The 56,374-nt window shown below is 64.3% G+C and carries 54 protein-coding genes and 1 pseudogene (2 of these 55 running past the window's edge); 21 read left to right on the top strand and 34 right to left on the bottom strand.

Annotation, left to right across the window (positions count from 1 at the left end):
* On the top strand, positions 1 to 167 hold the 3' end of the coding sequence (locus tag KMZ68_RS07525; RefSeq protein WP_215615178.1) for a TonB-dependent receptor. The gene continues 2,218 nt to the left of window position 1, outside the view; 167 of the gene's 2,385 nt are visible here — the last part of the coding sequence; its start codon lies beyond the left edge, outside the window; the stop codon is at positions 165 to 167.
* A gap of 210 nt (positions 168 to 377) precedes the next feature.
* On the opposite strand, the gene KMZ68_RS07520 is transcribed toward KMZ68_RS07525, so the two are convergent.
* Positions 378 to 2,084: a bifunctional protein-serine/threonine kinase/phosphatase gene (locus KMZ68_RS07520; protein WP_249779557.1), complete on the bottom strand. Its 1,707-nt coding sequence runs from the start codon at positions 2,082 to 2,084 to the stop codon at positions 378 to 380.
* Between the two features lie 33 nt (positions 2,085 to 2,117).
* Positions 2,118 to 3,377 carry an MFS transporter gene (locus tag KMZ68_RS07515; RefSeq protein ID WP_215615177.1) on the bottom strand — a complete coding sequence of 420 codons (1,260 nt, stop codon included), beginning with the start codon at positions 3,375 to 3,377 and terminating at the stop codon, positions 2,118 to 2,120.
* A gap of 73 nt (positions 3,378 to 3,450) precedes the next feature.
* On the opposite strand from KMZ68_RS07515, the gene KMZ68_RS07510 reads away from it, so the two are divergent.
* From KMZ68_RS07510 to KMZ68_RS07495, 4 genes are all read left to right on the top strand, one after another.
* The gene (locus KMZ68_RS07510; RefSeq protein ID WP_215615176.1) at positions 3,451 to 3,840 is read left to right on the top strand and encodes a hypothetical protein; all 390 of its coding nucleotides are present in this window, start codon (positions 3,451 to 3,453) and stop codon (positions 3,838 to 3,840) included.
* Between the two features lie 167 nt (positions 3,841 to 4,007).
* Positions 4,008 to 6,467, top strand: coding sequence for a nitrite reductase large subunit NirB (gene nirB / locus KMZ68_RS07505; protein WP_215615175.1), 2,460 nt, complete (start codon positions 4,008 to 4,010; stop codon positions 6,465 to 6,467).
* Positions 6,464 to 6,793 (top strand): nitrite reductase small subunit NirD, encoded by a 330-nt coding sequence (gene nirD / locus KMZ68_RS07500; RefSeq protein WP_215615174.1) that lies wholly within the window; start codon positions 6,464 to 6,466, stop codon positions 6,791 to 6,793. Before nirB ends, nirD begins: the two co-directional genes overlap by 4 nt.
* Positions 6,794 to 6,803: 10 nt before the next feature.
* Complete coding sequence (locus tag KMZ68_RS07495) at positions 6,804 to 9,467, top strand: nitrate reductase (RefSeq protein ID WP_215615173.1); 2,664 nt, start codon at positions 6,804 to 6,806, stop codon at positions 9,465 to 9,467.
* Positions 9,468 to 9,674: 207 nt separating this feature from the next.
* On the opposite strand, the gene KMZ68_RS07490 is transcribed toward KMZ68_RS07495, so the two are convergent.
* From KMZ68_RS07490 to KMZ68_RS07480, 3 genes are all read right to left on the bottom strand, one after another.
* Complete coding sequence (locus KMZ68_RS07490; RefSeq protein WP_215615172.1) at positions 9,675 to 10,190, bottom strand: GNAT family N-acetyltransferase; 516 nt, start codon at positions 10,188 to 10,190, stop codon at positions 9,675 to 9,677.
* Positions 10,191 to 10,260: 70 nt separating this feature from the next.
* On the bottom strand, positions 10,261 to 11,196 hold the full coding sequence (locus KMZ68_RS07485; protein ID WP_215615171.1) for a glycosyltransferase family 2 protein: 936 nt from the start codon (positions 11,194 to 11,196) through the stop codon (positions 10,261 to 10,263).
* A 62-nt stretch (positions 11,197 to 11,258) separates the two neighbouring features.
* Entirely contained in the window at positions 11,259 to 11,744 is a 486-nt protein-coding gene (locus tag KMZ68_RS07480) for an NUDIX domain-containing protein (protein ID WP_215615170.1), read from the bottom strand.
* Positions 11,745 to 11,894: 150 nt separating this feature from the next.
* On the opposite strand from KMZ68_RS07480, the gene KMZ68_RS07475 reads away from it, so the two are divergent.
* On the top strand, positions 11,895 to 12,785 hold the full coding sequence (locus KMZ68_RS07475; RefSeq protein WP_215615169.1) for a metallophosphoesterase family protein: 891 nt from the start codon (positions 11,895 to 11,897) through the stop codon (positions 12,783 to 12,785).
* A gap of 88 nt (positions 12,786 to 12,873) precedes the next feature.
* On the opposite strand, the gene KMZ68_RS07470 is transcribed toward KMZ68_RS07475, so the two are convergent.
* The 3 genes from KMZ68_RS07470 to KMZ68_RS07460 form a co-directional block, all read right to left on the bottom strand.
* Positions 12,874 to 13,431, bottom strand: coding sequence for a hypothetical protein (locus KMZ68_RS07470; protein WP_215615168.1), 558 nt, complete (start codon positions 13,429 to 13,431; stop codon positions 12,874 to 12,876).
* Positions 13,432 to 13,651: 220 nt separating this feature from the next.
* The gene (locus KMZ68_RS07465) at positions 13,652 to 13,861 is read right to left on the bottom strand and encodes a DUF4170 domain-containing protein (protein ID WP_215615167.1); all 210 of its coding nucleotides are present in this window, start codon (positions 13,859 to 13,861) and stop codon (positions 13,652 to 13,654) included.
* A gap of 21 nt (positions 13,862 to 13,882) precedes the next feature.
* Positions 13,883 to 15,520, bottom strand: a complete 1,638-nt coding sequence (locus tag KMZ68_RS07460) for an isocitrate lyase (protein WP_215615166.1) — start codon at positions 15,518 to 15,520, stop codon at positions 13,883 to 13,885.
* A gap of 209 nt (positions 15,521 to 15,729) precedes the next feature.
* On the opposite strand from KMZ68_RS07460, the gene KMZ68_RS07455 reads away from it, so the two are divergent.
* The 4 genes from KMZ68_RS07455 to KMZ68_RS07440 all read left to right on the top strand — a co-directional run bounded on the left by KMZ68_RS07455 (position 15,730) and on the right by KMZ68_RS07440 (position 19,514).
* Positions 15,730 to 17,175, top strand: a complete 1,446-nt coding sequence (locus tag KMZ68_RS07455) for a helix-turn-helix domain-containing protein (protein ID WP_215615165.1) — start codon at positions 15,730 to 15,732, stop codon at positions 17,173 to 17,175.
* A 134-nt stretch (positions 17,176 to 17,309) separates the two neighbouring features.
* On the top strand, positions 17,310 to 17,912 hold the full coding sequence (locus tag KMZ68_RS07450) for a hypothetical protein (RefSeq protein WP_215615164.1): 603 nt from the start codon (positions 17,310 to 17,312) through the stop codon (positions 17,910 to 17,912).
* 193 nt (positions 17,913 to 18,105) lie between these two features.
* Positions 18,106 to 18,381 (top strand): hypothetical protein, encoded by a 276-nt coding sequence (locus KMZ68_RS07445; protein ID WP_215615163.1) that lies wholly within the window; start codon positions 18,106 to 18,108, stop codon positions 18,379 to 18,381.
* 125 nt (positions 18,382 to 18,506) lie between these two features.
* The gene (locus tag KMZ68_RS07440; protein ID WP_215615162.1) at positions 18,507 to 19,514 is read left to right on the top strand and encodes a dienelactone hydrolase family protein; all 1,008 of its coding nucleotides are present in this window, start codon (positions 18,507 to 18,509) and stop codon (positions 19,512 to 19,514) included.
* 25 nt (positions 19,515 to 19,539) lie between these two features.
* Here the strand turns inward: KMZ68_RS07440 and KMZ68_RS07435 are convergent, their stop codons facing one another.
* Positions 19,540 to 20,031: a hypothetical protein gene (locus tag KMZ68_RS07435; protein ID WP_371741424.1), complete on the bottom strand. Its 492-nt coding sequence runs from the start codon at positions 20,029 to 20,031 to the stop codon at positions 19,540 to 19,542.
* A 240-nt stretch (positions 20,032 to 20,271) separates the two neighbouring features.
* On the opposite strand from KMZ68_RS07435, the gene KMZ68_RS07430 reads away from it, so the two are divergent.
* Positions 20,272 to 20,739, top strand: coding sequence for a hypothetical protein (locus tag KMZ68_RS07430; protein ID WP_215615161.1), 468 nt, complete (start codon positions 20,272 to 20,274; stop codon positions 20,737 to 20,739).
* A gap of 134 nt (positions 20,740 to 20,873) precedes the next feature.
* On the opposite strand, the gene KMZ68_RS07425 is transcribed toward KMZ68_RS07430, so the two are convergent.
* On the bottom strand, positions 20,874 to 21,116 hold the full coding sequence (locus tag KMZ68_RS07425) for a hypothetical protein (protein ID WP_215615160.1): 243 nt from the start codon (positions 21,114 to 21,116) through the stop codon (positions 20,874 to 20,876).
* Between the two features lie 86 nt (positions 21,117 to 21,202).
* On the opposite strand from KMZ68_RS07425, the gene KMZ68_RS07420 reads away from it, so the two are divergent.
* Complete coding sequence (locus KMZ68_RS07420; protein WP_249779556.1) at positions 21,203 to 21,625, top strand: copper-binding protein; 423 nt, start codon at positions 21,203 to 21,205, stop codon at positions 21,623 to 21,625.
* Between the two features lie 7 nt (positions 21,626 to 21,632).
* On the opposite strand, the gene KMZ68_RS07415 is transcribed toward KMZ68_RS07420, so the two are convergent.
* Positions 21,633 to 21,908 carry a hypothetical protein gene (locus tag KMZ68_RS07415; RefSeq protein ID WP_215615159.1) on the bottom strand — a complete coding sequence of 92 codons (276 nt, stop codon included), beginning with the start codon at positions 21,906 to 21,908 and terminating at the stop codon, positions 21,633 to 21,635.
* A 202-nt stretch (positions 21,909 to 22,110) separates the two neighbouring features.
* On the opposite strand from KMZ68_RS07415, the gene KMZ68_RS07410 reads away from it, so the two are divergent.
* Positions 22,111 to 22,287, top strand: coding sequence for a hypothetical protein (locus KMZ68_RS07410; RefSeq protein ID WP_215603213.1), 177 nt, complete (start codon positions 22,111 to 22,113; stop codon positions 22,285 to 22,287).
* A gap of 70 nt (positions 22,288 to 22,357) precedes the next feature.
* On the opposite strand, the gene KMZ68_RS07405 is transcribed toward KMZ68_RS07410, so the two are convergent.
* From KMZ68_RS07405 to acsA, 8 genes are all read right to left on the bottom strand, one after another.
* Complete coding sequence (locus tag KMZ68_RS07405) at positions 22,358 to 24,601, bottom strand: xanthine dehydrogenase family protein molybdopterin-binding subunit (protein WP_215615158.1); 2,244 nt, start codon at positions 24,599 to 24,601, stop codon at positions 22,358 to 22,360.
* A complete protein-coding gene (locus tag KMZ68_RS07400; protein ID WP_215615157.1) occupies positions 24,598 to 25,095 on the bottom strand; it encodes a (2Fe-2S)-binding protein in 498 nt (165 codons plus the stop codon). Before KMZ68_RS07400 ends, KMZ68_RS07405 begins: the two co-directional genes overlap by 4 nt.
* Before the next feature lie 4 nt (positions 25,096 to 25,099).
* Positions 25,100 to 25,960: an FAD binding domain-containing protein gene (locus KMZ68_RS07395; protein ID WP_215616240.1), complete on the bottom strand. Its 861-nt coding sequence runs from the start codon at positions 25,958 to 25,960 to the stop codon at positions 25,100 to 25,102.
* Positions 25,961 to 26,206: 246 nt separating this feature from the next.
* Positions 26,207 to 26,464, bottom strand: a complete 258-nt coding sequence (locus KMZ68_RS07390) for an acyl carrier protein (protein WP_215615156.1) — start codon at positions 26,462 to 26,464, stop codon at positions 26,207 to 26,209.
* The gene (locus KMZ68_RS07385; protein WP_215615155.1) at positions 26,461 to 27,684 is read right to left on the bottom strand and encodes a dihydrolipoamide acetyltransferase family protein; all 1,224 of its coding nucleotides are present in this window, start codon (positions 27,682 to 27,684) and stop codon (positions 26,461 to 26,463) included. Before KMZ68_RS07385 ends, KMZ68_RS07390 begins: the two co-directional genes overlap by 4 nt.
* A 3-nt stretch (positions 27,685 to 27,687) precedes the next feature.
* Positions 27,688 to 28,695 carry an alpha-ketoacid dehydrogenase subunit beta gene (locus tag KMZ68_RS07380; RefSeq protein WP_249779555.1) on the bottom strand — a complete coding sequence of 336 codons (1,008 nt, stop codon included), beginning with the start codon at positions 28,693 to 28,695 and terminating at the stop codon, positions 27,688 to 27,690.
* 6 nt (positions 28,696 to 28,701) lie between these two features.
* Positions 28,702 to 29,694, bottom strand: coding sequence for a pyruvate dehydrogenase (acetyl-transferring) E1 component subunit alpha (gene pdhA, locus KMZ68_RS07375; protein WP_215615154.1), 993 nt, complete (start codon positions 29,692 to 29,694; stop codon positions 28,702 to 28,704).
* Positions 29,691 to 31,448, bottom strand: a complete 1,758-nt coding sequence (gene acsA / locus KMZ68_RS07370; protein ID WP_215615153.1) for an acetate--CoA ligase — start codon at positions 31,446 to 31,448, stop codon at positions 29,691 to 29,693. The genes pdhA and acsA overlap by 4 nt, the downstream gene beginning before the upstream one ends.
* Positions 31,449 to 31,601: 153 nt before the next feature.
* Between acsA and KMZ68_RS07365 the strand changes: the two genes are divergently transcribed.
* The 4 genes from KMZ68_RS07365 to KMZ68_RS07350 all read left to right on the top strand — a co-directional run bounded on the left by KMZ68_RS07365 (position 31,602) and on the right by KMZ68_RS07350 (position 35,395).
* Positions 31,602 to 31,895 (top strand): hypothetical protein, encoded by a 294-nt coding sequence (locus tag KMZ68_RS07365; protein ID WP_215615152.1) that lies wholly within the window; start codon positions 31,602 to 31,604, stop codon positions 31,893 to 31,895.
* Between the two features lie 77 nt (positions 31,896 to 31,972).
* The gene (locus KMZ68_RS07360) at positions 31,973 to 33,364 is read left to right on the top strand and encodes a lytic murein transglycosylase (RefSeq protein WP_215615151.1); all 1,392 of its coding nucleotides are present in this window, start codon (positions 31,973 to 31,975) and stop codon (positions 33,362 to 33,364) included.
* 102 nt (positions 33,365 to 33,466) lie between these two features.
* A complete protein-coding gene (locus KMZ68_RS07355) occupies positions 33,467 to 33,970 on the top strand; it encodes a DUF1993 domain-containing protein (RefSeq protein ID WP_215615150.1) in 504 nt (167 codons plus the stop codon).
* A 321-nt stretch (positions 33,971 to 34,291) separates the two neighbouring features.
* Positions 34,292 to 35,395 (top strand): alkene reductase, encoded by a 1,104-nt coding sequence (locus tag KMZ68_RS07350; RefSeq protein ID WP_215615149.1) that lies wholly within the window; start codon positions 34,292 to 34,294, stop codon positions 35,393 to 35,395.
* Positions 35,396 to 35,584: 189 nt separating this feature from the next.
* Here the strand turns inward: KMZ68_RS07350 and KMZ68_RS07345 are convergent, their stop codons facing one another.
* The 8 genes from KMZ68_RS07345 to KMZ68_RS07310 all read right to left on the bottom strand — a co-directional run bounded on the left by KMZ68_RS07345 (position 35,585) and on the right by KMZ68_RS07310 (position 44,312).
* Positions 35,585 to 37,327: an ABC transporter substrate-binding protein gene (locus KMZ68_RS07345; protein WP_215616238.1), complete on the bottom strand. Its 1,743-nt coding sequence runs from the start codon at positions 37,325 to 37,327 to the stop codon at positions 35,585 to 35,587.
* 129 nt (positions 37,328 to 37,456) lie between these two features.
* Complete coding sequence (locus KMZ68_RS07340; RefSeq protein WP_215615148.1) at positions 37,457 to 37,783, bottom strand: DUF2160 domain-containing protein; 327 nt, start codon at positions 37,781 to 37,783, stop codon at positions 37,457 to 37,459.
* 11 nt (positions 37,784 to 37,794) lie between these two features.
* Positions 37,795 to 38,601, bottom strand: coding sequence for a carbohydrate ABC transporter permease (locus KMZ68_RS07335; protein ID WP_215615147.1), 807 nt, complete (start codon positions 38,599 to 38,601; stop codon positions 37,795 to 37,797).
* A complete protein-coding gene (locus KMZ68_RS07330) occupies positions 38,601 to 39,503 on the bottom strand; it encodes a carbohydrate ABC transporter permease (protein ID WP_215615146.1) in 903 nt (300 codons plus the stop codon). The genes KMZ68_RS07335 and KMZ68_RS07330 overlap by 1 nt, the downstream gene beginning before the upstream one ends.
* The gene (locus KMZ68_RS07325) at positions 39,503 to 40,585 is read right to left on the bottom strand and encodes an ABC transporter ATP-binding protein (protein ID WP_215615145.1); all 1,083 of its coding nucleotides are present in this window, start codon (positions 40,583 to 40,585) and stop codon (positions 39,503 to 39,505) included. Before KMZ68_RS07325 ends, KMZ68_RS07330 begins: the two co-directional genes overlap by 1 nt.
* 12 nt (positions 40,586 to 40,597) lie before the next feature.
* Positions 40,598 to 41,677 (bottom strand): ABC transporter ATP-binding protein, encoded by a 1,080-nt coding sequence (locus KMZ68_RS07320; RefSeq protein ID WP_215615144.1) that lies wholly within the window; start codon positions 41,675 to 41,677, stop codon positions 40,598 to 40,600.
* Complete coding sequence (gene glpD, locus KMZ68_RS07315) at positions 41,674 to 43,236, bottom strand: glycerol-3-phosphate dehydrogenase (RefSeq protein ID WP_215615143.1); 1,563 nt, start codon at positions 43,234 to 43,236, stop codon at positions 41,674 to 41,676. Before glpD ends, KMZ68_RS07320 begins: the two co-directional genes overlap by 4 nt.
* Before the next feature lie 245 nt (positions 43,237 to 43,481).
* Positions 43,482 to 44,312, bottom strand: a complete 831-nt coding sequence (locus tag KMZ68_RS07310) for a DeoR/GlpR family DNA-binding transcription regulator (RefSeq protein ID WP_215603233.1) — start codon at positions 44,310 to 44,312, stop codon at positions 43,482 to 43,484.
* Positions 44,313 to 44,535: 223 nt separating this feature from the next.
* On the opposite strand from KMZ68_RS07310, the pseudogene KMZ68_RS07305 reads away from it, so the two are divergent.
* Both KMZ68_RS07305 and KMZ68_RS26215 read left to right on the top strand, forming a co-directional pair.
* A pseudogene (locus tag KMZ68_RS07305) lies at positions 44,536 to 44,838 on the top strand (glycine zipper domain-containing protein); the annotation flags it as partial.
* Positions 44,815 to 44,967: a BA14K family protein gene (locus KMZ68_RS26215; RefSeq protein ID WP_371741463.1), complete on the top strand. Its 153-nt coding sequence runs from the start codon at positions 44,815 to 44,817 to the stop codon at positions 44,965 to 44,967. The pseudogene KMZ68_RS07305 and the gene KMZ68_RS26215, both read left to right, overlap by 24 nt.
* Before the next feature lie 66 nt (positions 44,968 to 45,033).
* Here the strand turns inward: KMZ68_RS26215 and KMZ68_RS07295 are convergent, their stop codons facing one another.
* Entirely contained in the window at positions 45,034 to 46,239 is a 1,206-nt protein-coding gene (locus tag KMZ68_RS07295; protein WP_249779554.1) for a serine hydrolase domain-containing protein, read from the bottom strand.
* Positions 46,240 to 46,428: 189 nt separating this feature from the next.
* Here KMZ68_RS07295 and KMZ68_RS07290 point away from each other — a divergent pair, with 189 nt between their 5' ends.
* Both KMZ68_RS07290 and KMZ68_RS07285 read left to right on the top strand, forming a co-directional pair.
* Positions 46,429 to 48,036, top strand: a complete 1,608-nt coding sequence (locus KMZ68_RS07290; protein WP_215615142.1) for an AMP-binding protein — start codon at positions 46,429 to 46,431, stop codon at positions 48,034 to 48,036.
* A gap of 107 nt (positions 48,037 to 48,143) precedes the next feature.
* Positions 48,144 to 48,782, top strand: a complete 639-nt coding sequence (locus KMZ68_RS07285) for a class I SAM-dependent methyltransferase (protein WP_215603236.1) — start codon at positions 48,144 to 48,146, stop codon at positions 48,780 to 48,782.
* Positions 48,783 to 48,815: 33 nt separating this feature from the next.
* Here KMZ68_RS07285 and KMZ68_RS07280 read toward each other — a convergent pair whose 3' ends face one another.
* From KMZ68_RS07280 to KMZ68_RS07255, 6 genes are all read right to left on the bottom strand, one after another.
* Positions 48,816 to 49,250: an acyl-CoA thioesterase gene (locus KMZ68_RS07280; RefSeq protein WP_215603237.1), complete on the bottom strand. Its 435-nt coding sequence runs from the start codon at positions 49,248 to 49,250 to the stop codon at positions 48,816 to 48,818.
* Entirely contained in the window at positions 49,247 to 51,343 is a 2,097-nt protein-coding gene (locus KMZ68_RS07275; protein WP_215615141.1) for a 3-hydroxyacyl-CoA dehydrogenase NAD-binding domain-containing protein, read from the bottom strand. Before KMZ68_RS07275 ends, KMZ68_RS07280 begins: the two co-directional genes overlap by 4 nt.
* 2 nt (positions 51,344 to 51,345) lie before the next feature.
* On the bottom strand, positions 51,346 to 52,629 hold the full coding sequence (locus tag KMZ68_RS07270; protein WP_215615140.1) for an acetyl-CoA C-acetyltransferase: 1,284 nt from the start codon (positions 52,627 to 52,629) through the stop codon (positions 51,346 to 51,348).
* A gap of 113 nt (positions 52,630 to 52,742) precedes the next feature.
* Complete coding sequence (locus KMZ68_RS07265) at positions 52,743 to 53,366, bottom strand: flavin reductase family protein (RefSeq protein ID WP_215615139.1); 624 nt, start codon at positions 53,364 to 53,366, stop codon at positions 52,743 to 52,745.
* 87 nt (positions 53,367 to 53,453) lie between these two features.
* On the bottom strand, positions 53,454 to 54,062 hold the full coding sequence (locus KMZ68_RS07260) for a TetR/AcrR family transcriptional regulator (protein WP_215615138.1): 609 nt from the start codon (positions 54,060 to 54,062) through the stop codon (positions 53,454 to 53,456).
* A gap of 28 nt (positions 54,063 to 54,090) precedes the next feature.
* Positions 54,091 to 56,374, bottom strand: the 3' portion of a protein-coding gene (locus tag KMZ68_RS07255; RefSeq protein ID WP_215615137.1) for an efflux RND transporter permease subunit. The gene runs 854 nt beyond the window's last position; the window shows 2,284 of its 3,138 coding nt (coding positions 855–3,138); the start codon falls outside the window, past its right edge — the gene reads right to left on this strand; its stop codon occupies positions 54,091 to 54,093.

Below are 56,374 nucleotides of genomic sequence, written 5' to 3'. Positions count from 1 at the left end.
ACAAGACCAAGCTCGATGCGAGCCGGTTCGGCGCCCGCGAGATGACGGTCGGTCTGGTCGGCAACAATCTGTTGAACGAGAATATCCGCAACTCGGTCTCCTACACCAAGGACGAGGTGCTGCTGCCGGGCATCGGGGTGCGGGCGTTCGCGAACTTGAAGTTCTAGTACTCACTATTAATGGTCAGTGAGTCGCTTGTTGCCCATGCTTCGAGACGCTCGCGATGCTCGCTCCTCAGCATGAGGTCGTTGTGTATCAACAAGTTAGACCTCATCCTGAGGAGGCCGCGAAGCGGCCGTCTCGAAGGATGGAGCATCTGAAGGTGGAAATAACTCTAGAAAATCCGGGCCGGCTCCGGCGCCATCGGAACCGGCCGGCTAATGCCGCGCCAGCAGTATCGCGACGAGAATGACGAGGCCGGCAGACAGTATCTTCCAGAACAGCAGCGGATTGCGATCGTAGAGCGCCTGCCGCGTTGCCGCCGCGGGCTTCGCCCACATCGCTCCATTTTCCAGTTCGTGCGCGAATTCGATGACGTCGCCGAAGCGTTGCGCCGGATCGACGTGGAGCGCCTTGCCGACCACCGCATCGAGCCAGGCCGGCAGATCCGGACGATGGCGCGACAACGAAACCGGTTTGCCGAAGCGCGGCCGCGAAAACGGTTCGATCTCGCCATAGGGATAGGCGGCGGTAAACATCCGATAGACGGTGACGCCGAGGGCGTAGAGATCAGAGAATTCATCGCCCTGCCGTCCGCCGAAAAGTTCCGGCGCCATGTAGCTTGCGGTGCCCGGAATGTCCTCGGCGGGAAAATCCTCCAGCAGCGGCACCCGCGCCACGCCGAGGTCGACCAGCCGCAGCCCGCCGCCGTTCAGCAGGATTACATTGTCCGGCTTGATGTCGCGATGGATGATGCCCGCCCGGTGCAGGGTCGCGACCGCGCGCGCCAGCCTGGTGGCGATGCCGACGCCTTCGGCCAGCGATAGTTGCGGCGGGCGCTTCAGACGTTGCTCGAGCGTCTCGCCTTCATAGAGCGGCATCACCGAGTAAAGCCGCGTCTGGCGTTCGTCCGGAACCTCGATGATCTCGCCGATCCACAGGCTTCGCACCCGCGCCGCCACCCATGCCTCGCGGACGAAGGCGAGGCGGTAGGAACCTTCGCTGGCAACGCGCGGATGTGGAAACTTCAGCACCACCTCGCGGCCCTGCCGCCGATCGGTGGCCTTGAACAGCCGGCTGTAGCGGCCGTCCGACAGCACGTCGCCGAGCGCAAAATCGTCGATCACCTCGCCGGTCGACGGCAGGTCCAGGATCGGAAGCGTCGCGATCGAATGGGTGAGTTCGTCGCGGTCGGCGGGCGGCAGATCGACGACGTCCAGCACCAGTGCCGTCACGTTGTCGGTGCTGCCGGCGGCGAGCGCGGCATCGACCAGCGCACGCGCCGACTCTTCCGGCGAGGCGCGCTCGCCGAGCAGAACCTGCAGACGATGGTCGGCGAGTGCGCCGTGAACCCCGTCGCTGCAGATCATGAGCCGGTCGTGCTGGCGCAGACCGATAGTCGCATAATCGAACCGGGCAAAGTCCTCGAAGCCGATGGCGCGGTTGAGCAGATGGGCGAGATCGCCGCGTCCGGCGATGTGATCGGCGGTCAGCCGCTCCAGGCGGCCCTCGCTGAGGCGGTAGGCGCGCGTGTCGCCGATGTGAATGACATGGCAGAGCCGCCGCGAAAGGATGATCGACGAGAACGCGCAGCTCATGCCGCCGAGTTGGGGATCGACGCGGCCCTGCGCATAGATCCAGCTATTGGCGGCTTCAAGCGCGCGAGCGGCCCTGCGCCGGACGCCCATGGTTTCCGGCAGGGAATAATAGGCGTCGACGAAGCAGCGTACCGCAACCTCGGCGGCTTCGCGGCCGCCGCGGTGCCCGCCGACGCCATCGGCGACGGCGGCGACGACGTCGCGGTTCCTGGCCGCCCCGGTTTGACCGAGGCAGGTCCCGACATAATCCTCATTGGCGGATCGCTTGCCGGTTTCGCTGACGAAGCCGACCCGGACCTGAAGATTTCGCTGAGAACCGATCGTCACCTGCAGGACCCGCTCAGCAATGGCAAGCGCGCGTCAGACCCGCGCTCCCGAGACGGCTCCCCACGTGGTGCGCCACCGGACCTTGACCATTGCAAGTCCGACGAAGCCAAGCAATGCCAGGAAACCGAAAAACAGGAAGCCTGCGCCAAACCCGCCGGTCATTCCCTTGGCGACGCCGAGCGCCTGGGCGAGGAAGAAGCCACCCACGCCGCCGGCGCAGCCGACCAGCCCGGTCATCAAGCCGATCTCGTGGCGGAAGCGCAGCGGAATGAGCTGAAACACCGCGCCATTGCCCATGCCGAGCGCGAGCACGCCGATCGAGAACAGGAGCACCGAGATCCACGCAATTCGCGGCATCGCGGTGAGCGACCAGCCGGCCTGTGCCGGCGCTGCAGGGCCTTCCGGCATGAAGGCGATGATGGCGTAGGCCGCAACCACGACGGCGAACAGGATCGAGAGCGAGCGGATGCCGCCGATGCGGTCGGCGATGAAGCCGCCGACCGGCCGGAAGCCCGATCCGAAGGCGACGATCAGCGCAACGAGCAGGCCCGCGGCGACGCCGGAGACGTGATATTGCACGGTGAAATACAGCGGCAGCGCATTGGCGAGGCCGACGAAGCCGCCGAAGGTGATGAAGTAGAAGAACATGAACCAGCGGCTGTCGGAATCGCGCAGCAGCGCGCCATAGGCCCGAAGCGAAACCGGCTTGCGCTCGCCGGGCGCGTCCTTGGCGGCGAAGGTGTAGAAGGCAAGGATAATGGCCATCGGAACCAGAAGTGCGCCGAACACCGCCTGCCAGCCGAAGTTCTCGGCGATGACGGGCGCCAGCAGCGTATCGATGACGACCCCCATGTTGCCGGCGCCGGCGATCCCCATCACGATGCCCTGATATTGCGGCGGATACCAGCGGCTCGCCTGCGGCAGGGCCACCGCGAACGATGCGCCGGCGATGCCGAGCACCACGCCGAAGACTTCAATCGCAAGCTTGTTGGAAAGCCCGAAGTGCCAGACCCACGCGGTTGCGACAATCACGACGAACTGCGCGAGGATTCCGGTCCGTTTGGCGCCGATCAGATCGGCGAGGATGCCCATCGGAACCCGCAGCACCGCGCCCGCCAGCACCGGTATCGCGACCAGGGTGAACTTCTCGTTGACGGCGAGGTTCATGTCGCGCGCGATGTAGATCATCAGCGGGCCGAGCGCGACCCACGCCATGAAACTGATGTCGAAGTAGAGGAACGCGGCCAGCAGCGTCGGCCAGTGCCCCGCCTTCTTGAACTCGGCAAACTTCATTGCAATAGCCTCGCGATTCAGCCGCCACCACGCGAGGGCGCGGTCGGTCTCGGCACAAACGGACAGATTTTCGGTGAGAGCGAGCGACGGCCTCGTCATTGAGACGCACTCGGTCACCGAAAACGGCAGCAATATCCGTGCCACCGGATTAAGCACGGCGCTTCCCGAATATTCACAAGGCCTTGGGTGCACGGTCCGGGCGATCAAGACTCTTCCCGCTGCCGGCCCGCCATCAAGCAACGCCCGCAAAATACGCATGGTGGTGCTTTTTTGTGCGACGCAAGAAAATTCCCTGCGCGTCGTATTGATGACTCACTGCAAAAGCGGCGATTGCTGGCGCGATTGTCAGCGACGGCATGCACAAGAGATGGTCGCTCCGGCCGATAATTTGGGCGAGAAAGCCGCTGCGCGTTGCGTGAATGCCCTTCGCGCAAGATTTAAGTTTTTGATATTAATGACATAAATGACCAAGCCCAATTGGCATGGCTCTTGAATGATGGCTGGCATGGACTGCCATTGTTGACGGTCTTCTGCCCGCGGACGGGCTCCCCCACATCCCGGACTTACCGAACCGATCAACGACGCACATCACGTCGTTGCGAGGAGCCGTCGGAACTTGAAAGGCAGACCATGCTGGAGAAACTGATCAAGCAAAAACTCGTCGTGATCGGCAACGGCATGGCCGGCATCCGCACCGTGGAGACGCTGCTGGAGCGTGCGCCCGATCTCTATGACATCACGGTGTTCGGCTCCGAACCCTACGGCAACTACAATCGCATCCTGCTGTCGCCGGTTCTCGCCGGGGAGAAGACCGTCGACGACATCATGCTCAACACCGAGCAATGGTACGACGACAACGGCATCGCGCTGCGCAAGGGCGAGACGATCACGATGATCGACCGCCGTACCTGCGAAGTGGTCACCTCGGAAGGCCTGCGCGTCCCCTATGACCGACTGCTGATCGCGACCGGCTCCAACCCGATCATGCTGCCATTGCCCGGCAAGGATCTTCGAGGCGTCATCGGCTTCCGCGACATCCAGGACGTCGAACGCATGGTCGAGGCTTCGACCAGTCATCGCCATGCGGTGGTGATCGGCGGCGGCCTGCTCGGTCTTGAAGCCGCCAACGGCCTGATGAAGCGCGGCATGAACGTCACCGTCGTACACCTGCTCGACACGCTGATGGAGCGGCAGCTCGATCCGGTCGCGGGCGGAATGCTGCGCAAGTCGCTGGAAGAGCGCGGCATGGTGTTCAAGATGCCGGCGCAGACCCAGGCGATCCTGGGCGAGGACCGCGTCACCGGCGTGCGGTTTGCCGATGGTACGGAGCTTCCGGCCGACATCGTCGTGATGGCGGTCGGCATCCGTCCCAATTTCGAACTGGCCAGGAAGGCCGGCCTGCATTGCGAGCGCGGCATCGTCGTTTCCGACACCATGCAGACCTATGACGGGCGCATCTATGCCGTCGGGGAATGCGTGCAGCATCGCCGCCAGACCTACGGCCTGGTAGCTCCGCTGTTCGATCAAGCCAAGGTCTGCGCCAACCATCTCGCCCAGAAGGGTTTTGCCAGCTACGACGGCTCGGTGGTTTCCACCAAGCTGAAAGTGACCGGCATCGACCTGTTCTCCGCCGGCGATTTTGCGCCCGGCCCGGACAAGGAGGAGATCGTGCTGCAGGACGCCAATCGCGGCGTCTACAAGCGGATCATCCTGCGCGACAAAAAAATCGTCGGCGCGGTGCTGTACGGCGACACCGTCGACGGCCCCTGGTATTTCCAGCATCTGCGCGACGGAACCGACGTCTCGCAGATGCGCGAGCGGCTGGTGTTCGGCGCCGCCAATCTCGGCGACGGCGGCCACAGCGGCCAGAATTCGGTCGCCGCCATGAGCGACGAGACGGAAATCTGCGGCTGCAACGGCGTCTGCAAGGGCACGATCGTCAAGGCGATCAGCGACAAGAAGCTGTTCACGCTCGACGACGTGCGCGCCCATACCAAAGCGTCATCATCCTGCGGTTCGTGCACCGGCCTGGTCGAGCAGGTACTCGCCTTCACGCTGGGCGGCGACTATTCGGCCGCGCCGAAGGTCAAGCCGATGTGCAAATGCACCGATCACAGCCATGACGACGCCCGCCGCGTCATCGTCGAGCAGGGATTGAAGGCCATTCCCGACGTCATGAAGTTCATGGAGTGGAAGACACCCAATGGCTGTCACTCCTGCCGGCCGGCCTTGAACTATTATCTGCTCGCGACCTGGCCCGGCGAATATCGCGACGACCAGCAGTCGCGCTACATCAACGAGCGCGTGCACGCCAATATCCAGAAGGACGGCACCTATTCGGTGGTGCCGCGGATGTGGGGCGGCGTCACCACGCCCGACGAGTTGCGCGCCATCGCCGACGTGGCCGACAAGTTCAATATCCCGACCGTCAAGGTCACCGGCGGCCAGCGCATCGACCTCTTGGGGGTGAAGAAGGAAGACCTGCCCGCGGTGTGGGCCGACCTCAACGGCGCCGGCATGGTCTCCGGCCACGCCTATGCCAAGGGATTGCGCACGGTGAAGACCTGCGTCGGTTCGGAGTGGTGCCGCTTCGGGACCCAGGATTCGACCGGCCTCGGCATCAAGATCGAGAAGTTCATGTGGGGCTCGTGGACCCCGGCCAAAGTGAAGCTCGCGGTATCGGGTTGTCCGCGCAACTGCGCCGAAGCCACCTGCAAGGACGTCGGCGTGGTTTGCGTCGATTCCGGCTACGAAATCCACTTCGCCGGAGCCGCCGGACTGCATATCAAGGGCACCGAATTCCTCACCAAGGTCGAGACCGAGAAGGAGGCGCTGGAGGTGATCGTCGCGCTGACGCAATTGTACCGCGAGCAGGGCTGGTATCTCGAGCGCATGTACAAGTGGTGCGATCGCGTCGGCCTCGACGCCATCCGCAAGCTGGTGGTCGGCGACGTCGCCAACCGCAAGGCGCTGTTCAGCCGCTTTGCCCATTCCCAGCAGTTCTCGCAGAGCGATCCGTGGGCGGCGCGGGCCAAGCGCGGCGTCGATCGCAATGAGTTCGTACCGATGGCCGAATTGGAGCTCGCATGACCCGGTGGATCGAAATCGGGACGCTGGACGACATCCCGCGTCTCGGCTCGCGCGTGGTGCGGACGGCATCCGGCGACATCGCGGTGTTCCGCACCCAGGATGACGAGGTATTCGCGCTCGACGACCGCTGCCCGCACAAGGGCGGACCGCTGTCGCAAGGCATCGTCCATAACCGGCGCGTGACCTGCCCGCTGCACAATTTCGTCATCGAGCTTGCAAGCGGCCAGGCCGTGGCGCCCGACGAGGGATGCACGCGGTCGCATCCGGCGAAAGTGGAGAACGGAATGGTCTGGCTGTCGCTCCGTCAGGCCGCGGCGGCCGGTTGAGCGGCCGCAGATGTCCGTCAAGACCACTTGTCCCTATTGCGGTGTCGGATGCGGCATTCTCGTCGAGAAGGATTCCTCGGGCGCGGTCCGCGTCAAGGGCGATCCGTCGCATCCGGCCAATTTCGGCCGGCTGTGCGGCAAGGGCTCGGCGCTGGCCGAAACCATCGGTCTCGAAGGACGCCTGCTCGAACCGCTCGTTGACGGGCAACCCGCGCAATGGGACGACGCGCTCGATCACGTGGCCGAGCGCTTCAACCGCGTGATCCGCGAACACGGCCCGGACGCGGTAGCATTCTACGTCTCCGGTCAACTGCTGACCGAGGACTATTACGTCGTCAACAAGCTCGCGAAGGGTTTCGTCGGCACCGCCAACATCGACACCAATTCGCGGCTGTGCATGGCCTCGAGCGTGGTCGGCCACAAGCGGGCTTTCGGCAGCGACACAGTTCCCGGCTGCTACGAGGATATCGAACTGGCGGATCTCCTGGTGCTGGTCGGTTCCAACGCGGCCTGGTGCCATCCGATCCTGCACCAGCGCATGCTTGCGGCGAAGGCGAACAATCCCAACTGCCGCATCGTCGTTCTCGATCCACGCAGAACCGCGACGTGCGAGGGAGCCGACCTGCATCTGCCGCTGCGCTCGGGCAGCGACTCCGTCCTGTTCAACGGGCTGCTGGCGTTCCTGGCACAACGCGAGGCGATCGATGGCGCGTTCGTGGGCAATTCCACCACGGGCGTGGAAGCGGCGCTGCAACAGGCCGGCGGTCAGACCGTCGGCGAGACGGCGGCCACCTGCGGCCTCACCGAGGGCGCAGTCGAGCTGTTCTTCGACTGGTTCACGCGGACCGAACGGGTGGTCACCCTGTACTCCCAGGGAGTCAACCAGTCGACGAGCGGCGTCGACAAGGTCAATGCGATCATCAATTGCCACCTGCTGACCGGCCGGATCGGACGGCCCGGCATGGGGCCGTTCTCGCTCACCGGCCAGCCCAATGCCATGGGCGGACGCGAGGTCGGCGGGCTCGCCAACCAGCTCGCCGCCCACATGGAGATCGAGAACCCGAAGCACCGCGATATCGTGCAGCGATTCTGGCAATCGCCGGTCGTTGCAGATACCGCGGGACTCAAGGCTGTCGACATGTTCGACGCGATTGCCGAGGGGCGAATCAAGGCGGTCTGGATCATGTCCACCAATCCGGCCGTCAGCCTGCCCGACGCCAACCGCGTGCGCGCGGCGCTCGAGGCCTGCGACTTCGTGGTAGTGTCGGACTGCATGCAGCATACCGACACCACGCGCCATGCTCATGTGCTGTTGCCCGCGCTCGCCTGGGGCGAGAAGGACGGCACCGTCACCAACTCCGAACGCCGCATCTCCAGGCAGCGGCCGTTCCTGCCGGCGCCGGGCTCGGCGCGCGCCGACTGGTGGATCATCTGCAACGTCGCCAGTCGCATGGGATTTGCGGGATTCGACCATGCGGGCGCCGCCGAAATCTTCCGAGAACATGCGGCGCTGTCGGGATTCGAGAATGACGGCTCGCGCGATTTCGACATATCCGCGCTCGGTACGCTCGACGATCGCGCCTACGACCGGCTGCCGCCGGTACAATGGCCGGTGACGCGGGAATATCCGACCGGCACGCCGCGCATGTTCGAGACCCGAAGGTTCTTCACGCCGGATCGCAAGGCCCGTTTCGTGCCGGTCAAGCCGCGGCCGCCGCGGAATTCGACCAGCCGGGAATTTCCGCTGGTGCTCAATACGGGGCGCATTCGCGACCAGTGGCACACCATGACGAGGACGGGGAAATCGGCCCGGCTGCTCGCCCATATGTTCGAGCCTCGCGCCGAATTCCATCCCGATGATGCGCGCCTTGCCGGGCTGGAAGATGATGCCCTCGCACGGCTCAGCAGTCCCTGGGGCGAGATGGTGACGCGTGTATCGGTGACGGCGGAACAGCGCCGCGGCTGCGTGTTCGTGCCGATGCACTGGAACAACGAGTATGCCGCCGACGGCCGGGTCAATGCGCTGGTCAATCCCGCCACCGACCCGCTGTCCGGGCAGCCCGAATCCAAGCACACTCCGGTCAAGGCCGATCCCTATGCGCCGAAATGGCACGCCTTCATCCTCAGCCGCCGCGAGATCGAGCGTCCTGCCGCGGGATACTGGGTTCACGGAAAGGCCGGAACGAGCTGGCGAATGGAACTGACGATCGACGAGCGGCCGGCGAGCTGGCGTGACTGGGCCCGCGCACGGCTCGGTCTCGAAGATGCGGATGTCGAATGGATTGCCTATCGCGATCCGACCGCTGGCCGGTTTCGCTACGCCGCCGTCCAGGACGGCCGGTTGCAGGGATGCGTATTCATCGCACCCGACCACAAGCTCGTATCGCGTTCGTGGCTGATCGGCCTGTTCGCGGAAGACGAAATATCGCCAACCGCGCGGATGTCGCTGCTGACCGGACGGCCACCCCAGGGATCGGGTCAGGATATCGGACCCATCGTCTGCTCATGCTTCGGCGTCGGCCAGCATCAGATTTCGTCCGAAATCCAGAAGGGAGCGACCAGTGTCGACGCCATCGGCCGGCAACTGAAGGCCGGCACCAATTGCGGCGCCTGCAAGCCGGAGATCAGCAAACTGCTCAGCCGGGCTCCCGCCGCGGAGGCCCAGCCGGCGTGACAGAAGTTGCTGCTGCGGGCATGGCGGGGTTCTAGTACTCACTATTAATGGTTAGTGAGTCGCTTGTTGCCCATGCTTCGAGACGCTCGCGATGCTCGCTCCTCAGCATGAGGTTGTTGTGTATCAACAAGTTAGACCTCATCCTGAGGAGGTCGCGAAGCGGCCGTCTCGAAGGATGGCTGCATTACCGATTTGCGATTCCAGGTACTACTCTTTCGCCATGCTCCAGTCCGGACGGACCATTCCCGACACGTCGGTGAACGCGCCGTCGACCAGTTCGGCGACCAGCAGGCGATTGTAATCCACCGGGCCCGGCATGGTCGCCCGTCCCTTCGGAACCGGCTTGAAGCCGACGCGGCTGTAATAGGCTTCATCGCCGACCAGGAGCACGAGGCGATGGCCCTTGGCCTTGGCGTCCTTCAGCGCGCGATCCATTAGCGCGCGGCCGACGCCGCGGCTGCGAAACGGCGGTTCGACCGTCAACGGCCCCAGCAGCAAGGCCGGCGTATCGCCGATGCAGATCGGCAATTGCCGCACCGAGCCGACCAGCAGCGTGCCGATCCGGGCCGTGAACGACAGGTCGAGCAGATGATCGACGTGCTCGCGCAGCCGATAGGCGCTCAGCACGAAGCGGCCGGGCCCGAAGGTGCGCTGGTGCAGGCGTTCGATCGGCAGCGCGTCGCTGGGGGTCTCGGCCAATATTGTCAGTGAGAGGTCGCTCATGCTGGGGCGCGGGATAGCATCTGGCGGACGCCCGGTCCATCGTCCCGCCCGCGTTAAATTGTTGGCCGTTTCAGTTCTTTTTCAGGGGAGATTGAGACAAATAGGCCAGCAGCTTCATCTCGCGGCGGCCCCGCGTCACGGTATCGAGCACCAGGCCCGACGACAGCGACAGCATCGCCACGATCATCAGCCCCATCGACAGCACCGCGGTCGGCAGGCGCGGAACGATGCCTTCCTCGAGATAGGTGACGATGACGGGGATCGCGATGCCGATCGAAACCAGCGTCAGGAAAACGCCGATCGCGGAAAAGAACCGCAGCGGCTTTTCCGAGCGGTACAGCTTCAGGATCGTGCCGAGTATCCGGAACCCGTCGCGCCAGGTGTTGAGCTTGCTGAACGAGCCCTCCGGACGGGCGTAATAGGGCGTCTCAACCTCGGCGACCGGCAGCGCCAGTTCGAGCGCGTGCACGCTGAGCTCGGTCTCGATCTCGAAGCCGTCCGACAGCACCGGAAAGGATTTGACGAAGCGCCGCGAGAACACGCGATAGCCGGAGAGAATATCCTTGAAGGCCTGGCCGAATACCGACGACAGGAAGCTGGTCAGCATCCAGTTGCCGGTGCGATGGCCCGGCCGATAGGCGGCCACCGCCTGATCGACGCGAAAGCCGACCACCATGTCGAGATGGTCCGACAGCAGCAGTTCGATCATGCGCGGGGCGCTGGGGGCGTCATAGGTCGCGTCGCCGTCGACCAGCACGTAGATATCGGCGTCGACGTCGGCGAACATCCGGCGCACCACGTGGCCCTTGCCCTGGCGGCGTTCGCTGCGCACCTCGGCGCCCGCCTCGCGCGCCACCGCAGCGGTTCGGTCCGATGAATTGTTGTCGTAGACGAAGATCTCGGCGGCAGGCAGCGCTTTGCGGAAATCCGATACCACGGTGGCGACCGCGGCTTCCTCGTTGAAGCACGGCACCAGAACCGCAATCCGTATCGTGGATGGTATCATCGCCGGACGATCAGCCGAATCAGGTGGGTCATGACATTCAAGCTTTTACCGGTTGCCGCCCGCTAGCGCCACGTGGCGATCGGCTGCCTTCCCTCGAGCACTTCCGATATCCGCAGCCGGGTGCCCATGGTCGTCTCCGCCGGCAAGGCTCTCGCATCGAAGAAGCCGCAGGCGACGATCTCGTGGTTGGGCTCGGGCAGGCGGTCCTGCCTGAAATGCCGGACCACGTAGACGGCAACGTGATCCCGAGGGGAAACATGGCTGTTGAAGAACAGGCCGTGCAGCGCCGGATCGCCGGTTAGCTCGATCCGTCCCTCCTCCACCAGTTCGCGGCGCAGCGCGTCGCGGACGGTTTCGCCGGTTTCGACGCCTCCGCCCGGCAGATGCCAGCCCGAGACATAGCTGTGATGGACCAGAAACACCCTGTCGTCGCCGTCCAGCACCACGGCGCGGACGCCGAGCGTCATGCCGCGGGCGAACCGCCAATAGAGATGGAAAACCCGCCGCAGCGCCGGCTCGAACCTCCTTCGCAGCTTCTGCAGTGTCATCGCCGCCGAACTCTCGAATATCGGGATATCTCGTTTGATCCTTGCGCCACGGCGGCCGGCTTGCCAATACTTTCCGATGATTTCACGGGATACCACGGGATGATCGCACAGCGGACCGCTCGCACAGGCCACGGAAGCGGACGCTAGGCGATGGCGGCATTTACGCTCGCCCATCTGTCCGATCCGCATCTGCCGCCGATGCCGGTGCCGCGGCTGCGCGATCTCGCCGGCAAACGCGTGTTCGGCTATCTCAACTGGCGGCGCAACCGGCAAGACGTGCATCGGCGCGACGTGCTCGACGCGCTGGTCTCGGACCTGCAGGCGCAGTCGCCGGACCAGATCGCGGTGACCGGCGATCTCGTCAATATCGCGCTGGAAGCCGAGTTTGCGCCAGCCCGGGCCTGGCTGGAAAGCGTCGGCGCGCCGGATCGCGTCACGGTCATTCCCGGTAATCACGATACCTATGTTCGCGCCACCCAACATCGCTTTGCCGAAGTCTTTGGAAGTTATCTCCGCAGCGACGGGGCCCAAGATAGCAGCGTCACGTTTCCATTCCTGCGCCGGCGGGGTCCGCTGGCGCTGATCAGCACGTCCACGGCGGTGCCGACGCCACCCCTGATGGCGACCGGACGGCTCGGCCGCAGCCAGCTCGAAGCGCTGGAGCGCATGTTGGCGGGGCTCTCGGCCGAACAGGCGTTCCGGGTGCTGCTGATCCATCATCCCTTGCGTTCGGATTCCCATATCAAGCGCCTGACCGATTCCGCTGATCTGCTCGCGCTCTTGAAGCGGCACGGCGTGGAGTTGATTCTGCATGGGCATGACCACGTGCATTCGACGATCTGGATCGACGGGCCGCAGGGGAAAATTCCCGTGGTCGGCGTGCCGTCGGCGTCCGCGGTCGCGCACGGCCGCTATCCGGCCGCCGCCTATAATCTGTTTTCGATCGCGCGCGACGGTGCAGCGTGGCGATGCGAGCAGACCGTGCGCGGCATCGACGACAATCGGCGGGTCCGCGAGATCAGGCAGACGCGGCTGGTTTAACTCGTCATTGCGAGGAGCGACAGCGACGAAGCAATCCGGGCTTTTTCGAAGCAGATGGATTGCTTCGCTTTCGCTCGCAATGACGGTTTCACATATTGCGCAAGGCCGCAAACAACGCCAATCCAAACAGCGCGATCGCGCCGGCGAGGAAGCCGAGCACAAAGGTCCAGAAGCCGCGGCGCCGCGGCTTTTCGACGACCACCGGCGCAGGCGCCGGCGTCGCGACCAGCGCGTGCTCGCGCTCGATCATGCGGCGGGCGACGTAATCGGTAACGGCATCGACGATGGCGGCGACGTCGTGGGATTCGGCGATCACGATGCGGCCGAATCTCGTATCCTGCACGAAGCGGTAGATGCGCTTGTCGCGCCCCATCACGACATGGGCGACCACGTCGATCCACAGCCGCGGCGTATCGCCCTGGCTGATGCCGCGGTCAAACAGGTCGACCTGCGCCGGGACCTGCGCGAACAGCGGCTCCAGCGCGTCGTTGAGGATTTCGAGCCGCGCCACTTCGGCGTCGCGGAGATCGACCACGACCCCGGTACGGTCGGCGGCCTCGATCCGCGCCTGCCGCAAGGCGTCGCGCAGACGAAGTGGACGGTTATTGCTGACGGCATTACTCCCGGTACTTTGCGCGTCTGACATCCGCTTGATCGCCTTTGTCCTGAGGGTCCCAGGCGTTAACCTATCAGCAACCACGTCTTCCGCAAAGGTTCTTTGTTCCCAATGGCTTAGGTCTTTGGTTAGAGCCCCGCCCCTGCGAGCGGGGGAGGCAGAAGAAAAGGGCATCGCCCGAGAAACGAACGGCCCCACCCGGAAAACCGGATGGGGCCGTTTTGGTCCTTGGATGTTTCCTTAGACGTTTTTAGGCCGAGACGCGGGCGGGCTCTTCCACGATCGAGAAGCGCACGCCGGCCTTGTGGCGGTTCTCTTCCGAGACCTCCCGCCAGCAGTCCTCGGCTTCCTTGCGGGTCTTGAACGGACCTTTGACCTGGGCCGAGCCTTCGACGAGCTTGTGGAAGTTCATCGAGCCGAACTCGCCGCCAATCACCCAGAAATTGCTGCCTTTGGTCATGTCAGTCTCCTGGTGTTACCGTTAGCCGAACTGGTTCATCGTGTTGTGGGCGCCGCCCGCCTTCAGAGCGGCCTCGCCGGCGAAATATTCCTTGTGATCGTCGCCGATATCGGAGCCGGCCATGTTCTGATGCTTGGCGCAGGCGATGCCCTGACGGATCTCCTGGCGCTGAACATTCTTCACATAGCCCAGCATGCCCTGCTCGCCGAAATACTCCCTGGCGAGATTATCAGTCGACAGAGCTGCCGTGTGATAGGTCGGCAACGTGATCAGATGGTGGAAGATGCCGGCACGCTTTGCCGAATCGGCCTGGAAGGTGCGGATGCGCTCGTCGGCTTCAATGGCCAGTGGCGTATCGTCGTATTCCGGCTTCATCAGCTCGGCCCGATTGTACTTGCTGACATCCTTGCCGGCTTCCTTCATCGCGTCGTAGACCTGCCAACGGAAGTTGAGCGTCCAGTTGAACGAGGGCGAGTTGTTGTAGGCCAGCTTCGCGTTCGGAATGACCTCGCGAATGCGGTCGACCATCTTGGCGATCTGCTCGATATGCGGCTTCTCGGTTTCGATCCACAACAGGTCGGCGCCGTTCTGCAGCGAGGTGATGCAGTCGAGCACGCAGCGATCTTCGCCGGTGCCGGCGCGGAACTGATAGAGGTTGCTGGCAAGCCGCTTCGGACGCAGCATCTTGCCGTTGCGGTTGATGATGACATCGCCGTTCCTGGCGTTGGCGGCTGTCACTTCCTCGCAATCCAGGAAGCTGTTGTACTGATCGCCGAGGTCGCCGGGCTTGTGGCTGACGGCGATCTGCTGCGTGAGACCGGCACCCAGCGAATCGGTGCGGGTCACGATGATGCCGTCTTCGACGCCGAGTTCGAGGAAGGCATGGCGGCAGGCCCGGATCTTCGCCAGGAACACCTCGTGCGGCACGGTCACCTTGCCGTCCTGGTGGCCGCACTGCTTTTCGTCGGAGACCTGATTTTCGATCTGCAGAGCGCACGCACCTGCTTCGATCATCTTCTTCGCGAGCAGATAGGTCGCTTCCGCATTACCGAAACCGGCGTCGATGTCGGCGATGACCGGCACGACATGGGTCTGGAAGTTGTCGATCTTTTCGATCAATGCCTTTTCCTTCGCCTGATCGCCTGCCTTGCGGGCGGCGTCGAGCGCGCGGAAGGTATCGTTGAGCTCACGGGAGTCCGCCTGACGGAGGAAGGTGTAGAGCTCTTCGATCAGCGCCGGCACCGAGGTCTTCTCGTGCATCGACTGATCGGGAAGCGGTCCGAACTCGGAGCGAAGTGCTGCGATCATCCAGCCGGACAGATACAGATAGCGGCGATCGGTCTTGCCGAAATGCTTCTTGATCGAAATCAGCTTCTGCTGCGCGATGAAGCCATGCCAGCAACCGAGCGACTGGGTGTACTTTGTGGGATCGGCGTCATAGGCAGCCATATCGCTGCGCATCAGCGCCGCGGTGTACCGGGCGACGTCCAGGCCGGTCTTGAAGCGGTTCTGCAGACGCATCCGCGCCACGGCTTCGGCGCCGACGCCGTTCCAGGTCGGCTGGGTCTTGAGCAGCGCCTCGGCGGCTGCAACCTCGCTCAGATAGGAGGCCGCTCCCTGGATGGCCTGGTCGCTGATGCCGCGTGGCTGGTAGTTCATGTGCATGATCCTTTCGGTGACGACAAAACTGTCTTCGCCAGTCTTTCGACATTCGTGACAGTGCATTGCGAAACGTGGCGAGAGCTAAACGCCAAACTTCTTAATTAGGCTAGATGGCTTGAATTCTAATGGTGATGCGATGTAACATACGAACATGTCATAGATGTCATTTTGTCATATTTGTCACAAAATGAGTCAGGAAGGCTGCCATGGCCAGTGATTCCGGAAAGAAGCTGTTTGTCGGACCGCGGTTCCGGCGGATCCGCCAGCAACTCGGCCTGTCGCAGACCCAGATCGCCGAGGGCTTGGGGATTTCCCCGAGCTATATCAACCTGATAGAGCGCAACCAGCGCCCGGTGACGGCGCAGATCCTGCTCCGGCTGGCGGAGACCTATGACCTCGATTTGCGCGATCTCGCCACCGCCGACGAGGACCGCTTCTTCGCCGAGCTGAACGAGATCTTCTCCGATCCCTTGTTCCGGCAGATCGACCTGCCGAAGCAGGAATTGCGCGATCTCGCCGAATTGTGCCCGGGCGTCACACATTCATTACAGCGCCTCTACGCCGCCTATACCGAGGCCCGCCGCGGCGAGACCCTGGTCGCGGCGCAAATGGCCGACCGCGACGAGGGCACGCGCTTCGAGGCCAATCCGATCGAGCGCGTCCGCGACCTGATCGAGGCCAACCGCAATTATTTTCCCGAACTCGAAACCGCCGCGGAAAATCTGCGCGACGAGCTGAGCGCAGCGACCGAGGAATTGTTTTCCGCCCTCGCCACGCGCTTGCGTGAAAAGCATTCCGTCGTCACCCGCATCATGCCGGTCGACGTCATGCGTGAGACCTTGCGGCGGTTCGACCGGCATCGCAGGCAACTCCTGATCTCCGAACTGGTCGACGGCCCCGGCCGCGCCTTCCAACTCGCGTTCCAGATCGGCCTTTCCGAATGCGGCGGCATTTTCGATGCCATCGTCGGCCGCGCCGGCCCGCTCGACGACACGCCGCGCCGGCTCTACCGGATTACGCTGGCGAATTACTTCGCCGCCGCCGCGATGATGCCCTATCAGGCATTTCATGGCGCGGCGGAATCGTTGAGCTACGACGTCAACGTGCTGGCGCAGCGCTTCAACGCCGGTTTCGAGCAGGTCTGTCATCGCCTGACCACGCTGCAGCGGCCCAACGCGCGCGGCGTCCCGTTCTTCATGCTGCGCGTCGACAATGCCGGCAACGTCTCCAAGCGGTTTTCCTCCGGCACCTTCCCGTTCTCGAAATTCGGCGGCACCTGTCCGTTGTGGAACGTGCACTCGACCTTCGACACGCCGGACCGGCTGCTCAAGCAGGTGATCGAACTGCCCGACGGCAACAGGTATTTCTCGATCGCGCAGATGGTGCGCCGTCCAGTGGCGCCGCACCCGCAGCCGCAGCCGCGTTTCGCGATCGGCCTCGGCTGCGAAATCCGCCATGCCTCGCGCCTGGTCTACGCCACCGGCATGGATCTGGAAAAAGCCGAGGGCACTCCGATCGGCGTCAACTGCCGGCTCTGCGAACGCGAAAACTGCAGCCAGCGCGCCGAGCCGCCGATCACCCGGACGCTGATCCTCGACGAGAACACGCGGCGGGTGAGTTCGTTTGCGTTCTCCAACGCGCGGGAGTTGTGAGGGTAGGTGCTCGAACACCGCAACCGCCGGATCCAGGCTGCGCCGGCTGCCCTTGATCCACGTCAAGAAGAACGACACTCGGCGGACTAGTTTCCGCGACGGGCGGGCGTCCGGAAAGTTCATGGAGACGAGCAATGGGCACGCAAGGCAATGTTCACTTCTTCACCAACTGGGCCAAGGAGCGGCTCGATGAAATGGACGCCACGCTGACGTCGCTGCAGGGCAAGGCCGCCGAGGTGCAGGCCGATGCACGCGACCGGGCCGGCAAGGTTCTGGCCGAGTTGGCCAGGAATCGCGATGCCTTCCGCGAAGCCGTGAAGAAACAGGCGGGCGCCGGCGAGGCGGCCTGGGCCAGCGCCAAGACCAGGATGGAAGCGGACTGGATCGCCTTCGAGGCGGAAGTGCAGAAATATGTCGAGAACTACGGCGAGCAGTTCGAGCTGCAGCAGGCGACATTCAAGCAGCAGGCCGAGGCCCAGGTGAAATCGTGGCGCGAGGCGGCCGACAAGCTTGCCGCCGCCGCCGGCGAATTCGCCGCCGAGCGCCGCGGCGAAATCGAGGCCAATGTGAAGCGAATGCAGAGCGAGGCGGCTGCGGCGGAGGAAAAGCTCCGGAAGCTGAACGAGGCGGGAAGCCAGTCATGGTCGGCCCTCACCGCCGCCCTGACGGAAACGCGCAACGTGTTCGATCGCGCCAACCAGGCGGCACAGGAGGCGTTCAAGCGAGCCGTCGGCTGATCCGGAGTTGACGGGATGGCAGCGAGGCCACGAACCGGGTCCGGTTTTTGAGCAATAAACATTGAAGTCGATTAGAGATGCTCGGTCTCGGGCGCTCTGGAATTTACCACGATCGACGACGGCGGATTGCCAGGCCGAACGTTTCACGCTACCGCGAATTACCTGCCCGAGCTTGCGAGCGAGGAGCAAGATAATGAGATCGCTTCTTACCAGAACATTGCTGCTGGCCGCCCTGACCTCCACCGGCGCGACTGCATGTTACGCGCGCTGGCCGGAATATTCCGGATACTGGGTCGTTGGTAATTACGCGAGCAGGAAATGCGAGATCGTGACCTCCAATCCGGTCATCGACGGCGTCGTCATCTGGTTCGCAAGCGGCCCCTATAAATCGCTCGACGACGCCAAGCTCGCCCGCACCACCATTCGCGAGTGCCCGCCAGAGCCCGCCGCTTCACCGGCATCCAACTGACCCGGATCGGCCGCGCCGACGCGATTTCCGATTGCCCTGCAGAACGGCATTGACCTTTGCCGCCGGATTGCATTCGGTAGCGCAACGCCGGCGGCATCACGAACCGGCGCTGCAAGGGAGTTGTCATGACCACTGTAGAAGAGCGCACCGGTCCGCCGCGATTCCGCGACCAGACGGTTGCTTTCGGCGAACTCGGCGCCGGCAAGAATATCGAGATCCCGTCTGCGTCGCCGGTCAATTATCATCAGGTCATCAGCAAGCCTGCGCAGATGCCGCGGATCGCGATCGACGGCAAATTGTTCATGCCCACCTCCGGTCGGCGCGCCAGCGCAGGAAAACTGCCGCTGGTCATGATCGTGCCGGGCAGCCTCGGGGTGGCGCCGTCGCATGTCGCGCACGCCGAGACGCTTACTCGCGCCGGATTCGCCACCTTCGTGCTCGACAGTTTCGGCGCGCGCGGCGTCACCTCCACCGTCGCCAACCAGACGCAGTTCTCGTTTGCCGCCAGCGCCTATGACGTGCTCGCCGCCTGGAAGGTGCTTGCCGGCCTTCCCGGGATCGACGCATCGCGGATCGGCGCGCAGGGACACAGCCGCGGCGGATCGGCGGTGCTGACGGCGGCGACCCGCCGATTCGCGGACGCCGTGATCGGGCCGGGTTCGGGGCTGCAAGGCGTGCTCGCCGCCTACCCCTGGAGCGGACACCAGTTCCGCGATCCCGGCGTCGGCGCCACCGCCGTTCGGGTGCTGATGGGGGATGCGGACGAGTGGTGCTCGCCGATGCAGGTCCAGGGCCATTGCCAGGCGATCCGCCTTGCGGGCGGAGATGTCACGATGCGGCTGGTAGCAGGCGCGCATCACAGCTTCGATCGCGGCACCGCGATCGCGGACGTCCCCGACGCATCGGTTTCACCGGCGGCCCCGACCGCCTACATCGCCGACGACGGTGCGCTGACCCATCCGGCCCGCGACGCGTCCGATCCCGCGCTCACCGATCGCGACTTGATGGTCTATGCGCTGAAGGCCGGCTACGGACGAAAAGGCGCCAGGATCGGCAGCCACGACGGCGAAGCCGAATTGTTCCGGGCGGACATGCTGGCGTTCTGGGAGCGCGTGCTGGGCAAGCCCGTCTGATCACGCGCGCGTGGTCAGCTTTGCTTTATTGCCTTAGTACCGGATGGTCATTCAGCACATCTTCTCTGATCGATGCGGACTGAATTGCACGAAGGAGTATCCGTGCTGTTCTCAAATTGCTGGCCTTCACGCACAAGTTCACGATCTGACACACGGCGGAATCGCGCATCAGGTCATCCGAAATCTTGAATGCGATTTCCATTGCGGTCTTGGCGGCGCGTTCGTAACGTTCGGTTTCGTATTTATTCTTCTTGTTGTCCGCGCGATCAGCGAAGCCAGCTATTTTTTCGGCACTATCGGCGGCGGCAGCGCAGATGTCGCGTATCCTGTGCACCGCTTCAATGTCGCCGATCGGCCACTGGATGCCTTCATCCCAGATTTCTATGCGCTTGCCCTTGTTAAACCACCACATCGCCATGCCCTGGAATATCTGCAAGCATAGATGGCGGCGGCCAATAATCAATCCACCGGAGCACCCGCGGCTTCCTGGCGCTATTGCCCCCGCTACGTCCCGCAAGGCGGGACGCCTCACAGTCTTGACCGGCACCAGTCACCATACGGTAGCCGCATACTCAGCGATTGGCAGGAGCGCGGCATCATCGAAAGCAGGACCAAGGCATTCCCTCGTCACCCATGGCCAGCTCCGTGATTTCGTCCAGAACATTGCGCCAGCGCAAACTCCGGCTTGCGGACGCTCCCTATCTCCCGGTCAGGAAAACCGTTCACGGACCGCAATCGGTCCAGGAGGATACGCGACATGTTCACCACCAGATTGTTGATGCCGGGGCTGATTGCACTCGGCCTCGCATTGGCCCCGACCGGCGTTGTCGCGGCCGAACCGCACGCCCACGCCGCCACCGTCAAGATCAAGCTCGACCACGGCAAGAAGTGGCCGACCGACGAGGCCTTGCGACGGGGGATGGGCGAGATCCGCACCGCCATGGCAGACGCGCTTTCCCCCATCCACCGCAACAAATTCTCTTCCGGAGACTTCGAGCAGTTGGCCGGACGCGTGCAAGGGCAGATCGATTACGTCACCGCGAACTGCAAGCTACCCGAGGCGGCCGACCATCAGCTTCACGTCGTTCTGGAACAGGTCCTCGACGGCATCGCGATCATGAAGGCGGACAAAGGGCGCGACCAGGGTGCGGTCAAGATCGTGCAGGCGCTTGACCAGTATGGCACACACTTCGACCACGCCGGCTGGAAGCCGCTGAAGCACTAGACCACAACGCGCATATCAAAACACACAGGGGGCGGGTTAGCCGAAGGCGTAACCCGCCGCTTATCGTCGTCGGGTGAACGGCGGATTGCGATTCGCCAATCCGCCCTACCGCAGAGGTTCGAGAGCGGGCGACATCATTTTCGATCGGCGATGCTCTTGATGATGATGCTCGACAGCCTGACCACGAGGCCTCGAAGCCGGGCGTTCTCCTCGAGTAACGCGAGAAGGTCGTTGCCTTTTCCCGCACGCGGTTTATCGGCTCCGTGCCGGAGGTTCTCCTCCAGCAACGGCCGGAGATCGTCCATATAGTCGTCACCCAGATGCGGGTTTTTATCGGTGCAATCTCGTTCGCGGTGTGACGGGTACACGATTTCCATGACTGAACTCCAAAAAACAAAATCCGTCCTACCCGCGAACAGCCTGAATCGAGTCCGGGGCGAATTTGCGACGGAAATGGACCCAAATGGGACCGTTCCTGGGAAGCTTGCAGCCGGCAAGCAAGCGTAGCCCGGCGCGGGAACAAATCCGCTCATGGTGGCTTATTTCGGGAGGTGCCAACCTTCCGGAGGGTTCCATGAAAATTGCGAAGATCGCCTTGAAGATCGTCTTGGCGAGTTCCGCGGCGCTCGCCTTGACCAGTTCGGCGACCTTGGCCCAGCAAGCAACGACGGGAACCGGAATGATCACGGTCCTCGACCGGATCCATGGGACCGTCGCGATTCGACAGGCGCCAAGCGGCACTGTCGGAGCCAGTAACGGCGGCGTTGTCACCGAGTTCAAAGTCAAGGGCGTCTCGCTGGACGCCGTGCACGCCGGCGACAGGGTCACATTTTCCGCAACCGAGACCGGCGGGATCAAGACCATCACGAAAATCGAGAAACAGTAGCGCGGCCCTAACGCCCTCGCGCCAGCGACATCCAGCGTTCCGTCGCTGACATCGCCGGCGCCCACAGGCCGTCGGTGGGTTGGCCGCGATGCAGCGCCTTGCCGATTTCGCAGATCGCGAGGAACGCGCCCGATCGCGCCTCCTCGATTTCCAGCGGCGCTTCGCCGCTGCCCTGCACCAGCCCGACCAGCCCGTTCAGGATCGGCAATGCGATCTGCGCCGGCTCGCCTTCGGCGGCCTTCAGGGCTTCGATGACTTTGGCGGCCTTCTCGGAATCGGTCATGTTCACCAGCCTGGCCCCCCGCAGCATCACCGCTTGCACATGCTTCCGGTTCGCACGGCGATCCGCTGCGACATCTCATATCCTGCCGGGCCAAAAAAATCGACGCCGTCTTTTTTTCTGCAAATTTCTGCCGCTATCGGCAGACTAAATCCGCGGCGTAGTTGATGCCCGAGAATTTGTATCTGGTATTTCGGGGGAATAAATGAAGACAGACCGCGTTCGCTTGCGTGAAAACTCCCTGTCGCCGGAAGACGCGACGGGACCAGATCTCGAGGCCTTGAAGATAGCCAAGGCCAAACAGGACATATCCCACCAGGAACTGGACAAATGGATCGCGGCCGCGATCGCCGAACTGAGCGATCGGGAACGCGCCGCCTGACAAATCGCGTCCGCTGGTCCGCGCATGATCCTCGATCGGTGAACGCCGGAACGGCCGGCATCCGGTCGCCTCATCCCTTGCCTTCCAGCACCTCCAGCACCTTCGGCGGCGACATCGGCAGGCTGTAGAAGCGTTTGCCGAGCGCGTTGTGGATGGCGTTGGCGACCGCGGCCATCACGGGGACCAGCGGCACCTCGCCGACGCCCTTGACGCCTTGCGGATGTTTCGGGTTCGGCACTTCGACCATCACCGCATCCAGCATCGGCAGGTCCGAACAAACCGGCATGCGGTAGTCGAGGAAACCGGGGTTATCGACCTTGCCGTCTTTATTGTAGATGTATTCCTCGTTGAGCGCCCAGCCGATGCCCTGGGCGACGCCGCCCTGCATCTGGCCCTCGACATAGCTCGGATGAATGGCGCGGCCGACGTCCTGCACCGCGGTGTAGCGGATCACCCTGACGATACCGAGTTCGACATCGACCTCGACGTCGCAGATGTGGGTACCGAAGCCGCCTTCGGCGCCCTCGGTGTTGAGCTGCACGCCGGCGCCGATCGGCCCGCCCATCTGCGGCGCCTTTTCGGCCAATTGGGCCAGCGTCAGCGGCTCGAACTGGCCGGCGTTGGGGCTCGCCGGATGCGCGGCGCCGTTTTCCCATTTCACCGCTTCCGGATCGATCTCCCAGATCTTCGCGGCGCGCTCGCGCAAGGTGGCGATGATCTTTTCGGTCGATTGCGTCACCACCATCGCGGAGGCAAACAGCACGCGGCTGCCGCCGGTCAGATTGGAGAAGCCGACGGTGGCGGTGTCGCCGATCAAGACCGAGACGCGGCGGTAGTCGATGCCGAGCAGTTCGGCGCAGATATTGGCGATCGCCGCGCGCGAGCCGCCGATATCGGGATGGCCCGTGGTGACCACGACGTTGCCGTCCTCGGTGATGTTGACTTGCGCGCTGGATTCGCCGCCGGCGTTGAACCAGAAACCGGAGGCTACGCCGCGGCCCTGATATTTGCCGAGCGGCGCGGTGTAGTGCGGATGCGCCTTCGCCGCCTGCAGCGTCTCGACATAGCCGATGCGCGGGAATACCGGGCCGTGCGCGGCCTTGGTGCCCTGCTTCGCAGCGTTCTTCAGCCGCAGCTCCAGCGGATCCATCTTCAGCGCCTCGGCGAGTTCGTCGAGCACGCACTCCACCGCATAGGCCCCGATCGGCGCGCCGGGCGCGCGATAGGCCGCCACCTTGGAGCGGTTGGAGACGACGTCGAAGCCGACCGACAGCACGTTCGGGATGTCGTAGGGCGAGAAGCTGCAGCCGACCGCCCCGCGGATCGGCGAGCCCGGCAGCGCGCCGGCCTGCAGATAGAATGTGCCTTGCGCGGCGACGATGGTGCCGTCCTTTTTGGCGCCGATCTTCACCGTGCTCTTGGAGCCCGACGTCGGCCCGGTCGACCGCATCACTTCCTCGCGGGTCATCACCATCTTCACCGGCCTGCCGGATTTCTTCGCCAGCAAGGTCGCGAGCGGCTCGAGATAGACGATGGTCTTGCCGCCGAAGCCGCCGCCGATTTCGGCGGGGATGGCGCGGATGTCGCTCTGCGGAATGCCGGATAGATGCGCCGTCATCGCGCGCACCATGAACTGGCCCTGGCTCGAACTCCAGATCGTGGTCTTGTTGTCGGCGGCGACGCTGACGAGGCAGGCGTGCGGCTCGATATAGCCCTGGTGCACCGGGCGGGTAGTGAAGCTGCGCTCGACCACCACCTCGGCCTGCTTGAAGCCTTCGGCGACGTCGCCCTTCTTGATTTCCATCCGGCCGGCGATGTTGGAGGGCTTGCCCTCGAACTTGATGAACTCATGCAGGATCGGCGCATCGGGCAGAATCGCGTCGTCGATCTCGATCGACCACGGCAGCACTTCGTAATCGACCTCGATCAGCTCGCAGGCTTGCGCCGCGATCGCCTCGGAGGTGGCGGCGACCGCCGCCACGGGGTGGCCGGGGAACAGCGCCTTCTCGCGCGCCATCACGTTGCGGCACATCCAGCGCATGTCCTGGATGCCGAGCATCACGGACTTGTCGACCGGGAAGTCGACGATGTCGCGCGCGGTGACCACCGCCTTGACGCCGGGCAGCGCCTCGGCCTTCGCGGTATTGATGCCGCGGATGCGCGCATGCGGATGCGGGCTGCGCAGGATCTTGCCCCAGATCATGCCGGGCATGGTGGTGTCGGCGGCATAGCCCGCGCGCCCCGTCACCTTGTCGACGCCGTCAGGCCTGATGGTGCGCTGGCCGATCCACTTGTTGTTGGCGATGACGTTCATTGCCGGGACTCCCTAGTTCCTTGCTCCCGCATTTCCGCGGCTGTTTCCAGCACCGCGCGCACGATCTTGTCGTAACCGGTGCACCGGCACAGATTGCCGGCGAGCCAGAACCGCACATCCTCCTCGCTCGGCCGCGGATTCTGCCGCAGCAGCGCGTCGGAAGCGACCAGCATGCCCGGGGTGCAGATGCCGCATTGCAGCGCCGCCTCTTCCAGGAATTTCTGCTGCAGCGGATGCAATTTGTCGCCGTGCGCCAGGCCCTCGATGGTGCGGATCTCGTGGCCTTCGGATTCAACAGCGAGCATCAGGCAAGAGCAGACCAGGCGGTCGTCCAGCGTGATCGAGCAGGCGCCGCAATCGCCGGACGCGCAGCCCTCCTTGGAGCCGGTCAGCGCGAGCGGCCCGCGCAAGGCGTCGAGCATGGTGTCGCCGGGCTCGCAGAGGAACTCCATCGGCTCGCCGTTGATGGTGGTGGAAACGTGCAGCTTGGCCATGGTCTCACTTTCCTCCGGCGCGCTTGGCGGCGATCGCAACCGTGCGCTTCAACAGCACGCCGGCGACTTTGGTTCGGTAGGCAATGGTGCCGCGCTTGTCGTCGATCGGACGGCAGGCGGCGGAACAGGCGGCGGCCGCGGCATTCAGCGCCGCGTCGTCGAGCTTGCTGCCGATCAGGGCCTTGGCGGCGGCCTCGACCAGGAGCACGGTCGGCGCCACCGCGCCGAGCCCGACCCGCGCGGCGGTGCAGACGCCGTCCTTCAAGGTGAGACTGACGCCGACGCCGACCACCGCAATATCCATCTCGGTGCGCGGGATCATGCGCAAATAGGCATCGGAAGAGCCCGGCGGCCGCGGCGGCAGCGTGAAGTTGACCAGGATTTCGCCGGGCAGCAGATTGGTGCGGCCGGGGCCGGCCGGCACTTTCTCGACCGGCAGTTCGCGGCGGCCGTTCGGGCCCTGCAGCGTGACGACGGCGCCGGCTGCAACCATCGCCGGCACGCTGTCGCCGGCCGGCGAGCCGTTGCAGAGATTGCCGCCCGCCGAGGCCCGGCCCTGGACCTGGGTGGAACCGATCAGGTTGACGGCCTCCAGCACGCCGGGCCAGACCTTGCCAAAGCGCGGATGTTCGCCCAGCACCGCGCCTGATACGGCGGCGCCGATGCGAAAACCGCCGCCGGCGGTCTCTTCGATGGCCGTCATTTCGGCGATTTTCTTGATGTTGACGATCACGCCCGGCTTCACGGCGCCGGATCGCATCTGCACCAAGAGATCGGTGCCGCCGGCCAGGATGCGCGCGGCGCTGCCGGCCGCGGCAAATGCCTTGATCGCCTCGTCGAGCGTGCCAGGCGCCAAATATCGGATATCGGTCATGGTTGTTTGCCGTCTCCCCTGTCTGCTCGCGCCCTTGTGATTATTGGTTCACCTTCCGGCCGGCAGGAGCGGAAGCCTACACGGGCAAATCCGATTGGAACAGCCTCCGCGGACCGGTGAAAGCGGCAAGCTCCTATGCGCCGCGTTCATCCCGGGGATCAACCGGATGGTTTGAGTGTGCCGAATGGAGCCTACTCCGGCACGCCGCGCGAAACCGCCCCTAGGAGATCCGGCCGGCTATTTCCTGGCCGGTCCGAGATGCGCCGCGAGATAGGCGGCCGCGCCGTCGAGGGTGATGAGCTTCGGATAGTCGAGTTCGGGGATGTCCACGCCGAGGCGATGATGGATGGCGGTGACGAAATTCAGGAAATCCATGGAATCGATATCGAGAGCCTCGCGCAAGTCCGCAGCAGGGTCGATCGCCGCGAGATCGACTTCGGGCGCGATATTGTTGAGCTCTTCCTTGATGACTTTGCGGATGTCTGAGTCATTCATAGCTTGTCGGGCTCCTGCAGCAGCCTGCCGATCTCGGCCAAAAACAGCGCGCCGGCGTGTCCGTCGCTGACCCGGTGATCGGCCGACAGCGTGATGCTGACCACCGAACGCGGTCCGATGGCGCCGTCGACGACCCAGGGCCGCGTCACCACCCTGCCAAACCCGGCAATCGCCACCTGCGGCGGATAGATGATGCCGTAAAGCGTTTCGACACCGCGCTCCCCCAGAGACGTCACCGTAATCGTCGGATCGGAAATCTCCGAACTGCGAATCCGGCCGGACCGGGTACGTTGAACGAGGTCGCGCATGCGCGCCATCAGCTCGTCGAGCGGGACTTGATCGGCGTCATGCAGCGCCGGCGCCGCCAGCCCGCCGCCGCGAATGGCGATGGCAACGCCGACATGCACCGCGCGCGACGGCTCGAATTTGCCGTCGCGGTAAAAGCCGTTGAAGGTGGGGAAGCGGCGCGCGGCCAGCGCCACCGATCTGATCATCAGCGCGCCGATCAGCAGGCGGCCGTCGGGCGGCCGCGCGGCATTGATGCGGGCCAGCCATTGCTCGCTGGCGGTGACGTCGACCTGATGCTCGAGATAATAATGCGGGATTTCCCGCTTCGATCGCGCCATGGCGGCGGCGATGGCCGTTCGCATCGCGTCGAGATCGAGCCCGGGCGCGCGCTTCTTTTCCGCTTGAGCGACGGGTGCGCCGAGACGGCGCTCGACGTCGGCATAGACGATCGCCCCCGCCGGACCGCTTCCGGTCACCGTCGCAAGATCGATCGCATGCAGCCCGGCGAGCCGCCGCGCGGCCGGTGACACGCGCGCGCGCGCCGCGGCTGGCGCGACGGGTGGTGGCGGTGGTGCCGGTGGCGATGGCGGCGGCGGTGATGGCGCAACCGGCGCCGGCATCGAAGGCGGAGCGGCGATCGGGACGGCCGGAGCCGACGGTGGCGGAGCGGCGGCTGCCGTGCCGGCCGTTGCCTCGAGTTCGGTTTGAATCCGCGCCAACGGCGTCCCGACGGGCACTTCGGTATTGAGACCCACCAGGATCTGCTCGATCCTGCCGGTCTCGAAGATTTCGATCTCGATCGCGCCCTTCTGGGTTTCGACCACGGCAACGATATCGCCGCGTTTGACCCGATCGCCCGGTTTGACCAGCCACTCCACCAGCTTGCCCGCTTCCATATCGGCGCCGAGGGAGGGCATGCGGAATTCGGCCACGGCCTATACTCGCCCAAGCGCGGCTTTGGCGGCCGCGACGATGCCGGGCACCTGCGGGATCGCCGCGTTCTCGAGGTGCCGGGCGTAGGGTATTGGCACCTCCGCGCTGCACACGCGGCCGATCGGGGCGTCCAGTTCCCAGAATACCTGCTCGACGATACGCATGCCGATTTCCGCCGACAGGCTGCCGCTGCGCCAGCCTTCGTCGATGATGACGGCCCGGCGCGTTCTGGCAACCGACGCCATGATGGTCGCGTCGTCGAGCGGCCTCAGGCTGCGCAGATCGATCACTTCGGCGTCGATGTTCTCGCCGGCCAGCACCGCCGCGGCTTCGAGCGTCTTCCACAGCGAGCCGCCATAGGTGATCAGCGAGATGTCGCGCCCGGGGCGGCGAACCGCAGCGCTTGCGATATCGACCGGACCCGCGTCCGCGGCCAGCCTGCCGGTCATGCCGTAGAGCATGACGTTTTCGAAGATCAGCACCGGATCGGGATCCTGCAAGGCCGTCCACAACATGCCGCGCGCATCTTCCACGGTCGCCGGCGCCAGCACCTTGATGCCGGGAATATGCGCATACCAGCCTTCGAGGCTGTGCGAATGCTGGGCCGCCAGCTGGCGGCCGGCGCCGGTCGCCATGCGAATGACGAGCGGCACGCCGAACTGGTTTCCCGACATGTGCCGCACCGTGGCCGCGGTATTGAGGATCTGATCGAGCGCAAGCAGGCTGAAATTCACCGTCATCAGCTCGACGATCGGGCGCATGCCGGCCATCGCCGCACCGATGCCGGCGCCGGTAAACCCGGATTCCGACAGCGGCGTATCGCGGATCCGTTCCGCGCCGAATTCCGCCAACAGTCCCTTGCTCACCCCGTAGCAGCCGCCGTAGCGGCCGACATCCTCGCCCATCAGGAATACGCGGTCATCCCGGCGCAATGCATCGCGGATCGCCTCGCGCATGGCGTCGCGGTAGGTGATTTCAGTCGTTGCGGGCTGCGTCATCTGCGGCGGCATGACATCTCACCCTTCGGCTTCTGCAAAGGTGAAGCGGGTGAGTTGCTCGACCGGCTCCCATGTTCCTGCCTCACCGAATGCGACCGCCTCGGCAATCTCGGCCGCCACCTCGGCCTCGATGCGCGCCAGATCTTCCGGATGAACCATATGATTGGCTTCCAGCCATCCCTGAAAGCGCACGATCGGTTCCTTGTGTCGCCAGGCCTCGACCTCGGCCTTGTCGCGATAAAGCTGCGCGTCGAACATCGAATGCGCGCGCAGCCGATAGGTCCGGCATTCCAGGAAATAGGGCTTGCGGCTCTCGCGCACCGCATGCACCGCCCGGCGAGCGGCCGCCTCGACGGCGATCACGTCCATGCCGTCGACCGCCTCGGAAGCGATCCGGTAGCATCCCGCCTTGCGCTGGATTTCAGTCTCGGATTCCGAGAGAGCGAGCGCGGTTCCCATGGCGTAAAGGTTGTTTTCGCACACGAACAGCACCGGCAGCTCCCATAGCGCGGCGAGATTCAGGCTTTCGTGAAACTCGCCTTCGGCCACCGCGCCCTCCCCGAAGAAGCAGGCGGTGACGGTATCGTCACCGCGCATGCGGTCGGCGAGCGCCAATCCGATCGACATCGGCAGGCCGCCGCCGACGATGGCGTTGCCGCCGTAGAAGTTCGTGGCGCGATCGAACAGGTGCATGGAGCCGCCACGTCCGCGGCTGCAGCCCTCCTGCTTGCCGTACATCTCCGCCAGCACCGTCGTCATCGGCACGCCGCGCACCAATGCGTGCCCATGCTCGCGGTAGGTCGCCACGATCCTGTCGCGTTTCTCCAGCACCGGGATGGCGCCGACGGCAACCGCTTCCTCGCCGTCGTAGAGGTGCAGGAACCCCCTGATCTTTTCCCGGGTGTAGAGTTCGGCGCACTTGTCCTCGAAGCGACGAATTCGGATCATCTCTTTCAGTAGACCCAGCATGTGCTCGCGCGACAGATGCGGCTTGTCGGTTGGTGCGGTCATCGCTCCTCGCTTTCGAGCGTCGAGATGTCGCCCTCCGGCAGGCCCAGCTCACGGGCCTTGAGCAGACGGCGCATGATCTTGCCGCTGCGCGTCTTCGGCAGGTTCTGCCGAAAGGCGATGTCCTTCGGCGCAACAGCCGGACCGAGACGCTGACGCGCATGGCCGAGCAATTCCTTGCGCAGCGCCTCGCTGGACTCGAAGCCGTTCTTGAGCGCGACGAAGGCCTTGACCATCTCGCCGGCGGTCGGGTCGGGAATGCCGATCACGCCGGCCTCGGCCACGGCCGGATGCTCCATCAGCGCGCTTTCCACCTCGAACGGGCCGATCAGATGGCCGGCGCTCTTGATCACGTCGTCCGCCCGGCCGACAAACCAGTAGTATCCCTCGCCGTCGCGCATCGCGAGGTCGCCGGTCAGATACCAGCCGCCCACGAAGCACTTCTTGTAGCGTTCCTCTTCGTTGAGATAGCCGCGCATCATCGACGGCCAGCCCGGGCGCAGCGCCAGTTCGCCCATCGCCATCGGTTTCGTGATTTCGCGCAACCCTCCGCCTTCAACGCGCTCGACGATGCCGGCCGCGACCCCCGGCAGCGGACGCCCCATCGAACCCGGCTTCACATCCATCGAGCGATAGTTGGAGATCATGATGCCGCCGGTCTCCGTCTGCCACCAGTTGTCGTGGAACGGCTTGCCGAAGGTCGCCGCGCTCCACGCCACGGCCTCCGGATTGAGCGGCTCGCCGACACTGGCCATCAGCCGCAGTTTGGACAGATCGAACCGCCTGGTAATTTCGGTCCCTACCTTCATCAGCATGCGGATCGCCGTCGGCGCCGTGTACCAGACGGTGACGTTCTGCTGCTGCAGGATGCGATACCAGCGTTCAGCGTCGAATTCGGCCTGGTCGACGATCATGGTCGCGCCATTGGTGAGCGGCGAGATGATGCCATAGGACGTCCCGGTCACCCATCCCGGGTCGGCCGTGCACCAGAAAATGTCATCCGAACGCAGATCGAGTGCCAGCCGTCCGGTGATGTGATGGGCGACGACGGCTTCATGGACATGCACGACGCCCTTTGGCCGGCCGGTCGTCCCGCTGGTGAAATGAAGCAAGGCCATGTCTTCGGGCCCCGTCCATATCGTTTCGAACGAATCCGAAGCTTGCGCCAGCGCGGCGGACAGGTCGATCGTATCGGCAGGAAGACTGCCCGAACATTCCGTCAGGAAGACATGCTCGAGGCTCGCGAGTTCCTTTCGCCAGGGTTCTATCTTGCGCCGGTAGAATGCCTCGGAGGTGACAAGCGCTTTGGCATTGCCGATGGCCATGCGGGCCTTGATGGGATCCGGCCCGAACGCCGAGAACAAGGGCGAGAACACGCTGGCATTCTTCAGCGTACCGAGGGCGGCGATGTAGAGTTCGGGCACGCGGCCGAGCAGCGAGAATACCCGATCGCCTTTTGCGACCCCGCGCGCCGCCAGGACATTGGCAAACCGGCTGGTCTGCGCGCGCAGCGCCTGGTAGCTGAAATCGCGAACCTGATCGTCGCGCCCGATCCAGCGCAGCGCCAGCTTGTCGCCCCGGCCCGCCGATACGTGCCGGTCGACCGCCTCGAACGCGATATTGATCCCGCCATCGGGTAAACCGTCGAGCAGCGCCCGCGCCTGTGCCCAGGCAAACCGCCCGGCGTATTCCTGGTAATCCTGAAGGTTGGCGCCGACACAATCTTCGGGCCGCTTCCTGATACGCTCCCATTCCATGGCCGGCTTTCAAGTAATTCGAATTGAAAGGCTACATGGCGGGAATCGAGCAACCTTGACGTGGGTCAAGTCCGCAATTCCTCCCGCGCAAATCGATGCCTGGCAGAACCGGCGAATCACTTATGTTCGGGGACCCACCTCGGGAGACTCCACATGGTTGCAGACAGTAACAGCCAGATCGCCTGGCATCGGGCCCAGATCAGGAAACAGCGCGAGGCCCTGAAACATCTGGAAACCGCCCGGTTTACCGTCGGCGAGATCGCTCGTTCGAAGGCCGCCGGCCGGACCCGGGAGACCGTAGCCGAGCTGAAGCGCAAGATCAGGGAATCCGAGGCGATCGTCGCGGCCCATGAGCGGCAGACCCGCCGCCCGATGACGACGGACCATCAGACTCTGGCCAGCGCGCAATGGAGCAACTGGAACGCCCGCGGATCTTCCAACACGTAAGGGGTGGCATGACGGCGGGGCCCGAATGATGCTACGAGAAGCCACCTTCTGCGAATTGGCATCAAATTAGGCACCGCATGAATCGCTCTTCGACGGCACTGTTGCTCGGCGTCACCCTGCTGGCGCATTCGTATGGACTGCAACAGGCTTCCGCCCAGCCGGCCGCAACCTCGGTCAGGCCCGCGACAGCTCCAGCCCGGCCGACGGCAAGTCCTGCGAGGCCAGCCGCAGCGCCGGGGCAACCGGCGGCGCCTGCCCCGCGCGGCGGCGCGGCCTGCCACAACGGCATGAGTTTCGACCGCTTCCTCGCCGATTTGAAACAACAGGCGATCACGGCCGGGGTGTCGCAGCGGGCGCTGGCGGAAGCCTCCCCCGGCCTTGTCTACGACCAGGGCATCGTCAACCGCGACCGCGGCCAGCGCGTGTTCGGGCAGGTGTTCACCGAATTCGCCGCGCGCATGGCCGCCGTCTACCGGATGCAGCAGGGCCAGGCCAAAATCAAAACCCATGCCGCGGCCTTTGCGCGCGCCGAGAAGGAATATGGCGTGCCGCCGGCGGTGATCGCCGCGTTCTGGGGACTGGAAAGCGATTTCGGCGCCAACATGGGCAATCTGCCGACGCTGCGCTCGCTGGTGTCGCTGGCCTATGACTGCCGCCGCTCGCAGATGTTCCAGGACGAGACCATCGCCGCATTGAAGATCATCGACCGCGGCGATCTTTCGCCCGCCGAGATGGTGGGATCATGGGCCGGTGAACTCGGCCAGACGCAATTCCTGCCGACGCATTATTTCAACTACGCCGTCGACTACGACGGCGACGGCCATCGCAATCTACTGCGCAGCCCGGCCGACGTGATCGGCTCGACCGCGAACTACATCGCCAACGGTCTGAAATGGCGGCGCGGCGAACCCTGGCTGCAGGAAGTGCGGGTGCCGCAAAATTTACCTTCAGGTTTTTCCTGGGACCAGGCCGATCTCACGATCAAGCATCCGCGCTCGAAATGGGCGCAGTACGGCGTCACCTATCCCGACGGCAAGGCGTTGCCGAATGACAATCTGCCGGCGTCGCTGCTGCTGCCGATGGGCCGCACCGGGCCGGCGTTTCTGGCCTATCCGAATTTCGCCGCCTACACCGAGTGGAACAACTCGCTGATCTATTCGACCACGGCCGGCTATCTCGCCACCCGTATCGCCGGCGCCGCGCCAATGCAGCGTCCCTCGGCGCCGGTGGCGCAACTTCCGTTCAACGAGCTGCGCGAGCTGCAGCAACTATTGGTGCGCGCCGGCTACAACGTCGGCAAGGTCGACGGCATCATGGGCCAGCAGAGCCGCAGCGCGGTGAAGGCGATGCAGATCAAATACGGCCTGCCCGCCGATTCCTGGCCGACCGCCGAACTCCTGGCGCGGCTGCGCGGCCAGCCCGCCGCGCCGCGCGCGACAGCGTTGCCCGGGCCGTCGGCGGTTCGCTAAGGTGTGATCGCTTCAAGAGTTGCATTTCGCCTGCCGAGGCCCCACCTCGAGCAGCGCAGCCCTGCCTTTCGACCGAATTCCACAGCAAGAAAAGAGTCCGACATGTCGTTCCACGACGCTTCCGTTGCCGCCTACCTGCAGATGCTCAACAGCCTTACCGGCATCCTCACCAAGGCCGAGGCGCATTGCAAGGCGAAGAACATCCAGCCCGACGTGTTGCTCGGCGCCCGACTCTATCCGGACATGCTGCCCTTCACCCGCCAGGTGCAGCTGGTCTGCGACTTCGCGACCAAGGGCTGCGCGCGCCTGACCCACAGCGAAGTGCCGGCCATTCCCGACACCGAAAAGAGCTTCGACGAATTGAAGGCGCGGCTGGCCAGGACCATCGACTATGTGAAGTCGTTCAAGCCGGCGCAATTCGAAGGCGCAGACAGCCGCGACGTCACCTTTCCGGCCGGCCCCGACAAGACCATGACCCTGAAGGGCCAGCAGTTCCTCAGCCATTACTCGCTGCCAAACTTCTACTTCCACGCCGCCACCGCCCACGACATCCTCCGGCACAACGGCGTCGAAATCGGCAAGCGGGATTTTCTCGGGGTGAGTTAGTCTCCCCCTCATGGTGAGGAGGCGCACTTGCACCGTCTCCGGACGATGCTTCGCCTCGCCGGGAGAACCATGAGGCCACAAGCGGGCCTTCATCCTTCGAGACGCGGCCAAACGGTCGCTCCTCAGGATGAGGAAAACAAAACGTGTCCCTGTATGACGCAAGAGGGAAGGAGGAAGCCGCCGATGTCCGCCACCACCCACGCCCCGAGGCGGATCGATCCGCCGCGCGGCTCGTCTGCGTTTGCCGAATAGCTCGGACATTGCGCTATCGGCGGTAATGCCCAACTCTCCCGCATCCTCACCTCACCCGAAAGCAACGACATGAGCCAGCCGACTAAACTGTTCGAACCCTACAAGCTCGGCCCGATCACGCTGCCGAACCGCCTTGTGATGGCGCCCCTGACCCGCAACCGCGCGGTCCCGCCCGGCATGGTGCCCAGTTCACTGGCGGTCGAATATTACGGGCAGCGCGCGTCCGCGGGCTTGCTGGTCACCGAGGCGAGCCAGGTCTCGCAGCAGGGCCAGGGCTATCAGGACACGCCCGGCATCTATTCCAGGGAACAGGTTGCGGGATGGCGCAAGGTCACCGACCGCGTGCATGAGCGAGGCGGCCGCATCTTCATCCAGCTCTGGCATGTCGGCCGGATCTCGCACACCTCGCTGCAGCCGAATGGCGGCGCGCCGGTCGCGCCCTCTGCGATCCGCGCCAAGGGCAAGACGTTCGTGAACGGCACCTTCACCGACATCTCCGAGCCGCGCGCGCTGGCACTGGAGGAAATCCCCGGCATCATCGAGAGCTTCAAACGCGGCGCTGCGAACGCGATCGAGGCCGGGTTCGACGGCGTCGAAATCCACGGCGCCAACGGCTACCTGCTCGACCAATTTGCAAAAGACGGCACCAACAAGCGCACCGACGCCTATGGCGGATCGATCGAGAACCGCGCCAGGCTGATGCTGGAGATATCGAAGGTAGTGGCCGCGGAAGCCGGCCCCGAGCGCACCGGCATACGCATTTCGCCGGTGACGCCGGCCAACGACGTTTCCGACTCCAATCCGCAGCCGTTGTTCGATCACATCGTAGACGGGCTCAACGCGCTGAAGCTCGTCTACATCCACGTCATCGAAGGCGCGACCGGCGGCCCGCGCGACAACGCGCCGTTCGACTACGCGTCGTTGCGCAAGCGCTTCAGCGGCGCCTATGTCGCCAACAACGGCTACGATTTCGAGCTCGCCACCAGGGTGCTCGCAGCCGATGCGGCCGACCTGATCGCGTTCGGCAAGCCGTTCATCTCCAACCCCGACCTGGTCGAGCGGCTGAAGAAGGGCGCACCGCTGAACGCGTTCGACAAGGCGACGTTCTACGGCGGCGGCGCGAAGGGATATACGGATTACCCGACGCTCGGCGCCGCGGAGTCGGCGGAGTAAGGTGAACGCGGCGCGCCTCTTCTCCCCGCTTGCGGGGAGAAGGTTGGGATGAGGGGCTATCTCCACGCATTCGACTCGCGGAGAGTCCCCCCTCACCCGGCGTTACGCGCCGACCTCGCCCCGTAAGCGGGGCGAGGTTAAAGAAAAAGGCCGGGATCGCTCCCGGCCTTTCGGTTTGTTGTGCCCGCCTCAGTTCAACGAGGCGCGCTTGGGCGGGGTGGCCGGCCACGACTTGATCAGCGCGTCGTAGTCGACGGTCTCGCCCTTCGGCTTCTCGTTCGCCAGCTTGCGCTGGGGCGCGATGGTCTTGTCCTTTTCGGCCTTCGCGAACCAGAATTCCGGCTTCTCCTTCTTGTTCAGCTTGGGCCCACAGGCGCCCTGCACGCCCGATTTTTCGAGGCGTTCCAGCACCGAGTCCTGGGCCGCAGCCAAGGCATCCATCGCCGCCTGCGGCGTCTTCGCACCGGACGACGCATCGCCGATGTTTTGCCACCACAATTGCGCGAGCTTCGGATAGTCGGGCACGTTGTTGCCGGTCGGGGTCCACTGCACGCGCGCGGGCGAGCGGTAGAACTCGATCAGGCCGCCGAGCTTCGGCGCACGCTCGGTGAACGACTTGTCCCAGATGTCGGATTCACGGATGAAGGTGAGACCGACATGGCTCTTCTTCAAGGAAACCGTCTTGGAGTTGATGAACTGCAGATAGAGCCAGGCCGCCTTGCGGCGATCCGGGGGCGTCGACTTCAAGAGCGTGGCCGAGCCGGCGTCCTGGTAGCCGAGCTTCATGCCTTCCTTCCAGTAGGAGCCGTGCGGCGACGGGGCCATGCGCCATTTCGGCGTGCCATCGGCGTTCACGACCGGAATACCGGGCTTCACCATGTCGGCGGTGAAGGCGGTGTACCAGAAGATCTGCTGCGCGATGTTGCCTTGCGCCGGCACCGGACCCGCTTCGGAGAAGGTCATGCCCTGCGCCTGCGGCGGGGCATACTTCTTCATCCATTCGAGATACTTGGCGATCGAATAGACCGCCGCCGGGCCGTTGGTGTCGCCGCCACGCTCGACGGATGAGCCGACCGGACGGCAGCCTTCCATGCGGATGCCCCATTCATCGACCGGAAGACCGTTCGGGATGCCCTTGTCGCCGTTGCCGGCCATCGACAGCCAGGCGTCGGTGAACCGCCATCCCAGCGACGGATCCTTCTTGCCGTAGTCCATGTGGCCATAGACCCGGACGCCGTTGATCTCCTTGATGTCGTTGGTGAAGAACTCGGCGATATCCTCATAGGCCGACCAGTTCACGGGAACGCCGAGGTCGTAGCCGTACTTGGCCTTGAACTTGGCCTTGTATTCCGGATTGGAGAACCAGTCGTAGCGGAACCAATAGAGGTTCGCGAACTGCTGGTCGGGCAGCTGATAGAGCTTGCCATCCGGACCCGTGGTGAACGACTTGCCGATGAAGTCGTTGACGTCGAGCATCGGATCGGTGACGTCCTTGCCTTCGCCCGCCATGTAGTCGGACAGAATGACCGTCTGGTTGTAGCGAGAGTGCGTGCCGATCAGGTCGGAGTCGTTGATCCAGCCGTCATAGACGTTCTTGCCGGACTGCATCTGGGTCTGCAGCTTCTCGACGACGTCGCCTTCCTGGATCAGGTCGTGCTTGACCTTGATGCCGGTGATTTCGGTGAAGGCCTTGGCCAGGGTCTTGGATTCGTATTCATGCGTCGTGATCGTTTCCGACACGACGTTGATGTCCAGGCCCTTGAAGGGTTCCGCTGCCTTGGCAAACCACTGCAGTTCCTTCATCTGATCGGCCTTGGACAAGGTCGAGGGCTGGAATTCGCTGTCGATCCATTTCTGGTTGACGGCGTCGTCCGCAAATGCGGGCGCGGCTATGCCGACCGATGCCGCAATCATCGCCGCGGCGCTGGTCATGGTCAGAAAGTTATTCTTGGTCAAGGGATCGCTCCTTCTCCTCAAGTATCGCATGTTGGTTCCTCCGGTTGCAGCGATGAACACTCTTCAGGCCCGGGTTGATCCCGGATCTGCTCTTTTTCGCTCTCCTCAGACGGTGCGGAAGATCGCAACGGCCGAAACGAGCGAAATTGCGGTGGCGAGCCACAGGCTCGGAACTTCAATGCCTTCTCCGACCGGAATGGTCAGAAGCGTGTCGGTGCCGACGAGGCCGATCCACAACAGGTGAATGACAGCGGCCATGATCAACGAAAGGAACAGCCGGTCGCCGCGCGTGGTCGGAATGCGCAGGATCCCGACGCGTTCGGCTTCGGGATAGGCGACCGCGAGCCAGGTCATGACCGCGAGCGTCGTGGCCAGCAGCGCGAAGAAGATCGCGGTCGGGACCGTCCAGGCCATCCATGCGATGTGTTCCATCGCTGCCTCCCTCAAACCCTGCCGAGCGCGAAGCCGCGCGCGATGTAGTTGCGGACGAACCAGATCACCAGCGCGCCGGGGATGATGGTGAGCACGCCGGCAGCGGCGAGCAGGCCCCAGTCGACCCCGGCGGCGGACACCGTACGCGTCATGGTCGCGGCGATCGGCTTGGCGTTGACCGAGGTCAGCGTGCGCGCCAGCAGCAGTTCCACCCAGGAGAACATGAAGCAGAAGAATGCCGCGACGCCGATGCCGCTGGCGATCAAGGGCACCAGGATCTTCAGGAAGAAGCGCGGGAACGAATAGCCGTCGAGGAACGCGGTCTCGTCGATCTCGCGCGGCACGCTGGAGACGAAGCCTTCGAGAATCCACACCGCCAGCGGCACATTGAACAGGCAATGCGCCAGCGCCACCGCCCACGGCGTATCGAACAGGTTGATCGCGGAATAGAGATTGAAGAATGGCAGCGCATAGACCGCCGGCGGCGCCATCCGGTTCGACAGCAGCCAGAAGAACAGGTGCTTGTCGCCGAGGAAGCGGTAGCGCGAGAACGCGTAAGCCGCCGGCAACGCGAACGAGATCGAGAGCACGGTATTGATCAGCACGTATTTCAGCGAATTGAGGTAGCCGGAATACCAGCTCTCGTCGGTGAAGATGCGCATGTAGTTGGCGATGGTCGGCTGATGCGGCCACAGCGTCATGGTGGTCACGATCTCGTTGTTGGTCTTGAAGCTCATGTTGACCAGCCAGTAGATCGGCAGCAGCAGGAAGATCAGGAACAGCGAGAGGATGAGGCGGCGGCCGGGGATCGAATGCATCATGCGCCTCCCTTGTCGGCGCGGTGCTCGACGCCGGCATTGGTCATGACGGTGTAGAACACCCAGCACACGATGATGATGATGAGGTTGTAGACCAGCGACAGCGCCGCAGCCTTGCCGAGGTCGAACTGCCCGAGCGCGATCTTGACCAGCTCGATCGAAACGAAGGTGGTCGAATTGCCCGGCCCGCCGCCGGTCACCACGAACGGCTCGGTGTAGATCATGAAGCTGTCCATGAAGCGCAGCAGCACCGCGATCAGCAGCACCCTGTTCATCTTCGGCAGCTGGATCGCGGTGAACACCGCCCAGCGCGACGCACCGTCGATCTGCGCCGCCTGATAATAGGCGTCGGGGATCGATTTCAGTCCGGCATAGCACAACAGCGCGACCAGGCTGGTCCAGTGCCAGACATCCATCACGATGACGGTGGCCCAGGCATCGAATTCGTTGGAGACGTAGTTGTAGTTCAACCCGATGTGGTTGAGCACGTAGCCCATCAGGCCGATGTCGGGCCGTCCGAAAATCTGCCAGATGGTGCCGACCACGTTCCATGGAATTAGCAGCGGCAGCGCCATGATCACGAGGCAGGCGGCGACCCGCCAGCCCTCGCGCGGCATCGACAGCGCGACCACGATGCCGAGCGGCACCTCGATCGCGAGAATCGCCGCCGAGAAGAACAGGTTGCGCCACAGCGACGCCAGGAAGCGCTCGCCGAGATCGGTGGTGGGATCGAGCAGTTCCTTGAACCAGCCGACGCCGTTCCAGAAGAACTGGTTGTTGCCGAAGGTGTCCTGCATCGAATAGTTGACGACCGTCATCAGCGGCAGGATCGCGGAGAACGCCACGATCAGGAACACCGGCAGCACCAGGAACCAGGCTTTCTGATTGACGGTCTTGTCCATTATGCCCCCTCGACCAGAAGGCTGTCGGCGTAGACGTGAACATGCGCGGGGTCGAACAACAGTCCGGCCTCGTTCCCGGGAATCGAAAATCCCGGCGGCACCCGTGCCGCGAATTTGGCGTCGCCGACGCGGACCCGCGCGAAGCGGACCCGGCCGAGATCGTCGATCCGCTCGATATTGGCCAGCAGCAGGCCGGAGCCGGGCGGCGCGATGTCGACGAATTCGGGGCGCACGCCGATTTCGATCTTCGCGCCCGGCGGCAGGCCGTCATAGTTGCGGTCGAGCCGGATGATGTGGCCGTCGATCCGGGCCTCACGGCCCCGCACTTCGGCGGACACGATGTTCATGCCGGGCGAGCCGATGAAATAGCCGACGAAGGTGTGGGCCGGCTTGTCGAACAGTTCCGCCGGCGTGCCGCTCTGCACCACGCGGCCGTCATGCATCACGACCACGGTATCGGCGAAGGTCAGCGCCTCGGTCTGGTCGTGGGTGACATAGATCATGGTGAGGTCGAGCTCGCGGTGCAGCGCCTTGAGCTTGGAGCGCAGCTGCCATTTCAGCTCGGGATCGATCACCGTCAGCGGCTCGTCGAACAGCACGGCGGCGACGTCGGAGCGCACCAGCCCGCGGCCGAGCGAGATCTTCTGCTTGGCATCCGCCGTCAGCCGCGTCGCCTTGCGCTCCAGATAGGGCGTGAGGTCGAGCAGGTCGGCGATCTCGGCGACCCGCGCCAGGATGTCGCTCCTGACCATGCCGCGATTCTTCAACGGAAACGCCAGGTTCTGTCCGACCGTCATGGTGTCGTAGATCACCGGAAACTGGAACACCTGCGCGATGTTGCGCTTCTGGGTTGACAGCGGTGTGATGTCGACGCCGTCGAACAGGATTTTTCCGCGCGACGGGGTGACGATGCCGGAAATCAGGTTGAGCAGCGTGGTCTTGCCGCAGCCGGACGGCCCGAGCAGCGCATAGGCCCCGCCCTGCCGCCAGGTCATCGAGATCGGCTTCAGCGCAAAGGATTCGGGGGCGGCATCGTTGCCGCCGTAGGAATGCGCGAGATCGACGAGGTCAATGCGGGCCATGTTGCATATCCCTCACATCGCGCCTGGTGCTGCGACCAAGCGGCCGGCCGCGTCGAACACAAAGACATTGTCGGGATCGAGCACGGCGTCGAGCACGTGGCCCGGCTCGAACTCGTGCACGCCCTGCAGCACCGCGACCCAGTTGGAGGCGTCGCGACTGAGATGCACGAAGCTTTCCGAGCCGGTGATCTCGGTCACGGTCACGGTGGCGTGGAAGGCGTGGCGGCCGGCGATGCCCTTGGCGACCTCGAGCTGATGGGCGCGGAAGCCGACGCGGTAGGCCCCGTCGCCGAGCCCGGCATAGAGTCCGGAGGCCGGCGCCTTGACGCCGCCGGCATATTGCACCGAGCCGTCGTGCTTTTCGATGCCGACGATGTTGAGCGGCGGATCGGAAAACACCTGGGCGACGCGCAAGGTGTCGGGATGGCGATAGACCTTCGAGGTGTCGCCGGCCTGCAATACCTCGCCTTCCCACATGCAGACGGTGCGGCCGCCCAGCAGCAGGGCTTCCGACGGTTCGGTGGTGGCGTAGACGAAGATCGCGCCGGAGGCTTCGAAAATGCGCGGCAGTTCGGTGCGCAGTTCCTCGCGCAGCTTGTAGTCGAGATTGGCCAGGGGCTCGTCGAGCAGCACCAGGTCGGCGCCCTTGACCAGTGCACGCGCGATCGCGGTGCGCTGCTGCTGCCCGCCCGACAATTGCAGCGGCGTGCGGTCGAGATACGGCTCGAGCTTGAGTAGTCTTGCCGCCTCCTGCACGCGCTTTTCGATTTCCTCGCGCGGCCGGCGCTGCACCCGCAACGGCGAGGCAATGTTTTCATAGACCGTCAGCGAGGGATAATTGATGAACTGCTGATAGACCATCGCCACCGAACGCTGGCGCACGTCGAGGCCGGTGACATCCTTGCCGTCGACCAGCACGCGGCCCGAAGTCGGCGTATCGAGGCCGGCCATAAGCCGCATGATCGAGGTCTTGCCCGACAGCGTCGGGCCGAGCAGCACGCTCAAGGTGCCGCGCTCGAGCGTCAGCGAGACATCGCGGATGGCCGGAATGCCATCCACGGTGCGCGTGACGTGCTCGAGCGTGACCGTCATGTCCGCCCTCCTGCTTCACGCAAGGGAGGCCCGGAAGCAACGTGGTTGGCGGCCATCCAGTCTTCAAGTGCGGCAACCTCGGCCGCCGACAGGCGCAAGCCGAGCTTGGAGCGCCGCCAGACGATGTCTTCGGCGGTGCGGGCCCATTCGTTGGCGATCAGGTACCTGACCTCGCTCTCGGTCAGGGTGGCGCCGAAGGACTGGCCGAGATCATCGAGCGATCTGGCTTCGCCGAGCAGTTTTGCAGCGCGAGTGCCATAGGCATGCGCCAGACGGTTGGCATGGGCAGAGGTCAGGAACGGATAGTTCCGCACCAGTTCCGCCGTCAGCGCCGCGATCGCCGAGACGTCGATGTCGCCGCCGGGCAGCGGCGACTTGCCGGTCCAGCCTTGCTTGGCCTTGAAGACCTCGCGGGGCGTGGCGCCGCGCAAATATGGCGCGAGACGTTCGAGCGCTTCCTCGGCGAGGCGCCGGTAGGTGGTGATCTTGCCGCCGTAGATCGACAGCAGCGGCGCGCCGCCGGGGGTGTCGAGTTCGAACACGTAATCGCGGGTGGCGGCCTTGGCTTCGCTGGCGCCGTCGTCATAGAGCGGGCGGACGCCCGAATAAGTCCAGACCACGTCCTCCGGCTTGACCGGCTTGGCCAGATATTCGCTGACGGAATCGCAGAGATATTTGATCTCCTCGCCGGTGGCTTTCACCTTGGCGGGATCGCCGTCGTAATCGCGGTCGGTGGTGCCGATCAGGGTGAAGTCGTCCTGATAGGGAATCACGAACACGATGCGGCCGTCGCTGTTCTGGAACATGTAGGCGCGGTCATGGGCATAGAGCTTGCGGACCACGACGTGGGAGCCCTGCACCAGCCGCACTTTGGCCTTGGCGTTGACGCCGGCGCCGGAGGCCAGCACATTCTCGACCCAGGGACCGCCAGCGTTGACCAGCGCGCGAGCCCTGATCGTCGAGCGCGCGCCGCTCACGGTATCCTCGACGGTGACGTGCCAGATGCCGTCGGCCTGCCGGATCTCGACCGCGCGGGAACGGGTGCGGATCTCGGCGCCGCGGTCCGCCGCATCGCGCGCGGTGAGCACCACGAGGCGGGCGTCGTCGACGAAGCAGTCGGAATATTCGAACGCCCGAGTGAAACGGTTGGGCACCAGCGGCTTGCCGACCTCGTCACGGGTCAGGTCGACCGAACGCGTCGGCGGCAGCAATTTGCGGCCGCCGATATGGTCGTAAAGAAACAACCCCAGACGCAGCAGCCAGGCCGGACGCAACCCTGCATGGTGCGGCAAAACGAAACGCAGGGGACGGATGATGTGCGGGGCGATCTGCCAGAGGATTTCGCGCTCGATCAGCGCCTCGCGCACCAAACGAAACTCGTAATATTCGAGGTAGCGCAAGCCGCCATGCACGAGCTTGGTCGACCAGGATGACGTCCCGCTGGCCAAATCATTCATTTCACAGAGGAAAACTGAATTGCCACGGCCCGCCGCGTCGCGCGCGATGCCGCAGCCGTTGATGCCGCCACCAATGATCGCGAGGTCGAAAATTTGGTCCAACAGACGCTTCCCCGGCGTTCGCCTGTTCACTTAGGCGATTTCGCTTTCGGTTTCGAATAAAACACAACCAAATACGAAAGCAAGCGAAAACAGAAGACTTGCGCATTTCAACGCCGATGGCGGCAAAATCTGGAAAAAGTGGAAATTGCGCTCGTCTATCGAGCGATCAATCGTTCAAACGATGCTCAGACGAGTGTTTCGCTGATCCAACCGCACCTCGGGCCGATCCCGAGGGGCCGCAGCGATCAGGCGCGCCGCAGGGTGGGCGGAGCGGGCTCGGGGCCGGCTTCGTCGATATCGACCGACGGTTTCGGCATCGCCTCGATCACCTCGATGCCTCTGCTATGGCAGATGTTGGCGATGCCGGCCGGCAGCGCCGCGTCGGTCACAAACGTCTGGATCTGGCTGAGATGGGCGATGCGCACCGGCGCGCTGCGGCGCAGTTTGGTCGAATCGGCGACCAGCATGACGCTGCGGGCATTGGCGATGATGGCCTGCGCCGCCTGCACTTCGCGATAGTCGAAGTCCAGTAGTGCGCCCTCCTCGTCGATCGCCGAGGCGCCGATGATGGCGTAATCGACCTTGAACTGGCCGATCAGGCTGATCGCGGTCGAGCCGATCACCGCACCGTCGGCGCGGCGCACCGCGCCGCCGGCCACGATCACCTCGATGCGCGGATGCCGGTACAACAGCATCGCGACGTTGAGGTTGTTGGTGATGACGAGCAGATCCTCATGCGAGGTCAGGGCGCTGGCGACTTCTTCCGTGGTGGTGCCGATATTGATGAACAGCGAGCAGCCGTTCGGTATCTGCGCCGCGGCGGCGACTCCGATCGCCTTCTTCTCCTCGGCGGCGACGAAGCGGCGCGCCTCGTAGGCGAGGTTCTCGACCCCGGAGGCGATGATGGCGCCGCCATGGATGCGGGTCAGCGAGCGGTGGTCGCAGAGGTCGTTGAGATCCTTGCGGATGGTCTGCGCCGAGACCTCGAACCGGCGGGCGAGATCGTCCACCATCACCCGGCCGAAGGCACGGGCGATATTGAGGATTTCGGATTGGCGGTGGGTCAGTCCGGTCACGGGGCACCTCGGGACAACAAACCCTATGGTGCGGCCGATTGGCTAGCCGGTCAACGCACGAGATCGGGCCCGGCGGGCGGATCGGCCGTCGAGCATCGGATAGGGTTAAGGGCTTTACACGGCATCGTGAGGCGCCAATGGCAGGCACCGCGGCCTTGACCTGAATCGAGACAGGCCCCAATGCTAGCCGTGAGTGCTCATCGAAACGGGCTGGAGAATGGACATGATATCGAAATTCACGCTGACGGCGCTGCTTGCGATCGCGGTTTGCGCGCCTGCCGAACGCGCGGCGGCGCAGGACAGCACCCTCGGCGGCGCGATCTTCGGCGGCGCGGCCGGCGCCATTATCGGCGGCGCGGTCGGCGGCGGCCGCGGTGCGGCGGTCGGCGCGATCATCGGCGCCGGCACCGGCGCGGCCATCGGCGCCCAGGGCGAGCCGCGGCCCGGCGGCTACCGCTATTACCAGAACGGCTGCTATGTGCAGCAGCCCGACGGTTCGTGGATGGTGGTTTCGCCGCGTTATTGCCAGACGGTGCAATACGCTCCCCGGGAGCGATATTACGACGAACCGCCGGCCTGCACGCGCTACCGCTCCTATAACCCGCGCACCGGCACCTTCATCGGCCGCGACGGCTACGAGCGTCCCTGCCCGTAGGACTGTTGCCGCGCTCGCATCCGAGCGCGCGATGTGGATAAGGCGCAGGTGTTGCTGACCGCGAGGTCAGGACCCGCGCCTGACCGCCTCATAGGCCAGCCGCTTGAACTCGTTGGCAAAGGGATGGAAGAACGCCATCTGGCGCTGCGTCATCAACAGGCCGGCGATGCCCGTCTTCGGCGAAATCCACCATTGCGTGCCGGCCACGCCGCCCCACCAGAATTCACCGCTGGAATCGCCGTGATCGAACGGCGAAGGCTGCAGAGTCAGCGCGCCCGCCAGCCCGTAGCCCTTGCCGACGAGCTCTCCCGTCATCGGGAAACGCATCCAGACCCCATCGGCCAGCTGATTGGTCGTCATCTCGGCGATGGTTTCCGGCTTCAGCAAGGTCGGTCCGCCCGGCAGCAGGCTTCGAACCAGCGCCACCATATCGGGCAAGGTCGAAACCAGGCCGCCGCCGCCGCTCAACCTTGGCCACGACCGCACGTAGGCGCCGGGCCAGGGCGAATTATCGGTGCGGGTTAGTCCCGGCTTCATCGGGTCCATCAGGTCCGCCCCGGCGTAATAGGCGGCGAGCCGGCCATGGTCTTTTTCCGGCACCGCGAAGGCAGTGTCGACCATGCCGAGCGGAGCGAAGATCCGCTGCTGGATGAACATGTCCAACGGCATTCCGCCGACGACCTCCACCAGCCGCCCAACCACATCGGTCGCGATCGAATACTCCCATGACGTTCCCGGGTGATAGACCAGCGGCAAATCGGCCAGCGTGTCGATCATGTCGGCCAGCGGCGTCGCAGGATTGAGCACCTTGCGTTCCTGGTAAGCCTTGAAGATGACACTCCCGGGATCGAACAGTCCGTAGCTCAGCCCCGAACTGTGGCTCAGCAGCTGGCGGATGGTGATCGGTCTCCTCGCCGGCTCGGTGTCATCAAGCGAAGTGGCGCCCGGCCGCAGAACCTTGCGGTTGCCGAGCTGCGGAATGAACCGCTCGACCGGGTCGTCGAGCTGGAAGCGGCCTTCCTCAAGCAGCAGCAATGCCGCGCAGGACGTGACCAGCTTGGTATTGGAGAACACCCGGAACAGGTGATCGGCGCGCAACGGGACCTGCGCTTCCTTGTCGGCCCAGCCGGTACAATTCACATCGACCAGATCCCGGCCAACCAGCACCGCGGACGACACGCCGGACAGGATGTTGCCGTCGACCAACCGGCCCATGGCGGCGTGCGCCGCGCCGAAGTCGTACCCCTTGGCTGTCACTTGCATGTCTTCCATTTTCACTCCCCGTGCGCCCGCGAGCACATCTGATTGAACGGCCGCAAATAGAGCGCCTTCAGTGTCGGCTAGCATGCCGTCAATGTCCCGCAAAGCCCCAAGAATCTTCTGCTGCACGGCTGCAATGGCCAGCGCCGAATGTCATAGTCGGATCAATCGCCGGCGAATGCCGGCACAGGGAGGGGACCAATGGCTTTGACCGAATCTTACGTCGCGGGACCGGCGGTCCCCGCCGTGCGCGACATCACGCTCGGCCGCTTGCTCGAACAGGCCGCGAAGTCGGCGCCGGACCGGATCGCGCTGATCGCTGGCGTTCCCGATCCCGCGCTTCGCCGCCAATGGACCTATGCCGAACTCTACGCCGAGGCGCTACGCACCGCGCGCGCCCTGCTCAGCCGCTTCAAGCCGGGCGAGCGGATCGCGGTCTGGGCGCAGAACCTGCCGGAATGGATCATGCTGGAATTCGGCGCCGGGCTCGCGGGCATGGTGCTGGTCACCGTCAATCCCGGTTTCAGGGCCAGGGAAGTCGAATATGTGCTGAAGCAATCCCGCTCGGCCGGCGTGTTCGTCGCCAATTCCTTTCGCGGCAACCCGATGCTGGAGACGGTGCGCGAAGTTGCGCCGCGCTGCCCGGAACTTCGCGAGATCGTCTGTTTCGACGACTGGCCGGCCTTCATCGCCGCCGGCGACGACCAGAGCATTGCGCTTCCCGACGTCAAACCCAGCGATCCCGTGATGATCCAGTATACGTCGGGCACCACCGGCTTTCCGAAGGGCGCACTGCTGCACCATCGCGGCCTCGCCAACAACGGCGCCGACACGGCCGATCGCATGGGGATCGACCCCGGCGACGTCTTCATCACCACCATGCCGCTGTTCCATACCGGCGGCTGCGTCTGCTGCGTCCTCGGCGCCGTCTCCAAGGCTGCGACGCAGGTGCTGCTGGAGGCGTTCGAACCCGGCCTCGTGCTGGAACTTCTCGCGACCTACCGCGGCAATGCGATGGTCGGCGTGCCGACCATGCTGGTGGCGATGCTCGAACATCCCTCCTTCGCATCGACGGATCTTTCCTCGGTCAAGGCGATCTGTTCGGGCGGCTCCACCGTGCCGGCCGCGCTGGTTGCGTTGTTCGAACAGAAATTGGGCGCGCCCTTCACCATCGTGTTCGGGCAGACCGAATGCTCGCCGGTGGCGGCGCAGACCAGGACCACCGACACGATCGAGGACAAGGCCGGCACCATCGGCCTGCCGCTGCCGAACATGGAGACCAAGATCATCAATCCCGACACCGGCAAGACGGTCCCGATCGGCGAAATCGGCGAGTTCTGCACGCGCGGCTATCACATCATGCTCGGCTATTTCGAAATGCCTGAGGCTACCGCCGCCGCGATCGATTCCGAGGGCTGGCTGCATACCGGCGATCTCTGCGCGATGGACGCTCGCGGCTATTGCACGGTCGAGGGGCGTCTGAAGGACATGATCATCCGCGGCGGCGAGAATATCTATCCGCGCGAACTCGAAGAGCTGCTGTTTCGTCACCCCAAGGTCGGTGAGGTCGCGGTGGTCGGACTGCCACACGAAAAATGGGGCGAAGAGGTCGCCGCCTTCATCCGCCCTGCGCCCGGCGCCGTCATCGACGCGGAGGAACTGTCGGCCTACATGCGCGCCTCGCTGGCCCCGCACAAGACGCCGCGGCACTGGTTCGTGGTCGAGGCCTTTCCGCTGACGGGATCGGGAAAGATCCAGAAGTTCAAGCTGCGCGAATTTTGGGCCAGGGGTGAGATGCGGGCGTTGTGAGGGCCGGTGCGTTCGGTATCCGGGCCGCCACTCTCTCATGCTCGCAAATTTCGACGGTTTGCTTCTCCTGCGCCTATGCTAAGCCGCATTGCGAAAGGAACCTCACCATGAGCACCGCGAGCGATGCCCGTTTCTGGGACCGGATTTCACGGAAATATGCGAAGGCTGCGATTTCGGATCAGGCCGGGTATGAGCGCTCGCTGGAGCGGACCCGCACCCTGCTGGGACCAGACGACCGGGTGCTGGAATTGGGCTGCGGAACAGGAACAACGGCGCTCCGGCTTGCAGGCGATGTGCAAAGCTATTGCGCGACGGATATTTCCACTGAAATGATCGCGATTGCCGAGACGAAGCTTGCCGCCGGCCCGATCCCGTCGCTCGTCTTCCGCACCGCGACCGCAGAGGCGCTTGCGCCCGAGGACGGGCAATTCGATGCCGTTCTGGGGTTCAACTATCTCCATCTGGTCCGCGATGTGCCCGGCACGCTGCGCCGCATCCATGCCTTGCTTGCAGCGGAGGGCCTGTTCATTTCCAAGACACCCTGCCTGGGGGATATGAACCCGCTCATCCGGCTTGCCTTGTTGCCGGCGATGCGCGCGATCGGAAAGGCGCCCCATGTCAGCGTCTTCCGGGCGGCGGAGTTGAGCCAACTCATATCTGCCGCAGGCTTCGACATCAGCGCCTCGGAAAGCCACGCCACCAAGGGCAACGACACCCGTCCCTACATCGTGGCGCGCAAGCGATGAGGCGAACGGCCGAGGTTGGATCGGACCCCTACCCTACGCCGAAAGCGGCTGCTGATCGCGCTGGATGACCTGCGGCTGGCCGTGGTCGTCGATCGAGACATAGGTGAAATTGCCGTCGGTCACCAGGATCGACTGCATCTCCTTGCGCCGCAGCACCCAGGCTTCGAGGTGGACGGTGACCGAGGTCCGGCCGATCCGAACCAGGTTGGCGTGCACCGAAACGAGATCGCCGACATAAACGGCCTTGCGAAAATTCATCGCCTCGATCGCCACCGTCACCGTGCGCGACTTCGCGACCTTGGAGGCGAACACGCCGCCGCCGACGTCCATCTGGCTCAACAGCCAGCCGCCGAAGATATCGCCGTTGGCGTTGGTGTCGGCCGGCATTGCCAGCGTGCGGATGCAGAGATCGCCGCGCGGCTCGGTTTCGCCGTTCAGCGACGCGTGGACGGCCGGGCTATCGGTCACTTGAAATTCTCCCAGCCGGCATCCGGCATAAAGCGGTCGCCGAATTTTGCCGCCAGCGCGCGCAGGGTGGACACCACATTCTCGGGCCCGCGCGTCCGCGCGTAATTCAGCGGACCGCCGCGGAACGGCGCATAGCCGGTGCCGAAGATCATGGCGCCGTCGACGGTGTCGGCATTGTCGACGATGCCTTCGCGCAAGCAAGCAACGCAAACATTCGACATCGGCAGCACCAGCCGGTCGATCATTTCATCCGTCGGCTGCGCGGTCGAAGGCGAAGCGGGAGTCTTGTCGGCCTTGCCGTCCTTCCAGAGATAGAATCCCTTGCCGGTCTTGCGGCCGAGTTCGCCTCTGGCGACCTTCTCGCGCAGCCAGGCCGGCGTCGGCGGCAGGGCGTCTCCGAATTTCGAGCGCAGCATGTCGCCGACATCGAGGCAAATATCGAGCCCGACCTGATCGGCGAGTTCGATCGGCCCCATCGGCATGCCGAATTTTTCCGCCGCGGCATCGATGACGAGCTTGTCGATCTTGTCGTCGAGCATCACCATCGCCTCCAGCATGTAGGGCGTCAGCGCGCGGTTGACGAGAAAGCCCGGCGAACTCCGGACCGGCAGCGGCAGCCGGTCGATGGCGCCGACAAAGGCCAGCGCCTGCTGCAGTATTTCCGGATTGTTGCCGTCGTGGCTGACGACCTCGACCAGTTGCAGCCGCGACACCGGATTGAAGAAGTGCAGGCCCACCAGCCTCTCCGGCTTCGCCAGCGTGGCGCGCAGGTCCTGCAGCGGAATGCTCGAGGTGTTGGTGGCCAGAATCGCGCCCGGCTTCATCCGGGGCTCGAGCCCGGCATAGACCTTCTGCTTCAGCTCCAGTTTTTCCGGCACCGCCTCGATAATGAGATCGGCATTGCGGACGCCCTCGCCTTCCATATCCGGCACGAGGCGATCCAGCGCATCGCGGATGTCGATGCGCTTGCGCATGATCTTGCCGAACAGCTCCGAGGCGCGCTTGATCGCGCCGGCGATCGGCTCCGGCTTCATGTCGGCGAACGTCACATGCAGGCCCTGATTGGCGCACCAGGCGGCGATATCGCCGCCCATCGCGCCGGCGCCGATGACGTGGACATGTTTGATGCGGTTGCCGGAACCTGCGAGCTTCTTCATCTGCTCGCGCAGGAAGAACACCCGGATCAGGTTCTGCGCCGTCGGCGTCACCATCAGATTGGCGAACGAGGTCTTTTCGGCCCTCAGCATCGCGATCTTGTCGTCGCCATGCTTTTCCCAGAGATCGATCAGCGCATAGGGCGCCGGATAATGTTGATGCGGGGCCGCCTTCTCCGCCTCGGCGCGCATGCGCTTGGCAAGCAAGCCCCTGACCGGGCCGAGGTTCAGAATCGCGTTCAGCGGCCCCGGCCTGGCCCGCCTCAGCCGCCCGAACACCGCGTCCTTCACGGCGTTGCGGACGTGGCGCTCCTGCGCCACCGCATCGACCAGCCCGAGCGATCTGGCCTTGCGGGCGTCGATGGTCTTGCCCGTCAGCATCAAGGTCATCGCCTGCATCGGGTTGACCAGCCGCGTAAAGCGCACGGTGCCGCCGAGGCCCGGATGCAGGCCGAGCATCACCTCCGGAAAACCAAAGCGCGCGCCCTCGATGGCAATACGCGACTGGCAGGCCAGCGCCACTTCGAGACCGCCGCCGAGGCAGAAGCCATGAATGACGGCAACGGTCGGGATCTTCAGCGCTTCGAGGCGGTCGATCACCGCATGGGCCCGACCGATGGCGATCTCGACCGGCCACGGATCGGTGGCGCCGCGGAATTCGTTGACGTCGGCGCCGGCGATGAAACCGGATTTCTTGGCGGAGCGGATGACGAGCCCGGCAGGCCGCTGGCTCTCCAGCGCCGCCAGTACCGATTCGAGTTCTTCGATCAGGTCGGCTGACAGCGTATTGGCGCTGGCGCCCTCGCGGTCGAACAGCAGCCAGGCGATGCCGTCGGCATCGCGGGTCAACTTGAAATGACGGTAGGGCGAACTGGCGTCGGGCGCAGGCCCGAGTTCGAGCACGCGGTCGCCGAGAAGGTTCATGATCCTGCTGTCCATGATCACACCGTCTCGATCAGCATGGCGCCGCCCAGCCCGCCGCCGATGCATTCGGTGGCGATGCCGCGGCGGGTGCCAAGCCGCTTCATGGCGTTGACGAGATGCAGCACGATACGGTTGCCGCTGCAGCCGACGGGATGGCCGAGACTGATCGCGCCGCCATCGATATTGAGTTTTGACGGGTCGATCTGGCCGGCGGTGCCGTCGAGGCCGAGGATCTCACGGCAGAATTTCTCGTCGTTCCAGGCGGCGAGACAGCCGAGCACCTGCGTCGCAAACGCCTCGTTCAATTCCCAGGTTTCGATATCCTGCAGGGACAGGTCGTTGCGCTTCAACAGTTCGGTGGCCGACAACACCGGCCCCAATCCCATGATGCCGGGATCGAGCGCCGACCACTGGCTGTCGACGATCGCGGCCTTCGGCGTCAGGCCATATTTGGCGACCGCGTCTTCGGAAGCGAGAATCGTCCACGACGCGCCGTCGGTGATCTGCGAGGAATTGCCTGGCGTAACCTGGCCCCACGGCCGCTCGAACACCGGCTTGAGTTTTGCCAGCGACTCCAGCGAGGAATCCGGCCGCACGCCGTCGTCATGATCGTAGAAACTGCCGTTGCGCGCGAACGCGGTTTCGACCTCGCCCTTGAGCCAGCCCTGCGCCTGTGCATGGGCGAGCCGCTTGTGGCTCTCGACCGCATAGGCGTCCGACTGCGCCCGCGTGATGCCGAAGAGATGGCCGACCGCTTCGGCTGTTTGCCCCATGTTGAGTTCGGTGATCGGATCGGTCAGCCCGCGCTCCAGCCCGATGACCGGCTTGAAGAAAGAGGGCCGCGTCTTCGCCAGCGCCGCCAGCTTGGCCACGATGCCCTTGGCGCCGGCGAGGCCGGCAAACCAGCGCACGCCCTGCTGCGGCCAGACCAGAGGCGCGTGGCTCAGCGCTTCCGCCCCGCCGGCCAGAATGAGATCGGAGACGCCCTCGCGGATATAGCGATAACCGGTATCGATCGACTGCATGCCGGAGCCGCAATTGATCTGCACCGTGAACGCCACCATGCTCTCGCCCATGCCGAGCCGAAGGGCTGCGACCCGGGCCGGGTTCATCTCGTCGGCGATGACGTTGACGCAGCCGAGGATCACCTGATCGAAGGCGTTGGGGGCGAAGGGTTGCCGGGCCAGCAGCGGCCGGCCGCACTGCACGGCGAGATCGACCGGGGTGAACGGCCCCGGTCCGGAGCGCGCTTTCAGAAACGGCGTCCGGCTGCCGTCAATAATGAAAACCGGTCGCGCCATCAGCCTGGTACCCGCTGTTCACCTGATTCATTGTAGCGGAAAGTACGGGATTCGGGTGAACACTTCGCGTCGGAAATAAAGCGAAATTGATCCGGACTACACTCTATTTCGGATCAATCCGGCCGCTTCATCTCGAACATGTTTTCCGGCCTGATCTCGAAATAGTCGCCTTGGCGGCCGGCGCGGACGATCGGGTGGGCCAGCGCGGTCTGGTAGACGCCGTCCTTGATCATGGCCTTGTCGATATGGACGGCGACGACCTCGCCCAAAGTGAGCCAGGCCTGCACCTTCTCGCCTTTGGCGCTCTGCAGCTGGATGATCTGCGACAGCTTGCATTCGAAAGAGACCGGGCTTTCGCCGACCCGCGGCACGTTGACGAGCTTGCAGGGCACCGCCGTGAGGCCGGCGACGGTGAATTCGCTGACGTCGTGCGCGACATGCGCGGCGGTCGCATTCATCTGCTGCGCCAGCTCCCTGGTCGCGAGATTCCAGACGAATTCGCCGGTCTCCTGGATGTTCTGGACGCTGTCCTTCCAGGAGGTCGAGGAAAAGCCGATGATCGGCGGATGGTAGTTGAAGCCGTTGAAGAAGCTGTAGGGCGCGAGATTGACGTTGCCCTTGGTATCGCGTGACGAGATCCAGCCGATCGGGCGCGGGGCGATGATGGCGTTGAAAGGATCGTGCTTGAGACCGTGGCCGTTCGCCGGCTCGTAATAATGCAGGTCTTTCGTGGTCACGCTGGTGTCTTCCTCTCCGTTTTCGTCATACGCGCCATCGGGCGCGCGTTCGCGCGACCCGTTGGCTCGCAACGACGCTCTGACTGCCTATTTCGCCTTGCCGCGCGGCGCAAGGCCGGCGAGGATGAAGTCTATCATCTGGTCGAGCGTCGGGCTCGGCTTGTCGATGCATTGGGCGATCATCTGCGGATGGAAGAACCGCATCATCGCCATGCAGGTGCAGGTCGCCGCCACCGGCACCTCGGCGACCTCGAATTCGCCCGAGGCCACGCCCTGGCCGATGACGGAACCGATGATCTCGCCGATCAACTGGATATGCGCGTTGCAGACGTCCCAGTTCTCCTCCATCGCGATCTCGACCATCTCGTGCAGCTTGGCGTCACCGACATAGCGCTCGCTGTTCATGTGGTGAATGGTCGACAGCAGCTCGCGCAGACGGCCGGCCGCCGGACCGGGCCGGGCCGCGATCGCCTGCGCCGCGTCCTCCACCTCGCCCATCAGGCCGCGCGCCACCGCCTGATGGATAGCCTTTTTCGAATCGAAAAAGCGATAGACGTTCGCCGGGCTCATCCGCAGCACCTTGGCGATGTCGGCCACAGTGGTCTTTTGGTAGCCGATCTCGCGGAACAGACGCTCCGCCACCACGAGAATCCGTTCCCGTGTGTCAGGTTCGATATGTTCAGAAACCAGCGTCATGTCAGGACTCGATAACCTCAATGTTCAATTATTCGGCCGCCTCGGCAAGCGGAAATGCGAGCTGCTTCTCGCCCTCTTGCTGCGGCGCAAGATCGACCTCGCCCGCGCCGCGTTCCTCGAGGCTCTTCCTGAACCAGAGGGCGTAGAGGCCCGGCAGGTACAGCAAGGTCAGGAAGGTTGCAACGAACAGGCCGCCCATGATGGTGATCGCCATCGGGCCCCAGAACGCCGAACGCGACAGCGGGATCATCGCCAGAATGGCGGCGAGCGCCGTCAGCACCACCGGACGGGCGCGCCGGACGGTGGCTTCCACGATGGCCTCCTTCCGGCTCAGGCCGGCGGCGACGTCGGTTTCGATCTGGTCAACCAGGATCACCGCATTGCGCATGATCATGCCGGCCAGCGCGATCAGCCCGAGCAGCGCCACGAAGCCGAACGGCTGGTTGGCGACGTTGAGGCCGAGCGAGGCGCCGATGATGCCGAGCGGCGCGGTCAGGAACACCAGGATCAGCCGCGAGAAATTCTGCAGCTGGATCATCAGCAGCGTCAGCATGACGAGGACCATCAGCGGAAACAGCACGAAGATCGAGGCGTTGCCCTTGGCGGATTCCTCGAACGCGCCGCCCGCCTCGATCCGGTAGGCCGGCGACAGGCTATCGCGGATCTCCTGCAGCTTGGGCCAGATCTGGTTGGTGACGTCGGGCGCCTGCACGCCGTCGACGACGTCGCCGCGCACCGTGATCGCCATGTCGCGGTTGCGCCGCCAGATGATCGGCTCTTCATGGGCGTATTCGATCTTGGCGATCTGCGTCAGCGGCACCGCGACGCCGTTGCGCGAGGTGACGGTGAGATCGCCGACACGGCCGAGATCGAGCCGCTCGCCCGGCACCGCACGCGCCACCACGCCGACCTTCTCGATGCCGTCGCGGATGGTGGTGACCTGGGCGCCGGAGATCAGCATGGCCATCGCCTGCGACACGTCCTGCGGGGTCAGGCCGAGCGCGCGGGCGCGGTCCTGGTCGACCACCAGCTTGAGATAGGGCGACTGCTCGTTCCAGTCGAGTTGCGGATCCCTGACATTTGGATTCTGCCTGACCACGTCGCGCACTTTGTAGGCGATGTCGCGCACGGCATTGGCGTCGGGACCGATGACGCGGAACTGGACGGGGAAGCCGACCGGCGGGCCGAAATTGAAGCGATCGACCCGGACCCGGGCTTCGGTCAGCGCGCCGTCGCCGACCGCCTTCTCCAGTCGGGCCTTGATGCGCTCGCGCGCGTCGACGTCCTTGGCCACGATCACGATCTCGGCGAAGGCCTCGTTCGGCAGTTGCGGGTTGAGGCCGAGCCAGAAGCGCGGCGAACCCTGGCCGACATAGGCGGTGTAGGTCGAGATGTCCTTGTCGTCCTTCAGGAGCGCTTCGGCCTGCTTGACGGACTTTTCGGTGACGTTGAACGCGGTGCCCTCGGGCAGCCGCAGCTGCAGGAACAGCTCGGGCCGCTCCGACAGCGGGAAGAACTGCTGCTGGACGTGGCCGAAGCCGACGATGGACAGCGCGAATACGCCGACCGTCGCCAGCACCACCTTGATGCGGTGGTCGACGCACCACTGGATCATGCTGCGCAGAATCCGGTAGACGCGGGTCTCGTACACCGCGTGCGGATCGTGGTTGTGGTGGAGCGTGATGTTGGGCAGCAGCTTGACGCCGATATAGGGCGTGAAGATCACCGCGACGAACCAGGACGCGACCAGCGCGATCGCCACGATCCAGAAAATGCCGCCGGCATATTCGCCGACCGCGGAATTGGCAAAACCGATCGGCAGGAAGCCGGCGGCGGTGACCAACGTGCCCGTCAGCATCGGAAATGCGGTGGATTCCCAGGCAAAGGACGCCGCGCGGACGCGGTCCCAGCCCTGCTCCATCTTCACCACCATCATTTCGACTGCGATGATGGCGTCGTCGACCAACAGCCCTAGCGCGATGATCAACGCGCCGAGCGTGATGCGGTGCAGGTCGAGCGACATCGCGTTCATGACGATGAACACGATCGCCAGCACCAGCGGCACCGACAGCGCCACCACGATGCCGGTGCGCCAGCCCAGCGCCACGAAGGAGACGAACAGCACGATCGCGAGCGCCTCGATGAAGGAGCGCACGAACTCGCCGACGGCATGCTCGACCACCTTCGGCTGATCGGCGATCTGCTCGACATTGATGCCCTGCGGCACCGCCTTCATGAATTCCGCGGTGGCAGTGGCGACTTCCTTGCCGAGTTCGAGGATGTTAGCGCCCTTGGCCGTGACCACGCCGATG

The organism is Bradyrhizobium sediminis (assembly GCF_018736105.1).
Classification (GTDB): domain Bacteria; phylum Pseudomonadota; class Alphaproteobacteria; order Rhizobiales; family Xanthobacteraceae; genus Bradyrhizobium.
Note: the sequence above shows the minus strand (reverse complement) of the source record. Positions and strands in the feature narration are given on the sequence as shown.

Bases quoted from the DNA above. Each gene is read 5' to 3' on its own strand.
- KMZ68_RS07515 (WP_215615177.1), bottom strand. From the start codon at position 3,377: ATGAAGTTTGCCGAGTTCAAGAAGGCGGGGCACTGGCCGACGCTGCTG.
- nirB (WP_215615175.1), top strand. From the start codon at position 4,008: ATGCTGGAGAAACTGATCAAGCAAAAACTCGTCGTGATCGGCAACGGC.
- nirD (WP_215615174.1), top strand. From the start codon at position 6,464: ATGACCCGGTGGATCGAAATCGGGACGCTGGACGACATCCCGCGTCTC.
- KMZ68_RS07495 (WP_215615173.1), top strand. From the start codon at position 6,804: ATGTCCGTCAAGACCACTTGTCCCTATTGCGGTGTCGGATGCGGCATT.
- KMZ68_RS07490 (WP_215615172.1), bottom strand. From the start codon at position 10,190: ATGAGCGACCTCTCACTGACAATATTGGCCGAGACCCCCAGCGACGCG.
- KMZ68_RS07485 (WP_215615171.1), bottom strand. From the start codon at position 11,196: ATGATACCATCCACGATACGGATTGCGGTTCTGGTGCCGTGCTTCAAC.
- KMZ68_RS07480 (WP_215615170.1), bottom strand. From the start codon at position 11,744: ATGACACTGCAGAAGCTGCGAAGGAGGTTCGAGCCGGCGCTGCGGCGG.
- KMZ68_RS07475 (WP_215615169.1), top strand. From the start codon at position 11,895: ATGGCGGCATTTACGCTCGCCCATCTGTCCGATCCGCATCTGCCGCCG.
- KMZ68_RS07470 (WP_215615168.1), bottom strand. From the start codon at position 13,431: ATGTCAGACGCGCAAAGTACCGGGAGTAATGCCGTCAGCAATAACCGT.
- KMZ68_RS07465 (WP_215615167.1), bottom strand. From the start codon at position 13,861: ATGACCAAAGGCAGCAATTTCTGGGTGATTGGCGGCGAGTTCGGCTCG.
- KMZ68_RS07460 (WP_215615166.1), bottom strand. From the start codon at position 15,520: ATGAACTACCAGCCACGCGGCATCAGCGACCAGGCCATCCAGGGAGCG.
- KMZ68_RS07455 (WP_215615165.1), top strand. From the start codon at position 15,730: ATGGCCAGTGATTCCGGAAAGAAGCTGTTTGTCGGACCGCGGTTCCGG.
- KMZ68_RS07450 (WP_215615164.1), top strand. From the start codon at position 17,310: ATGGGCACGCAAGGCAATGTTCACTTCTTCACCAACTGGGCCAAGGAG.
- KMZ68_RS07445 (WP_215615163.1), top strand. From the start codon at position 18,106: ATGAGATCGCTTCTTACCAGAACATTGCTGCTGGCCGCCCTGACCTCC.
- KMZ68_RS07440 (WP_215615162.1), top strand. From the start codon at position 18,507: ATGACCACTGTAGAAGAGCGCACCGGTCCGCCGCGATTCCGCGACCAG.
- KMZ68_RS07430 (WP_215615161.1), top strand. From the start codon at position 20,272: ATGTTCACCACCAGATTGTTGATGCCGGGGCTGATTGCACTCGGCCTC.
- KMZ68_RS07425 (WP_215615160.1), bottom strand. From the start codon at position 21,116: ATGGAAATCGTGTACCCGTCACACCGCGAACGAGATTGCACCGATAAA.
- KMZ68_RS07420 (WP_249779556.1), top strand. From the start codon at position 21,203: ATGGGACCGTTCCTGGGAAGCTTGCAGCCGGCAAGCAAGCGTAGCCCG.
- KMZ68_RS07415 (WP_215615159.1), bottom strand. From the start codon at position 21,908: ATGACCGATTCCGAGAAGGCCGCCAAAGTCATCGAAGCCCTGAAGGCC.
- KMZ68_RS07410 (WP_215603213.1), top strand. From the start codon at position 22,111: ATGAAGACAGACCGCGTTCGCTTGCGTGAAAACTCCCTGTCGCCGGAA.
- KMZ68_RS07405 (WP_215615158.1), bottom strand. From the start codon at position 24,601: ATGAACGTCATCGCCAACAACAAGTGGATCGGCCAGCGCACCATCAGG.
- KMZ68_RS07400 (WP_215615157.1), bottom strand. From the start codon at position 25,095: ATGGCCAAGCTGCACGTTTCCACCACCATCAACGGCGAGCCGATGGAG.
- KMZ68_RS07390 (WP_215615156.1), bottom strand. From the start codon at position 26,464: ATGAATGACTCAGACATCCGCAAAGTCATCAAGGAAGAGCTCAACAAT.
- KMZ68_RS07380 (WP_249779555.1), bottom strand. From the start codon at position 28,695: ATGCCGCCGCAGATGACGCAGCCCGCAACGACTGAAATCACCTACCGC.
- pdhA (WP_215615154.1), bottom strand. From the start codon at position 29,694: ATGACCGCACCAACCGACAAGCCGCATCTGTCGCGCGAGCACATGCTG.
- acsA (WP_215615153.1), bottom strand. From the start codon at position 31,448: ATGGAATGGGAGCGTATCAGGAAGCGGCCCGAAGATTGTGTCGGCGCC.
- KMZ68_RS07365 (WP_215615152.1), top strand. From the start codon at position 31,602: ATGGTTGCAGACAGTAACAGCCAGATCGCCTGGCATCGGGCCCAGATC.
- KMZ68_RS07360 (WP_215615151.1), top strand. From the start codon at position 31,973: ATGAATCGCTCTTCGACGGCACTGTTGCTCGGCGTCACCCTGCTGGCG.
- KMZ68_RS07355 (WP_215615150.1), top strand. From the start codon at position 33,467: ATGTCGTTCCACGACGCTTCCGTTGCCGCCTACCTGCAGATGCTCAAC.
- KMZ68_RS07350 (WP_215615149.1), top strand. From the start codon at position 34,292: ATGAGCCAGCCGACTAAACTGTTCGAACCCTACAAGCTCGGCCCGATC.
- KMZ68_RS07345 (WP_215616238.1), bottom strand. From the start codon at position 37,327: ATGACCAGCGCCGCGGCGATGATTGCGGCATCGGTCGGCATAGCCGCG.
- KMZ68_RS07340 (WP_215615148.1), bottom strand. From the start codon at position 37,783: ATGGAACACATCGCATGGATGGCCTGGACGGTCCCGACCGCGATCTTC.
- KMZ68_RS07335 (WP_215615147.1), bottom strand. From the start codon at position 38,601: ATGCATTCGATCCCCGGCCGCCGCCTCATCCTCTCGCTGTTCCTGATC.
- KMZ68_RS07330 (WP_215615146.1), bottom strand. From the start codon at position 39,503: ATGGACAAGACCGTCAATCAGAAAGCCTGGTTCCTGGTGCTGCCGGTG.
- KMZ68_RS07325 (WP_215615145.1), bottom strand. From the start codon at position 40,585: ATGGCCCGCATTGACCTCGTCGATCTCGCGCATTCCTACGGCGGCAAC.
- KMZ68_RS07320 (WP_215615144.1), bottom strand. From the start codon at position 41,677: ATGACGGTCACGCTCGAGCACGTCACGCGCACCGTGGATGGCATTCCG.
- KMZ68_RS26215 (WP_371741463.1), top strand. From the start codon at position 44,815: ATGGTGGTTTCGCCGCGTTATTGCCAGACGGTGCAATACGCTCCCCGG.
- KMZ68_RS07295 (WP_249779554.1), bottom strand. From the start codon at position 46,239: ATGGAAGACATGCAAGTGACAGCCAAGGGGTACGACTTCGGCGCGGCG.
- KMZ68_RS07290 (WP_215615142.1), top strand. From the start codon at position 46,429: ATGGCTTTGACCGAATCTTACGTCGCGGGACCGGCGGTCCCCGCCGTG.
- KMZ68_RS07285 (WP_215603236.1), top strand. From the start codon at position 48,144: ATGAGCACCGCGAGCGATGCCCGTTTCTGGGACCGGATTTCACGGAAA.
- KMZ68_RS07275 (WP_215615141.1), bottom strand. From the start codon at position 51,343: ATGGACAGCAGGATCATGAACCTTCTCGGCGACCGCGTGCTCGAACTC.
- KMZ68_RS07270 (WP_215615140.1), bottom strand. From the start codon at position 52,629: ATGGCGCGACCGGTTTTCATTATTGACGGCAGCCGGACGCCGTTTCTG.
- KMZ68_RS07260 (WP_215615138.1), bottom strand. From the start codon at position 54,062: ATGACGCTGGTTTCTGAACATATCGAACCTGACACACGGGAACGGATT.